The sequence below is a fragment of the Faecalibacterium sp. I4-1-79 genome (assembly GCF_023347235.1).
GTDB classification, from domain to species: domain Bacteria; phylum Bacillota; class Clostridia; order Oscillospirales; family Ruminococcaceae; genus Faecalibacterium; species Faecalibacterium tardum.
Genome location: NZ_CP094467.1, coordinates 56,153 through 113,823 on the forward strand (window position 1 = coordinate 56,153; position 57,671 = coordinate 113,823).

The window sequence follows — 57,671 nt, forward strand, 5'->3', positions numbered from 1 at the left end:
TTCACGGCACCCAAGACGAAACGCTCCCGGCGGTGCATCAAGATAGGCCCGGAGTGCGTACAGCTGCTGCGGGAGTACCGCCAGCACCAAAAGGCCGAACGGTTCAAGGTCGGTTCCGAGTGGGTGCGCCGGGTGGAGATCGAGAACGGCAAGACGGTGGACAATGACCTGTTGTTCACTCGCTGGAACGGTCAGCCGTTCGACCCCAATGCGGTTACAAGCTGGTTTCCGGGCTTTCTGGCCGCCCATGACCTCCCGGCGGTTCACTTCCACAGCCTGCGCCACACCAACGCCAGCTTGCTGATAGCGGCTCATGTGCCTGTTACAACTGTTTCGGGCAGACTTGGCCACGCAAAGACCAGCACCACCACGGATATTTACGCCGGGTTCATCCGTTCCAGCGATGCGGCGGCAGCGGACGCGCTGACGGACGTTTTCAGTCATATCAAGGAAAAGTCGCACGCATAACAAAAGACGGCTCACAGGGGCATTTCTGCCGCCCTCGTGAGCCGTCTGCTTTTTTACTTTTCTCATAGTGCCCGTTTTATGGGATGGTATGCTCTCTGGAATGTGCCTTATTTGTGCCTTGTTGAATCGAAAAGAAGTGAAACGACCATGCACGAACAAACACAAAAACAACGGTGAATCTATATAAACTGCGATGACCGAAAACGGCGAAACTCATATAAAGGCCCTCTACGAATCAGTAGGCCGGGGGTTCGAGTCCCTTCCATCGCACCAGAAAATGCCGTGAAATCGAAAGATTTCATGGCTTTTTTGTTTTTCTGGCAGAGTCTGCACACTTTTGCACATCTCCTGCACATTTTACAAAAAAGCCATGAACTCTTTGCATCGCTTGCACAGCGTGTATTTTGCTGCACAAAAAAGAATCTTTTACGCGAAGAGTACCCGCGTCAGCTCGCGGCGTTCCTCTGCGTCCATCTGCCGGATGGCTTCAAGGATCATTTTACCTGTGATTTTTGTTGCCGCCGGCGTTTTGTTTTCCGGGGGTTCCTGCGGCTTCGCACCTGCCACATCCTGCGAGTAGAAGTCGGCTTCGATCTTCTCAGCCAGCTCCAACCGGGGCTTGTCTTGCGTGTGGGCGTAGGTGTCCATCAGGACGGTGGCAGTTGCATGGCCGGTGTTGCCCTGCACCGACTTGAAGTCACCGCCAGATTGCAGCAGCTGGTAGGTGGCACTGGAGTGGCGCAGACCGTGGAATACGATCTTCTCAAACTCCGAGTGCTCTGCCCGCCACATACGGTACCACTTCGTCAGAACGTCCGGTGCAATGGGTAAGCCGTCTGGTAAGCGGAACAGCTGACCGCAGTTGCTGTACTTTTCCGGGGCGCTCTGCTCGTCCTGCTTCATCTTTTCCAGCCATGCCAGAAGCTCCTCTTTCAAGGGCTTGGTCATATACAGGAAGCGGTTGGACTTTTTGGTCTTAGTCCGCTTGAGGATCAGCGAGGACTTGCTCCCCTCCCGTCTGTCCGGGAAGGTGTGGTAGATCTGGGTGGGGTCAATCTTGGACAATGCGACCTTGTCGGCACGCTGCAGGGCTTTGTTCACCGAGATGGTTCCCCGTCCGTCTGCTGCGTCAAAGTCCAGATCACTCGGCTGTAAGCCGAGAATCTCACCCTCTCGCAAGGAAAGGATCATGCTCATGTGCACAGCCAGATGCAGAGCGGGATTCTCGATGGTCTGCAGCGCCGCCAACATGGTGCGCTCATCCCAGATGGTGCGTTCTTCGGTGTTGATCTTGGGGGCTTCACGGGGAGTAGGCGATTTGTGGATCAGATCCCAGTCAACGGCATACGAAAAGGCAGTTTTCAGGAGCGTGTGGACTTCGTGAATGGACGTGCTGGATAACAGCCGCTTCTTCTGATTTTCCGTCAGCTCCTGCTTTTCACCGTGAACGTACTGGCCGCAGGGGGTCTGGCTCAGGGTGGCGTAGAACTGCTCAATGTCGTAGGTGCGGAGGTCTTGCACCTTCCGCTTTCCGATATACGGCACGATGAGGTTCTGCACCATCGCCACAGATTGGGTGTAGGTCTTGGGAGACCACTTGTGTTTGCTGGACTGAATGGGGATCCACTTGTACAGCATCTCCTCGACCGTCATGGTGTCGGGCACGAGGAAGGTGCCGTCCAGCAGTTCCTTCTCCACCGTGATCTTGCGCTCCTGCGCTTCGGCCTTGGTCTTGAAGGTTTCCCAGCCCTTGCAGGGCTTGCCAGCATGATCTTTGTAGTTGTATCGGACGGAATACGTGTTGCCACGTTTCATAATAGATGCCATAGATGTTCCCTCCCTCAGACCGCTGCAAACCAATCATCGAAGCTCTGCTTGCTTACCCGGATGCTGGTACCGAGGCGGATCACCTTGAAATCTTTCGTGGTGTTGCACAGATTGTACGCAGCACGGTTGGAGATCGCCAACAGTTGGGCGATCTCCTCCACCCGGTAAACGAGCGGGGCGTGTCGGACAGTTTTGCTGGTCTGGTCAGAAGGTTCTACGGCAGGGGTTTCGGACAATTTCATTGTAGGGGATTCGGGCGCGATTTTCAAGTCCTCACGGGTCAGTTTAGCGGAATTTTTGCGGACATTCGTCATAGGCATGTCTCCTTTGCACTTCTCCAGACCCGGCGCAGTTCCGGTTGAGCTGCACCCTGTGGGCCGGTAAATATGTAAGGGCCTGCCGCTCCTGACCCGAAGCAGCAGCCCAAAACGTGCGAGAACTTGAATTTACGCGCCCCATGCGCCCCAAACCACACAAAAGTACCTTTCTGTGTTGATTTTACAGGGCGCATGGCTGGATGGATGCGCCCCAAGAGGGCGCGTCCGGGTTTCTCTCCCGCCCCAAAGGGCATTTTGCCGCCCTGCATCCGCCCGGAAAGGGCGGATACAAACCCGGAGAAAACAGCGATAACAGGTAAAAACCGCTGATTCGGGGCGCGTGGGGCGGGAGATTTTCACTTTTCGTGTGTTTTATGCCGCAGCAAAGGCGGGGTGGACGCATACGCCCCGGAAGCCGCGGTACTTCCCCTCGATGTGCTTGGAAAAGGTCAGGCCATACTTCCCCGCATTTTTCAGCAGGAACTGGCTGAACTTCTTTTGCGGAACAGGCGATTCCAGATTATCCTCGCACCACTTGGTGTAGGCGCGGTAGAGATAGGTGGAGCGTTCCTCGGTGTCGGGCTTGAAACGGACATACGCCGTTGCCTGCATGAACTGGGTCAGGTTGTCGCTGTCCGCCATGGCTGCTTCGAGGTTCTGGATGGAGCGCTCGCTGATGGTAAACTGATAGCGGTTCGCCAGCAGACGGTGCAGCCCCTCCAGCATCCACAGCAGGATGCCGGGACGCTCCTCGGACAACTCTTCGATGAGGAAGGGGTTATCCACCCGGGCAGGGTCACGGTCTTTCACCGTGATGAGGATCTGCCTGCGCCAGAAGCCGTCGCTGTCATCGTGAGCAGCCACAAGGTTGCCATTGCCGAAGCAGATGAAACGAACGTACAGCAGGCCTTGGACAGCCTGCTTATTCTTTCGCTCAATGCACAAACGGTCCTCGGCGGTGACGATGGACTTGATGTTCCGTGTTTCGGGCAAAGCCACCATGTTCAGGTCGTCATCGACCATGACCAGCTTATACTCCAGATTTGCACTGGCAAAGCGGTTCGTTTCGATGCGGAGGATGGATTCGGAGTGAGAGGCTTCCCCGAACAGCTTCTTCAGCAGCAAGCCGATGCGGGACTTCCCCTCGCCGCCCTTGCCGGTCATGACCAGCATCTTCTGCGCCTTGGTAGACGGGATCAGGAGATAGCCGAGATATTCCTGCAAGGTCAGAATGTCCTCCGGGATCAGCAGACCGTCCAGAAATTCCAGCCACTTGGTCGGTGCGGGGGCATCGGGCTGGTATTCCACGGGGAGCCGGTTCAGGCAGAGTTCCTTCTCCGGCACAAAGCCCCGTTCATCCAGAAAGTAAGTCCCGTTCTGGAGATGGATGCGGTCAAGCTGGGGTTTCCATTCAGGAGTATAGGTTTCGATACGGAGTGCGTCCAGAACCTGCTTTTCCTTCTTGGCAAGGTTGTCGAGCACAAAGTCACGGAGGTCGCTGTGGACTTCGTAGAGCAGTGCGTCCTCGTCTACCTCGCCGTTCTGGTCAAACAGCTTCTGTTTCAGGCACATCATGGGGTGCTTCTCTAAAAGGTACTGGCAGTAAGCGGTTTCACGCACTTTGCCCTTGCTGTCTACCCAAGGGCATTCGCATTCTTCCTCTTCTTCCAGTTCGTCCTCATCACGCCAATCTTCGTTCCTCTTTTTCCAGTCGCTCATGCAATCCCTCCCAATACTTCCGTAGCTCGTTTTCGGTCTGCAGGTCCGGGAGCACCGAACAGTCCAGATAATATTCAACGATGTCAAGGTTCTTTATCGCTTCAAGAAAGCAGGGGTGAAGTTCTTCTGTGGGTGACTGCGGTGCATATCGGACCCGCCAACGCTGCAGACAGCGGTAATAGTCCAGCAGCTGCTGCCGGACGGTGGGCGGTCTGCGGGGAGCAAGCCGCACCTTGCCGTCGGCAAGTGCCATGCCGAAGTCCTCCTTCAACTTTTCCACAGCCTTGTAGGGAGAAAGTTGAAAAAGTTTGCCGACAAAATCGATCACATCGCCATCCGCCTGACAGGCGAAACAGTGGAAACGGCTGTCCACCTTCATGCTGGGGTGTTTATCCCCGTGGAAGGGACAGCACATCATACCGTTTCGGTTTACGGCGAAGCCGTATAGCTCCGCTGCCTGCCGGGTCGAGATGGCGTTCTTTACGTCCGAAAAGACAGAGGTGCTACCCTCCGTCCCAATGGGTGGGGTACAGGCGAAAGGACGAAGCCCGGTGAGGGGCGTGGGTGAGGTTGGGTTTATTCACACATCGATCCGTCAGAGTGTTGTTCATTTGACCTCCTGCTGCGGTACGGCGTGGTTGCGCTCTTCCTTGCGGAAGAAGGCATCCACGTTTTGTTGTGCGGTGCGGAGTTCACGCAGTTCGATCTGCGCTTTCTTGTAACGGGTGTAGAAACCGTTTTTCTCCGAGGAAAGGGTCTGATATTCGGCATCCAGCTTTTTGAGGTCCGGTAGTGTCCTGAGCCCGTTGGCCTTGAAATAGGCGCAAGCGGCCTCGTACACAGCAAACTCTGCACGGTGCTGCTCCTTGAACTTGGCGGGGTTCCGCACAGTCTGGAGCTTCTGTGCAAGAGGCTTGTACTGCCGATAGACCACAAGATGCCCGCGCAGCTCCTTGAGGGAGACCATGCGGGCATCCAAGTCTTTGACCACCGCCAGTGCATCGTCGTGCTGGGTTTTCAGTTCGACAATGCGCTGGTTCAGGGCATCTTCGCTGAGCAGCTTTTTCTCCTGCAGGAGACACAAGGTCTGCGACCAGCGTTTGAGGTTGAACTTTTTCGCCCAACGCTCATAGCCGATGCCCTTGCCCGCAGCAACGTTTGCCTGAATGTCAACCAGTTTCCTGATCTTATCCGGCTTCTGTTCGCTGGCGGGCTGGATGATGGCGGCAAGCTGGATGTTCTGGGAGAGGGCGGTCAGCACCTGCTCTTTTTCCAGCTTCTTGCTCAGTTTCTTGGCTGTGATGAACTTTGTCCGGCCGGGCGGGCAGTAGCTCAACCGGCCTCGGCTCTCCTTCACGGCGATGCCGTGTTCCTGCATGAGCAATGCAGAAAATTCCTCGAAGGTGGTGGTCTTGTTCAGCACAACGTAGATCTGCTTTCGCAGCTTGTCCAGCTCGGTCTGGTAGACGGTCTGGGTGGGCTGCTGCCCTTCGGCGGCAAGTTTGGCGTTGGCATGGTCGAGGCGGCGTTGTCCGCGCCGCTGCGCCCAATACTCGTGCTCCGAAACATGGTCGCCTTGGGCTTCCAGCAGATTGATCTGGTTCAGGTCGGCTTGCTCGCACATCTCCATGACAGCGACACGGAGGTGCCGGAGCATGGCAGAGGTGCAGCGGTGCTTCTTGCCCGCTTCCCAGTCGCACGGCTTGTCCATGAAGGGCTGCCGTTCCACGGTGCGGACGCGCAAGCTGCCGATGACGATGTGGACGTGGATATTTCCCGCACTGTTGTGACCGTCCGGGTGGGTGCAGACGATGGCGGGATGACCGGGGAAGTTGTCCTTGCAGAACTGCAATCCAAGGGCTTGCGCCCGTTCCATGGTCAGGCCGTTCTCTACTGCGTCCTTCGGGTCGAAGCTGATGATATAATGGTGGGTCTTCACGTCCTCCCGCCTGCCGTTCTTGCCGTACTTGCGATTGGCAATCAGGCAGGCCATAGCAAACGAAGATTCGCCGCACTCAAGAGTGTCGAGCAGGTACGAATCCCGTAGCTTGGGTCTGCCCTTCTCGTCCAGAATGGGCAGACCAGTGTACTCGTTGTGCTGAAAGGTGAGATAGCTTTCGGCGGCGGCGTAGTTAGAGTTTTTCGAGCTTAAATGCTTGATGGTTGCCATACAGTTCACCAACCGTTTCTTCGACTTTCAGCCGAAAGTTCGTGAGTGCGGACAGTTCCTCCAGAATTTGCGCCCGGAGCTGCTCGGTGTCTTTGCCGCCGGAGTTGAAGTGCCGTGCAAGCTGGTTGAGGTTGCTGCCCACCTTGCTGCACTGAGCAGACAAGGCGGCAAGCGCCGCCAGTGCATCCTCGCCGCCCTGCGCCACCACAACGGTGTGCTTGACGTTCACGCCGTACAGGACGCGGCGGACGAGTTCGGATTGGGTGAGGTGGAGTTCTTTGCAGGCGTATGCGATCCGCAGTTTTTCTTCTGCGGTCACTCGGACTTTGATGATGTGTGTCTTTCGTTTTCGCGGCGTGTCATTGCGGTTCTTCTTTGCGTGTACGTTCGGACTTTTCATTTCAGTCATATTCGACCTCCTGTGAAAATGATAAATGCCCGCTCCGGGATGGAGAAGGCTATGTAATGCGACACGCCGCTTTCGCACCAACGGTGCGAAGCTAGAGCAGGGTTTGGGGAAGGCACTCCCCAACAAGACCGCGGTTGCGCAGCAACGAAAGCCCCAGTGGGGCTTTCGAGTGGCAGCGCGGTCTGCGACAGCAGATGGAGGAGTCTCACTCCGACAAGTGCTAGACTATGTGGACAGCAATTTTTCAAGCATTGAAAATTTGTGGCCACAGGTCGATACTTGCTTTCGCCCTTTCCGTGCAACACTGAAAATTTCAGAAGTCGAACCGCAATGCACGTTGAAAATTTTGCAGAGCAAAACGTGTGAAAAGGCAAAGCCCCTGCTCATGGTCACCGTTCACACCGAACGCAGTTCCTGCCCCTGTTTTGCAGCGGCGTTGTCCGGCTCGCCCACAGAAAGTGTGAGGTCATGGCGCAGTATCTCGTTCAGACGGCTTATGTAAGATTCAAGGTACAGTATGAAGAAAGCCGGGCGCAGTGCGGACACTACAACCTGCTTCTTTCAAGCACAAGAATAACACCTTGCAGTTGTGCAGTCAACAACTAAAAGCAAATTTTGGAAGATTGAACAACTACATAAGATTTTATTTGTGAAAAAGAAAAATACCGCCCACGCAGCGCAGCGATGATTTTGTCGGATGAAGTAAGCGGCAAAATAGATCGGGTGTGTTGCGGGGCGGTAAAAATCTTCATAGGGAATAAATCCTCGCCGCTCTGTACTTTTCTACAAAATTGGTGGGATTTGCGATAAAGGGTATCATGGATTGCGGAGCACGTCAAGATGGTTTTGCAAATTTTATTGCAGTAAAGCAGTGATAGTAGGACTTATGAAGCTGATTGAATACTTCTTTTATGGCATTGCGCGGTGTTGCTTTTGGATTCTTCCCGGCAGGGCACTGGAAAATGAGGTGCCCTGCGCAGCGCGGCACGTCCGTCACCTCGCACAAAAAACGAACCGCAAGTTTTACTTGACAATTCGCAGAATATGCACTATCATAGCCATAAGATGAATATAATGTTTATAACGATATACTCAATTTGAGAGTGAGGTATTTCATGGCGATCAATGATAGTGCTGTCGTCCCGCTTTACCAGCAGGTAAAGGATGACATTCGTGCCGCGATCGAGAGCGGCAAGTACAAAACCAACGAGAAGATCCCCCCGGAGCCGGAACTGAGTGCAGAGTACTCGGTCAGCCGCATCACGGTGCGCCGTGCCGTGGAAGAGCTGTGCGCCGAAGGGTATCTGGTCAAAATGCAGGGGCGCGGCACCTTTGTCAGTAAGCCCCGCATCCATCGCAAGTTTACCAGCGGCAGAGGTGCTGCCAGCTTTACGGAGACCTGTAAAGAAAACGGCATGGTGCCGGGCGCCCGGCTACTGAACCGTCAGATCGTGCCGGTGCGTAAGGATGAGGAAGCCTTCTTCCATGTAGGCCCGGAAGCCTTGCTCATCTATATCCAGCGTCTGCGCACCGCCGATGGTCAGCCGATTTTTCTGGAGAACCTGTTCCTGCCTTATGAGCCTTATAAGAACCTGATGAGCGAGAACCTCAATGATGTTTCCATGTTTGACACCATTGAGCGCATCTCCGGGCTGCGCCCTGCGACGACCTCTTGCCAGCGTATCGAGGCGGTACGGGCTTCGGCAGAACAGGCACAGCTGCTCAACCTTTCGCTGGGCGAGCCGCTGCTGTATCTGAACGCCTATTTCCATGACCAATATGACCACCCGCTGTGCATCGGGCGGCAGTATTACATTGGAAGCCGGTATATGTTTGAGTTTTAAGGGCAGTATTCTGTCCCCCAAGAGCGTCTTTTCCACCCGGAAAAGACGCTCTTTTTGTCGTTCCAAGGAGAATTGTTGGTGAAACTGCTAAAATATAGAGGAAATGCTTTGTGCACTTTACCAAAGTAAAGATTTTTTTGGAAAAACCTCTTGACGTCTGCGTGAAATGTGGTACTATGTACATGACGATTATGACGTCTATAATGAATAGGATGATACAGACGCCGAAGAGATGAAGGAACCACAAGAAAGGTCGTGGATGCGTATGAACCGAATCATTCTTGCTTCGCACGGAGGGCTGTCCGCCGGAATGAAGGACACCGTGCAGATGATCCTTGGCGAGTTGCCGAACCTTTATGCCCTTGCCACCCTGCGGGATGAGACCGAGCCGATCACGGTGGCGGCACGCCGGCTGCTGGAGGGCTTTGCAGCAGAGGATGCTGTGTACATCGTGACCGATGTGATGGGCGGCAGCGTGAACAACGAGATGCTGACCCTGCTGCCGGAGTATCCGGCGGTGCACCTGATCTGCGGCATGAACGCTTCTCTGGTGCTGACCCTTGCTTCCAACGACGAAGCCCTGACACAGGACGAACTGGCCGAGTGCATTGCAGATGCCAAGGCGCAGATCATTGATTGCAATCTGCTGCTGAAAAACGCAGCCCAAGATGAGGAGGATGACCTATGATCAAATTAGTACGTCTGGACTACCGTCTGCTGCACGGTCAGGTGGTGTTCTCGTGGACCGGCCATGTGGGCGCACAGCGCATCATCGTGGTGGACGATGACGCCGCCAACGACGAGATGAAAAAGTCCGCCCTGCTGCTGAGCAAGCCCGCCGGTGTCCGGGTGAACATCTTCACGGTGGACAAAGCCATCGCCAAGATGCCCAAGGTGGAGCAGCTGGACGAGAAGATCATGATGATTTTCGGCAACACCGCTGCCCTGCTCAAGTTCTGTCAGGCATACCCCAAGATCAAAGAGATCAACTACGGTGCTGTGGCCAACAAGCCCGGCTCTGTGGCCTTTGACCAGTCGGTATTCCTGACCCCGGAGGAGCAGGCCGACACCCAGAAGCTGCTGGATATGGGCATTAAGATCTACAGCCAGCAGACCCCCACCTTTAAGGTAGTACCCATCGATCACACCTGATCGTAAGAAAATAAGAAGGAGGAATTGACCCATGTTTGTTACCGCACTGCTTCTGGGTCTGGTTGGCGTGTTCTGTATTCTGGACTCGCGCATTCTGGGCCGCATGAACTTCGAGCGTCCGCTCATCACCTGCACCATCGTCGGTGCGCTGCTGGGTGATCTGCAGACCGGCCTGACCCTTGGCGCATCCATCGAGCTGATGAGCCTTGGCATCGTGAACATCGGCGCAGCAGCACCCCCGGACATGAACATGGCTGCCATCATCTGCGCAGCTTTTGCCATCCTGACCGATGCTTCTGCCGAGACTGCACTGGCACTGGCTATCCCCATCGCGGTTCTGGGCCAGATGCTGGGCGTGCTGATGCGCACCATCCTGTCCAACCTGACCCACGTTGCCGACCACGCCATTGCAGAAGGCAAGTTCCGCAAGGCATGGAGCATGCACATCGTCTGGGGCACAGTGCTGTATAGCCTGATGTACTTCATCCCCATCTTCCTGTCCGTCTACTTCGGCACGGATCTGGTGCAGAAGATCGTGGCTTTCATCCCCGCATGGCTGACCGATGGCCTGAACCTCGGCAGTAAGTTCCTTACCGCTTACGGTATTGCCCTGCTGCTGTCCACCATGCTCAACCGCGACCTGACCGTCTACTTCCTGCTGGGCTTCTTCTTTGTGGGCTACCTGGGTCTGGATATCACCGCTGTGGCGATCTTCGCCGCAATTCTGGCTGTGATCCTGACCGGTCTGAAGTATGGCAAGGGCGCACCTGCCGCAGCCGCTGCCGGTGCAGCTGCTGCCAACCCGGACTACGACCCGCTGGAAGATGACGACGATCTTTGATAGGAGGAAGCTGAAATGAGCAACGCAACCAAGACTGCAAAGCGCAGCGACTTCAAGAAATACTTCCAGTTCATGTGGCGCTCCCTGAACATTCAGGCCTCCTGGAACTACGAACGTCAGATGAACATGGGCTTTTTGTACGGCATCGCTCCCACGCTGGACGAGCTGTACCCCGACGAGAACGACCCCGAGCAGCTGGCGCACAAAAAGGAAGCCTACGAGCGCGAGATGGCGTTCTACAACTGCACCCCGCAGACCAGTGCCTTTACGCTGGGTCTGGCTGCTTCCATGGAGGAGCAGTACGCCGCCGACCGTGAGAACTTCAACCCGGAGACCATCAACGCCGTCAAGACTTCGCTGATGGGCCCCCTGTCCGGTGTGGGCGACTCCTTCTTCCAGGGCACTGTCCGCCTGATCGCTTTTGGTCTGGGCATCTCTCTGGCACAGCAGGGCAGCGTTCTGGGCCCCATTCTGGCTATGATCATCTCCATCGTCCCCTCTGTGCTGGTCACATGGTTTGCCGGTAAGCTGGGCTACACCATGGGCAGCAAGTACCTGACCAAGCTCAACGGCGGCATGATGGACAAGTTGATGTACGTCTGCGGCATCGTAGGCCTGATGGTCATTGGTGCCATGGTGGCAAGCATGGTGGGTTTGACTACCCCCATTACCTTCGCAAGCACCGGTCTGGTGCTGCAGGATGTGCTGAACAGCATTCTGCCGAACCTTCTGAACCTTGGCATCGTGATGCTGATGTACACCCTGATCCGCAAAAAGGTCAAGACCGGCTGGCTGCTGGGCATCTGCATCGTGGGCGGTGTTGCCATCAACGCCCTTGGTCTGTTGGTGTAACCGGGTTTCCGGCTTACATAGATATCCGTACGCCTGTAATTTGTGATTCATCAGAACAAAAAGAAAAATAATTTGGAGGATTGCATTATGTATAACATTGATCTGGCAAACGTCAAGTCCATCGTGGCAGACATCGTGGCAAAGCACAACGTGGAGAACGTGGCCTTTGTTGGCTGCGGTGCTTCCAAGGCAGAGCTGTACCCCGCAAAGTACTTCCTGGCAAACTGCAGCAAGAAGCTGCGTGTGGCACACTACACCGCCAACGAGTTCAACTACGATACCCCCGATTGGCTGGGCGACACCACCGTGGTCATCACCGCTTCTCTGGGCGGCAGCACCCCTGAGACCGTCAAGGCCAACAGCGTGGCAAAGGCCGCCGGTGCAACCGTTGTCAGCGTTACCCACGCTGCCGGTTCTGCCCTGACCAAGGAAGCTGACTACACCATCGTTCACGGCTTTGAGGCAAACTACGCTGCCAAGCTGGAGAAGATGGGCTACGTTCTGGCACTGGCTGTGGAGATCCTGCAGCAGGTGGAAGGCTTCGACAAGTACGACAAGATGATCGAGGGCCTGACCAACGTGTTCGAGGCTGCCGAGAACGCTGCCAACTCTGCCCGCAAGTCTGCCAAGGAGTTCGCTGAGAAGTACAAGGACGCTCCCGTCGTCTACGTCATGTCCAGCGGCGCTTCCATGGAGGTCGCTTACTCCACCTCCATCTGCCTGATGATGGAGATGCAGTGGGTCAACTCCGGCTCCTTCCACAGCGGCGAGTTCTTCCACGGCCCCTTCGAGATCGTGGACAAGGACGTGCCCTTCATCCTGCTGATGAACGACGGCAAGACCCGTCCCGTGGATGCCCGCGCACTGACCTTCCTGCACCGCTTCGATGCTCTGACCACTGTTGTGGATGCAAAGGATTACGGTCTGGGCAATGCTGTGGACAGCAGCGTCATCACCTACTTCAACCCGATGATGCACACCGCCGTGTTCCGCGTCTATGCTGAGGAGCTGTCCTACGTCCGTCAGCATCCGCTGACCCTGCGCCGCTATATGTGGAAGCTGGAGTACTAAGCGATCGACTGGGATCAATAGACCCATGCTTGGGGGAGGGGCTTGCCCCTCCCCTTTTTTGATGAAGAGGGAAATGAAGAATGATTGAAGCAGTGATTTTTGATATGGATGGGGTGCTGGCAGATACGGAATATTACTACGAGAACCGCCGTAAAAACTTTCTGCTGGAAAACAGCATCCCCATCCCGGAGGGCAACTTCATCGGCTCCAACGAAAAAGCCATCTGGGAAGCCATTGTCCCCAACGACCCTGTGCGCCGTCAGGAGATGCTGATGGCTTACCGGGAGTACCGCAAGGCTCGCCCCACCCCCTACGGCAAGCTTACCGACCCGCAGGCAGAGCCGCTGATGAATGCGCTGCGCAGCCGGGGGCTGAAGGTGGCGGTGGCGTCCTCCAGCGCAGCACCGGATATCATGAAGATGCTCACGGAGGGCGGTTTGAAAGCCATGGTGGATTTTGCTTTCAGCGGCGAGGACTGCGCCGCCCATAAGCCTGCACCGGACATCTATCTCAAGGCGCTGAATGCACTGGGGCTGACGGCAGACAAGGCCATTGCGGTGGAGGATTCTCCCACGGGTATCGCCTCCGCAAAGGCGGCAGGATTAAAGGTTCTGGCACTGAAGCCCCGCCACGGCGAGCCGCTGGACCAGTCCGCCGCAGACTGCATCATTACCCAGCTGATGGATGTAAAGGAGCATCTGGACTGAGATGGAAGCGATCAAGAACGGCCTGCGCAAAAAACTGACCCCAGCACAGCTGTGGAGCGGCGCACGCTTTTTTCTGCTGCTGAATCTGGGACTTATCATCTATGCAGTAGCACTGAACTTTTACTGTGCGCCCAACCACTTTGTATTTGGCGGCACCACCGGTCTTTCCATCGTTCTGGCCACCTGCTTTCCGGCTCTGAGCGTCAGCACCTTTATGTGGATCACCAATGCGGTGCTGGATGTGCTGGGCTGCGTCTTTCTGGGCATAAAGACCATGGGTTGGACACTGTACTCCTCCTTCATGCTCAGCTTTTATTCCAGTATGTGCGAAAAGATGTTTCCCGTGTCGCAGCCTTTGACGGATGATACTCTGCTGGAGCTGTGCTTTGCGGTGGCGCTGCCTGCCATTGCCAGCGGCATCGTATTCAACATCGGGGCATCCACCGGCGGCACCGAGATCGTGGCGATGATCCTGCACAAGTACATCAAGGTGGAGATCGGCAGGGCTCTGCTGCTCAGCGATATCGGCACGGTGCTGTTTGCGGCTTACCTCTACGGCCCGCAGACCGGGATGTACTGCGTGCTGGGACTCATCGGGCGCAGCACCATCGTGGATACAGCCATCGAGAGCCTGAATCTCCGCAAGGTGTGTACGGTCATCACCTCAAGGCCGGAGCCCATCCGGCATTTCGTTACGGAAACACTGGGACGCACAGCGACCCAGCAGAACGCCACCGGCGTGTACACCGGCGAGCCCCGCACCATGATCATGGTGGCGCTGACCCGGCGGCAGGCAGGGCTGCTGCGGGATTTCCTGCGCCGGGAGGACCCGGAGGCCTTTCTGACCATTGTCAACTCAAGCGAGATCATCGGCAAAGGGTTCCAGTCCATCTGAAAACGCAGAATGCCCGCCCACTGTGGCTTTTCCACAGCTGGGCGGGCATCATTATATATGGTAAATGGTTATTTACGCTGAATTTACGCTGAGAAACGCGCGCCGCGCGATTAGCGGTTTTACCGCGCGTTTTCTGTGGCTCAATCCTCCGGCCTGCCGTGGTCGCATCCCAGCGATAAATAACGCCCCATCTCCCCTCTCAGCACCATCTGTGCGTACTCCAAGGGCTTGTTCCACAGCAGCCAGTCCAGCTCCGCCCGCTGTGCCGGGGCGTTTCCGTATTCGTCCTCCACGGCGATGCAGTCGATGGCAAGAGTGGTGCCATCCTCGAACCGGGCTTCCACCCGGCTGGTGTCCATATTGTAGCGGCAGGAAAGCAGTTTGTTCATGGTGAACCTCATTTCTATATCAAACGGTGTCTGTTCGGATGTCCTAAACCCTGTCATAGAACCGGTGTGTCATGTAAGATTGTTGTTTGGATAAAACTGGAAGATTTTGCACAATAAATACCGTTGAAATCCAGCTTTTGGGGCTGTGCGAAACAGCCTGTTTTGCCGGGCTGATTTTAGCTCTGCACACTTTTGCACATTTTCTGCACATCGCAAGGATGGATAACAGGTGCAAAGGCTTGCAAGCAATGCAAAGGATGCAACAGAATAACAACGGCAAAATAACGGTGATTCGATTAAAATGACGTTTTAGCGTCAAATGATGAAATGGACAAAATGTGCCATTCGGTTCCTACGAATCAGTAGGCCGGGGGTTCGAGTCCCTTCCATCGCACCAGAAAATGCCGTGAAATCGAAAGATTTCATGGCTTTTTTGTTTTATAAGCCATGGCTGCACGGTTTCTGCACGGTTTTTGCACGGTCGGTGTTATCCATGTCCGATTATGTAGGGCGCTGTATTGCATTGCAATCAGTGCCCTTTTTTGCATCAGGTGAGCAGGGCCAAGCGGAGCTTTGCCTTCATTTCCGGGTCGGCATCCTTGAGCAATTCCAAAAGAGCCGTCATGGAGATGGTGGGTTCGCCTGCGGCGGGTACAGCCTGCGGGCTGGGGATGTCGGGCTTGGCATAGAAGCCGCTTTCAAACTTCTTGCCCAGCTCCACACGGGAGGACTGCTGGATATGGGCGTAGGTGTTCACCAGCATATCCGCACTGGCGTGTCCTGTGGTCCCCTGCACCGCCTTGATGTCGCCGCCGGAGATCATCAACTGATAGGTGGCACTGGAATGCCGCAGACCATGAAAGACGATGCGGGGGAACTCCGGGTGTGCGTCCTGCCATTTCAGGAACTTCTTGCGGATGAGCACCGGCTCCACCGCCAGACCGTTGGGCAGTCGCAGCAGCATCCCGCTGTTGCGGTACCGCTCCGGGTCAAGGGCTTCTTCCCGCTTCAGCCGTTCCAGCCATTGCTTCATCTCCTCCCGCAGGGCGGCGGTCATGAAGATGGTGCGGCAGGAGGCTTCGGTCTTGGTGTCCTTCAGGATGAGGGAGGTCTTGCTGCCCTCCAGCTTGTCCGGGAAGATGCGGAGGATGCAGCCCTTGTCCACCTGTGCCAGCGTGTCCTTCTGCACTCGCTGCATGGAACGGTTGACCGTGAAGGTGCCCATGCCGTTGGCAGCATCAAAGTCGATGTCCTCCGGGGTCAGACCCGCCACCTCCCCTTCCCGCAGCGCACCCACCAGCGTCAGGTGCACCGCCAGATGCAGGATGGGATCCTCCATGCTGTCCAGCGCTGCCCGCATCTCGTCCACCTCCCAGATGCTGCGCTCTTGGGTGGTCTTTTTGGGGGCTTCCACCGGGACGGGGCTTTTGATGAGGATGTCCCACTCCACCGCCAGCAGAAAGGAATTGTGCAGAAGCTGGTGGACCTCATGGAGGGTAGTGCCGGAGAGGGTGCGCTTCTGCTGCTTGGGCGAGAGGTCTCGCCGCTTGCCGCCCACATACTGACCGCAGGGGGTCTTGCTCAGGGTGTCGTACAGGGCTTCGATGTGGTAGGGACGCAGCTTCTGCATCTGCATCTCCCCGATATAGGGGATGATGAGGTTCTGGATGAGCGCCAGATTGGACTGGTAGGTCTTGGGTGCCCACTTGTGCTTGCTGCACTGCTTGGGCAGCCAGTCCATCAGGAACTCTGCCACCGTCACCGTGGACGGGATCAGGAAATTACCGGTCGCCAGCTCATGCTCGATTTGTTTCTGGCGTTTCACCGCCTCCTCTTTTGTGGGAAAGCTCTCCCATTTGTCGCAGTTCTTGCCGTGCTCGTCCTGATAGGTGTAGCGGACACTGTAAGAGCTGCCGCGTTTCGTGATATATGCCATAGATTTGCCTCCTTATCAAGCTGCCCGGTAGAGCCACGCATCGAAGCTGTCTTTCGGGATGCGGATGCTTCCGCCCGCCCGCAGGACACGGAACTCGGTGGTGCTGTTGCACAGGTTGTAGGCGGCACGCTGGCTGATAGCCAGCATCTGTGCGACCTCCTTCACCGTATACACCAGCTTTGTGGTCTCAGGGCTGTTGGTCGGAGACTTGACGGCATTGGTTCGAGTGACCACCTCCATTGTAGCCGGATTCGAGTCCGACTGCAAGAACTTTTTCGTATAATCCAAAGATTTCACATTCTCGTACATTTTATTACACATAGGCATTGCTCCTTACTTATCATGGCGCATTGCAGGCTCCTGCGTGCGGTCCTCATAAAATCGAATGACCTCCGGCGGGATGCTGTCCAGCGTTTTCAGGGCGGCTTCATAGTCCTGCCGCAGCTTGGCATCCTCCAGACGCTTCAAGACGCTCCCTTCCGTCGCTTTGTCCAGCGAGGCAGAGAGCGTCTTGTTCTTCTCTTTCAGCTTTTCGTTTTCGGCGGCGGTCTTGGTGAAGGCTACGTTGTACTTTCGCAGCTGGTCCTTCATCCGTGCCACGTTGGGGATATAGCTGTCCAGCACCTTGCTGATCTCCGCCGCACGGCTCTTGCCGTTGAAGGGGTTGATACCCACCAGCAGGGCATCCAGTTGCTCCTTCTGCTTGGTCAGTTGGGTCATCTCCTTGAAGATGCGGGGCGGGATGTGCTCTCGCCCAGTCTGGCTGGCGCTTTCGCCACGCTCCAGTTCCGGATACTGCTTGACCATGTGCTGCCAGAACTCGTCCTGCCACTTCACAAGGTTCTTGCGGTTGCCGATGATCTCTTTGGCGCTCAGCCGCCCGTCAGCGGTCAAGGGCACAAAACAGAGGTGCAGGTGGGGCGTTTTCTCATCCATGTGGACAACGGCAGAGAGAAAGGTATCCGGGTGCTGTCTGCCCTCCAAAAATTTCAGGGCGTACGCAAAGTACGCCTTGACTTCGCTGTGCGTCTTGCCTTTGAAAAACTCCGGGCTGGCGGTGACGAGTGCTTCCACCACTCGCACGCTGTCCTTGCGGACACGGCAGTGGGCGGCGGCTATCATGCGGTCGGCTTCTTCCCGGTACCTGCCCTGTGGCTGCACCAGATGGAGGTTGTAGCGGCTCCGGCTCGTGTCGATGTCCGGGTTGCTGGCGTACTGCTCCTTGGTGCGCTCGTTGTGGGCTTCGATGGGGCTGATTGCTGGCCCCTTATACTTTTTGAACCTTAAAATGCCGTATTGGGCTTTCATAGATCACGCTCCTTCTTGAGGTGTACAAAAAATCTGTACGGACTTCAAATAACCTGTACGGTTCGTACGGTGTACGAAAATCCGAAATTTAAACGATACCACGTTTTAATTTGCGACGATTTGCCGTACAGGTGCGTACAAGTACAGACCGTACAGGTTGTACGAACTTCTTCTGTGAAAAAATGCACTTTTTACGGGCAGGGGTGGACAAGCGGCTCAATGCCCACGAAACCACGCACCCTGCGGCCACCGGGCAGGTAGATGTTGTTGGTGGCTTCAAGGTTGTAGCGGCGGTCATTCTGGCGCAGTTCTGCGCTGAAACGGATGGCCGATACGCTGTGACAGGCGTTGTCCTCGCACCACTGCTTATAAATGTCGTAGAACTCCTTGGAGCTGATGGAGCAGTCTGCCTTAAAGCGGAAGTAGCCCTCGGATTCCATGAAGTCGATAACATTGTTGCTGCTGCGTTTGATGGTGTCCACGTTGGCGGCGGCTCGTTCGCTGACCGTGAAGCGGAAATCGTTCTGCACCAGCCGGTGCAGCCCTTCCAGACACCAGAGCAGGATGCCCTCCAACTCGGCGCACATCTTCTCCACAAGGAAAGGGTCGTCCGTGCGGTCGGCAGGCTTGTCCTTGGTGGTCAGGATGAGCTGGCGGCGAAAGAAGCCGTCCGAATGGTCATACAGTGAGGTCAGCGCACCGTTGCCGAAGCAGAGGAACCGGGCGTAAATGTCCCGCTGGTAACTCTGGACGCCCTTGCGCTCCAAGTCCAGTTTGGCCTCGGCGGTCACGATGGTCTTAATATAATTCGTTTTAGGCAGGGCATTCATGTCCATGTCATCGTCAATCATCAGCAGGCGGCGTTCCAAATCGGCACGGGCAAAGCGGTTGTTCTCCACTTTCTGGACGCTGCCATTGCTGGCGGCATCTCCCATGAGCCGTTTCAGCACCAGTCCGATGCGGGACTTGCCCTCGCCGCCCTTGCCAACGATGAGCATCATCTTCTGTCCCTTGGTGCTGGGGATCAGGCAGTAGCCCAGATATTCCTGTAAGGTAGGGATGTCGGCTTCGTCCAGCAGCTCGTGCAGGAAGGTCAGCCAACGGTCAGGGGTGGCGGCTTTGGGGTCATACTTCACAGGCAGGCGATTCTGGCAGAACAGGCGGCTCTCCTGAAAAGAGCCATCCGGCAGATGGTACACGCCGTTCTGGAAGTGGATGCAGTCCTGTTCGATGGGGAACGGGTCAGAAAAAGCCAGCAGCTTGATGGTCTCCAGAATGTTGGTGACCTTTTTGGACAGGCCGGAGGTGACATATTCCTCGATGTTCTCCAAGATGCGCTGTTTGATCTCGCTTTCGTCCTCCACCGGGCCGTCCAGCGTGTACAGCGTTCCGTTGACGCATTTCAGCGGCCACTGTTCCAGAAAGGCACGGCCAAACTGGACTTCGTCAATTTTCTTGCCGTTGTACCAGTCCGGCCATAAGGGGTTGCGGGAAATATTTTTCTTCATAGGGTGGTTCTCCTTTAGAAAAGTGAAGTGGTGGGTCTCACGGTGAGACCCACCACTTCGGGTGAATAAATTATCAGGCGCACTTCGCCAGAGCAAGGCGGTCGATGCGCTCTTCCAGCATCAGCAGGTACGACCCGGACAGCAGCTGTGAGGCGGCAGCGGCCTTCTGCTGGGGCGTCCCAAATGCAACGCAGTCCGTCAGGTGCTCGATGGTCTCGGTCATGTGGAGGGCTTCTTCAAACCGTGGGTCATGCGGTTCTTCCGGGCTGGCGGGCTTGTAGCGCTTTTGCCAGTCGTGCAGCAGGTCAAGATAATCGGTCAGCACCCGCAGGCAGTAGGCGATGTCTGCCCACTGCTCGTCAGTCAGGCCACGCTTGGGCGGCGGCAGAGCGATGGCATTGGCGGGCGGCTTGTCCGGGTCAAGCCAGAGCTTGTCGGGGCGGGGCCCCTCCATCTTGCTGACGCAAGACCGCTCTGTCACTTGCAGTCCCCACTGGGGACTGCATTGCTTCGCAAACGCGAAGTCATTTATCAGCTTCTCGGCGGCTTGCCGGGGGTTCAGGTCGAACAGCTTGGCGGTGAGGTCGATGGCATCTCCGTTGGCTCCACAGCCGAAGCAATAATAATAGGTGTCGTTCAGCTTCATGCTGGGGTCGCTGTCGGAATGGAAGGGACAGCACACCATGCCATGGCGGTCGGGCTCCATGCCGTACATCTCTCCCACCTGCCGAACGGTGATGGCGGACTTGATCTTTTGATATAAACTCAAAATTTCTCCTTTGGTCAAAGGTTTTGGTACGAATCAATTTGATCCCTGCCACGTTCAAAGCCGGTCTCCCTTGCTGCCTCCCGACAGGAAATCTTTTTGGACTCTGTGTCGGCCCCATGCAGGGCGCTCGCTCCCCCGATGGGAGGTCTTGGCGGTCTGGGCAGTTCGGACGGTCATTCTGTTCTCAAGGTTCTGTTATGAAAGATATTTCAGAGGGCTTTCGCGGGAAGCCCTTAATATGTTCGCTGCTGGGGAGTTAATATGTTTTCTTTCTGTCTATAGGATAGCACCTCCATGGCCGCTGTGCCGTATATCCATAATGTCGGAAAACAGGTGCAGAAACTGCAAAATTCCACGCTTATGGACAGGAACCGCTGGAAGTGGTATACTGTGCAAAAAACATCGGAGGTGCGACCATGAACATCAAGCTGACACTGGGAGAACGGCTCAAAGACCTGCGTGTGGAGCGGAATCTGAAGCTGGAAACGCTGGCAGAGCAGACGGGTCTGTCCAAATCGGCACTGTCGAAATATGAGAGCGACGATGTGACCGACCTCAGCATTTATGCGGTGACAACGCTGGCTGAGTTCTATGGCGTGACCACGGACTACCTGCTGGGGGTGACGGAAAACAAAAAACGCCCAGATGCAGTCCTTTCGGACTTGCATCTGAGCGATGGCGCAGTGGACGTATTAAGGAATGGAAAATTCAATCATCGGCTGCTGTGCGAACTGATCGTGCATGAGAATTTCCGGCGGTTCATGACCGATCTGGAAATCTATGTGGATGGATATGTCAGCGCAAACATTCAAAACCTCAATGCTGGTCTGGAAGCGACCCGGCAAATGCTGAAAAAGAAGTATGCAGCAGATGAAAATGATCTGTACATGAGCACCTTGAAGCTGGGGCAGATCGATGAAGATGAGTACTTTGGCCGGGTCTTGTATGACGAGTTGGTGGCTATCCTGAAGAACATCAAGACGGAACACCGCAAGGACAAGACCACTTCGGATGGTGCAATGATCGACAACCTGATGAAGGAACTGGAGGATGCACAGAAACTTGAAGGGTCTGCGGATGAAAAGAAGATCCGAACGGCATTGAAGGCGATCGGCATCAACTACGATAAGCTGACAGAAGATGAAAGAAAGCTGATAAAGAAGATTCTTTATAAAACGGCAATGCTGAAACCGGGGACACTTGCAGGCAACCGGGGCAAGCACAGACGTTGATCGTTTTCCCTGTGCCTTATAGGGGAAAAACGCTGCTGCGGCAGGACGGGAGAACGTACACCATTGGTTCCTCTGCAAGCCTGTGCTGGGTGGGCAAAGACCGTCAACTGCCACGCCCATCCGCGCATCCTTCTGCCGCAGAACAGGTGCTTGCCGGAACCTCTCGCAGCCCCTTTTCCGCGTCAGCCGGAACCAAGGTGTAACACACTAGACTTTGCAGGCAAAGTCGTGTGCCAAAGGGGTGCTGCCTCTCGCCTGTCGGCTCGGTCAGGTGCTTCAAAATGCGCTGCATTTTGAGGTCGCCACTGGCGACCCGCACCCCTTTGGAAACCCAAGAGAAACGCCCATCAACTGCGCTGCTTGTCCTCGGCCAGTGCGCTGATCCGCTTGCCCATGGCCGTGACAAGAGGAACGACGAGCGCATTCCCTGTATGGAAGTAATGTGATGTTTAAAAAATGTCTTGCGGCATCTGCAAAAAAGCGATATAATGAAAAAAATACAGCGTTTAAAAAATTCAGGAGAACATGAGGTAATAATCGGCTCTATCAAAAGGTACCAAGTGATTCGAAACGGAGGAACTGTAAAATGAGTTATCAAACAGAAGCTTTTGAAGGCAAGCTGGCTGTGGTCGGTTTGGGCTATGTGGGCTTGCCGCTGGCAGTTGCCTTTTCGGAGATCATGGATGTGATCGGATATGATGTTGATGCACAGAAAATTGCACGTTACTGCAAGGGCGAGGACGTGACAACAGAAGTGGGTGATGCAGCTGTTGCGGCCAGCTCTGTTCATTTTACAGCAAAGGAAGCGGAGCTCCGGCAGGCGGATTTCGTCATTGTGGCAGTTCCGACGCCGATCCACCCGGACAATACCCCGGATCTGACCCCGGTCATTTCGGCCAGCCGTACGGTGGGGCGTAACCTGAAGCTGGGCGCAACGGTGGTCTATGAGAGCACGGTCTACCCCGGTGTGACAGAGGAGCTCTGTCTGCCGATCCTGGAGCAAGAAAGTGGATTGAAGGGCGGCACAGACTTCAAGATCGGATATTCGCCGGAACGCATCAATCCGGGCGACAAAGTCCATACGCTGCGCACCATCCGAAAAATCGTTTCGGGCATGGACGCGGAAACACTGACAAAGGTAAAGAGCGTCTACGACAGGATCATTGACGCCGGTACCTTCCCGGTCTCCTCCATCAAAACTGCTGAAGCGATCAAGCTGGTAGAAAACAGCCAGCGGGATATCAATATAGCATTCATGAACGAGGCGGCGGAGGTCTTTGAAAAAATTGGAATCGATACCAACGAAGTTGTGGACGGCATGAACACCAAGTGGAATGCACTGGGTTTTCGCCCGGGGCTGGTGGGCGGCCACTGCATCGGGGTGGATCCCTATTACTTTATTTACAAGGCGCATCAGGTGGGCTATGAAAGTCAGATCGTGGCAGCCGGCCGCAGAATGAACGATTCCATGGGGCGCTTCGTGGCAGAGATGGCGGTAAAAAAGATGGTGCAGGCCGGGCTTGCACCGGCGCAGGCCCGTGTGGTGATCCTTGGGTTCACCTTTAAGGAAAACTGCCCGGATGTCCGTAATACCCGGGTGGCCGACATTGTACATACTTTGGAAGAGTACGGCATCTGCCCTGTTGTAGTGGATCCCTGTGCAGACAAGGCGCTGGTACAGAAGGAATATGGCGTTGCGCTGACCGATTTGGAGCAGGTGGAAAACGCCGACTGCATTCTGCACGCGGTGGCGCACCGGCAGTTCCGTGAAATGGGATTGCCCGGACTGATGGCACTGTTCCGCCCGGATGGCGGGGCAAAGCGTGTGCTGCTGGATGTAAAAGGCGAATGGCCGGTGTCGCAGTTGAAGGAGCTTGAAATTACATGGTGGAGAATGTGACGAAACGCAGACGGGTCCGCAGCCTGGCGCTGCTGGGCGTTCTGCTGGGTCTGTGCATTGCGGCTGCAGTGGTCTGGCTGCTGTACTACCACAATCGCACCTATCTTTCGGATGCCGTAGCGAATGTGGACGGCACCATCGAGACGGGAAGTAATGCGGTGGAGCTGGCGCTGAAGGGTCTGAGCGAGAGTGCCCCGGCTGATATCATTCAGGGCGCTCCGGGTGAAACCACCCGCGTGGGTCTTGTGTTCGTGGGTCTGACGGAGGAGGCGGACACGAACCATGCTGTTCTGGAGCTGATAAAGCAGAATGGACTGAAGGCTAGCTTTGCCCTTTCAGCTGCCGAGGCACTGGATAATGAGGACTTTCTTACGGATATGCTGGCAGAGGGAAACGACCTGCTGAGCAATGGCGCGGCGGGCGAAAGCAACCTGCATACCAGGACCACGCAGGAAATGGTGAGCACCATGCTTAAATCCCGCGAGGCTATTGCCACAGCGGCGAACGAGAGCGTTCCGCTGCTGTATTGCAGCAGTACCGCATTGACCGGCGATGTGCTGCGGGCGGCTTCTGTCAGTGGCTATGAAGCGGTGGTGCAGGCGGCAGACAGCCATGTGCTGAGCGAGAGCAGCTTTGAAGCTGCCGCCGATGCGGAGAGCTTTGTGGCCGGATTGCAGGGCGATGCCGTTGTGGTGGTCAACCTGCGAGGCGTAGCGGAAGAAATACAGAACGAAGACGCTGTCACCGCTGAAAAGCCTGCTATCGACAAGCAGCCGGAGCTGGACGACACCAAGCAGCCGGAAGACGAAAAAGCAGATATTCTGACACAGGTGAACTGGCTGGTGCAGGCACTGAAAGCGCAGGATATGAAAACGGAATATGTAAGCCGTTTTAGCCGCGTAAAGGGGCTGGATGTGCTGCGGAGCGAAGCGGAGATAGCGGATGCCGAGATGGCTCCGATTTACCGCAGCTGTCTGACAAATCAAAAGCAGGCAGGTGTGGCAATCAGAACACTGCCGTCTGCGGACGGCATGGATGCTGCACTGGAAATTCTGACGCAGCAGAATATAACTGCGACCTATTTTGCCACAGCGGAAGAAGCCGCTGCGCGCAGCGAGGAGCTTGCAAGGCTGGAAGCGGCAGGGTGCAGCGTTGGTCTGTATCTGCCCGCAGAGCAGCTGAAGGGCCTTTCCCGCATGGCAGTATTCGATAAGCTGTACGATGCACTTTGCACCTTTGAAAGTGCTTCCGGACTGGTGCTTGCCGATGCGCAGACCGATGCAGAGGCTATGACTTCGCTCCGGGTTGCGGCGCGTCTGCTGAACACAAAGATCGTGATGCCGGAAAATCCGGAGCAAATGCAGGCAGGCTCGTTGTATCTGTTGGACACACTGGACACAGAGCACCTTTCCGCCCTGAAGCAGCAGGCAGAGCAGGCCGGACTGCAACTGACAGATCTGGCAACGGTGATCCAAAAATCCGGTACGCTGCCCACATTGACCCCGCAGGAGCTCAGCGCCCTGCGCAAACAGAATGACCACAAGCTGGCAACAGTAGAGAATATGGTTTACACAAGTGAGCGTTCGGAGGGATTTTCGCAGTACGGAATGGGTGGAAAAGCTGCAGCGGTCAGCACGATCGCTAAAGTAAAAGATCCAGATGCCAAAGGAATGTTCTTTCTGACGCTGAATGAACTTATGAACTGCCCAGATGCGGTAGAGAAAACACTAAAAGAAGGAAATAGAATTGGCATTGCATATAAACCGTCAGATGACTATCCACAGACGTTTGACGCAATGATGAATTACTTGAATGCATGGGAAAAATATGCGAAATGGCGATATAATTCGGAATCAGATGTTGTTTTGATGCCGAGCGAAACTGCGTCGGATGCGGTCAGCGAAGCAATCAGCGCAAGCGGATGCAAGCTGGTCAAAATCGTGTTGGGCAAGGTTTTGAATGGTGTTGTAACAGTTCCTGAAACGACAGCAGTCCCTCTGAACTATTTCGATGATGTTACTTTTATAGGCGATAGTTTGACGCTTGGAATGGAATCCTATAAAACTGGTTTGCCCAATGCGAAGTTCTGTGCATATAAGGGCATCGGCCCCAATGCCATTGCAACCGATATGACTTGTATGCGGGAAGATGGCACATCGGAGAAACCGCTGGAAAAGCTTGCGGCACAAAATCCGAAAGCGGTCTATATTTTGCTTGGCACCAATGTATTAGGTACAGACGGCGATTATAACGGCTTTCTTGCATATTATCGTCTTATGCTGGATGCAGTTGCGCAGGCAGTGCCTGGGGCAACGATTTACATTCAATCTATTACGCCTGTGCAGCTTTCTGCCTCTGTGGAGCATCCTGGATTGAATCAGACAAGATTGAAACAAGTTAATCAGGAATTGGCTTTAATTGCACAAGAAAAAAACTGCTACTATCTGGATTTGTGGGATGTGCTGGCAGATGAAAATGGAAATCTAAAAGCAGACATCGCACAGGAAGATGGATATCACCTCAAGTCTGCTGGATATACTCTGTGGGTCGATTATCTCCGAACACATACGGTCGGTTGATATTGGATTTTTTGATAAGGAGAAAAGCGTGAGTCTTTTTCGGAAAAAGGCGGAAAAACATACCGCGGATAAAAAGAAAAACGTGACGCTGGAAACATTTGACGGGGACATTCTGCTCAGTGAGCGGCTGGACCGGCGTATCCTGCCGGACGTACCGGATCCCACCGGACAGCGTGCGTCCTTTGACCGGCGCGGTGTTGTGGACGATCCAAACGATGTAGATGCGGTGATGAAAAAGCGCAAGTCCGGCATCCGGTATAAGTCAAAGTTTCCGGTCACAGTAGATTTCAGAGATCAGGACGGCAAGGCACACACGCTGAAGGGCGAGAGCCGCGATATCTCCGAAACGGGTATTCTTGTCCGGTTGGAAAAAGAGGATGCAGAGCAGCTGAAGGAAGCTTCAGAAACAGAGCTGCGGTTCGATATCCCACCCGGAAGTATGCCGGAAGGCCACGAGATGTCGATCCATACGGCAGCTTCCTGCGTGCGCGTTTTTGAGCGGGATGGCGAGACCTGCGCCGGTTTTGAATTTGCTGAGGACCTGGGTACATATATGCACCGCCATAAGGACCGCTATCTGTATGTGAGCAGTGTGATCCTGCTGCTGTTCATCAGCATGATGGTGGTGCTGATGCGCAGCGAGAGCGTGATCTACTTCAAGTACAATGCCGTCATGTACTCTTACAGCATCATTGCGGCTATGTTCCTGCTTACCCGGTATGCCTTCGGTGCACTGTACCGCCCGGTAAAGATCGACCCGGCGTTCAAGCCCAGCGTGACTATTATTATCCCCTGCTTCAACGAGGAAACATGGATCAGCCGCACGATCATCTCCTGTATGAACCAAAACTATCCGCCGGATAAGCTGGAAGTAATCGTGGTGGATGACTGTTCCACTGACCGTTCGGTAGAGGTGATCAAGGATACGATTGAAAAAATAGCCTCTGCCGAGGGAGAGCGCATGAATATCCGAAACCGGCTGTCCTATATCGTGCAGGAGCAGAACGCTGGCAAGCGTGCGGCACTGTGTCGTGGCGTGGACGTGGCAAAGGGCGAGTTTGTGATTTTTGTGGATTCAGACAGCTTTCTGGATCCCTATGCGGTGGTGAATCTGGTGCAGCCGTTCAAGGACCCGAAGATGGGCGGCGTGGCCGGGCGTACCGATGTGGCCAACACCTATACCAACAGCCTGACCAAGATGCAGTCTGTCCGTTATTATATCGCGTTCCGCGTTATGAAGGCGTCCGAGGCATTGTTTGATACGGTCACCTGCCTTTCCGGCCCTCTCTCCTGCTACCGAAAGTCCATCGTCAAGGAGCATGAGGAAGCGTGGCTGAACCAGAAATTCCTGGGACATAAGGCCACATTCGGCGATGACCGCGCCATGACGAACTTTGTGCTGAGCCATCACCGCACCTATTATCAGGATACGGCGGTCTGCTCTACCATCGTGCCCAACAAGCAGAAGGTTTTTCTCAAGCAGCAGATGCGATGGAAGCGCTCATGGCTGCGGGAATCCCTGATGGCAGGTGCGTTCATGTGGCGCAAGGAGCCGTTTGCTGCGCTGAATTTCTACATCGGCCTGCTGGTGCCCATTCTTGCGCCCATTGTGGTGGCATACAATCTGTTTTATGTGCCGTTCACGCAGCACATTTTCCCTACAACCTTCCTTGTGGGTCTGCTTCTGATGTCGCTGATGATGAGCATTGCGCAGCTGTTTTTCCGCAAGAGCTCTACATGGTACTTCGGTTTTTTGTTCTGCCTGTATTACGAGGCGGTTTTGCTGTGGCAGATGCCGCTTGCATGGGTCACTTTCTGGAAGTCTACATGGGGAACGCGCATGACCCCAAGCGATGTGAAGGAAAAAGAAAAGCGTCAGCGGCACAAAAATGCTCCGGTGGATACAGCTGAGCCGGATGCCATAGAAAAAAACGAGGGAACGAGAGCCGAGGCGGACGCAGTCTCCGGTGAAAAGCACGCTGCGCCCAGCGCAGGAAAACACGCAGAGAACAAACGGGGAAAGCACGCAAATGTATAAAATAGAAACACGAAAAGACAAGATCAAGATCGTGCGAACCATATTGGAAGGGCTGGTGCTTCTGGCGGTGCTTTTTGCCGCCATCCGTGCGCTGAGCATCAGTAAGAACTACGAGCCCTATGACCCTTCCGACCCGGCCATCGTCAGCGGAGCGGACAACGGCTTTATTGTCGTGTCCTACTTTGGCGTGGATCGTCAGGGCACGGATACCCTGATTTCGACAAAGCAGCTGGATGAGCAGCTCAAAGCTCTGCACGATCTGGGCTATGTTACGGTCAGCCAGCAGGACATCCTGAACTATTATCAGAACGGAACCGCTCTGCCGGATAAGGCGCTGTTCCTCATGTTTGAGGATGGCCGCCGGGATACGGCGCTGTTTGCCAGCAAGATCTTGGAAAAATACAACTTCAAGGCTACGATCCTGAGCTATGCCGATAAGTTTGCGGAAAAGGATCCGAAATTTCTCTCGGCAAAGGATCTAAAAAATCTGGAGAAAAACGGCTTCTGGGAGCTGGGCACCAACGGCTACCGACTTTCGTACATCAACAGCTATGACCGGTACGGCCGTTTTCTGGGACAGATGACCAGCGATGAATTTGTGCGGGTGAACCAGTACCTTGGCCGGGACTACAACCATTACCTGATGGACTATATCAGGGATAAGGATCGCATCCCTGTGGAGAGCCGCACTGCTATGGAGCACCGCATCACGCAGGACTACCGCTATATGGAGCAGATCTACACTGAACAGCTGGGCAGTGTGCCAAAGCTGTACTGCCTGATGCACTCCAATACGGGTCGCTTTGGCAACAATGCCAGCGTCAGCGCTGTGAATGCAGAAAACCTCGAAGATCTGTTTGAGATAAACTTCAACCGGGATGGTTATTCCTACAACAACAAGGGATCCTCTCTGTACGATCTTACCCGTATTCAGCCGCAGGCTTGCTGGAGCACAAACCACCTGTTGATGCGCCTGTGGGACGATCTGCCGGAGGGTCAGAAGAGCAGCATCCTCTTTGTAAAGGGCAGTCAGGCTCTTGCAGAGCAGGAAAGTGAAAACTGGCTGCTGAAAAGCGGTGCAGTGGAGTATAAAACAGATCAGATCATCCTGACCAGTCTGCCGCAGGGCGAAGGTGTTGTCACTTTGAAAAACGCCGACGCAGAGGATGTACAGGTATCTGTGGACTTACAAGGCAACAAAATTGGAACGCAGACGATTTATCTGCGGGCAAACGAGGAACGAAGCCGCTGCATCATGGTATCGCTGCAGAACGATCATCTGGTCGTCTCGGAAAAGGACGGCGGCTCACGCAGTGATCTGTTTGAGCTGGACCTGCACGATCTTGTTCCCGCAGAGGACCGCGTTTCTGTGGAAGAGGATGACCGGGACGCACTGACCGCAGAATACACGATGCGCGGCCGATTTGCGGACAGTGCGGCAGACAGCCTTGTGTTTTATGCTGCCGCCCGCAAAGCCAGCCAGCAGCAGGCCGATACGGTGGCACAGGGCGCTGAAGAATATGTGGCGGATATCCAGATCAACGAGCAGGGCGATACGAACCTTAAGATCCAGCTGCAGGGCGATACCTTGCGTGTGCTGGTGAATGGGGAAGATGTGACCGGCGCAGTGGGTGTTTCGGTACAGGATTCAGGGGGGATTGCACTGGGCGCAAGCTGGGGCGGCTGGGGCTACAGTCAGCGCAATGTTGCGGACGACGTGTATGACGGCGTGTTCAAAAATCTGACCATCACCGCCGGGGATGTAACTCTGTACGACAACTGTCTGCACGGCTGGGCAAAGGTACTAGATGTAATTCAGAATGCGTGGAACGCTACGCTGAACTGGTTTATCGAGAACTTGTAAGGAGAGGGTATGAACATTTTGGAAAGAGCGCTTGCAGCTTTGCTGTGTCTGCCATTTCTAACCGGATGCATGGGACATAAAACAGCGGAAGAGCCGGAAACAGTGGAACCGGATACCTGTACTGTGCAAGAGGTGGAGGCGCTGGTGCCGGAGAGCACACAGCTGACAATTTGGAGCACTTACTGGGACTGTGCCGGTGACATAGAGGTGCTGCAGGATGAAGCGGAGAAGGTGGACGAGATCAGCTTGTTTGCGGCATCGTTCCAGAATGGTGAGGTGACGATCCCGGAGCCGACCACCCGGATGCTGAAAAAGATCCGGCGCAGGGAGCAGACTAAAAATAAAACAGTCTACCTGTCCATCGTGAACGATGTGACGGAGAACGGCAAGACCATCCAGAAGGATACAGCTATCCTGCAAAAAGTTCTTGGCACGGACGAAGCCGCACAAAGCCATGCGGAGCAACTGGTTCGGCTGGCAAGTGAAAACGGGTTTGACGGCATTGAGATCGACTACGAAAAGATCCGTAAGGATCTGGATCTGTGGCAGACGTTCCTGAAGTTTGAAGAAAAACTGCTGCTTCTGGCAGAGGATGCCGGGTTGAAGGTGCGGATCGTGCTGGAGCCAAGCACGCCGGTGGAGCAGCTGGATTTCCCGGCAGGGGCAGAATATGTGGTGATGTGTTATAACCTTTACGGCAATGGCACTATGCCGGGTCCCAAAGCCGATTTTGCATTCTTGCAACAGGTATATGAAAAATTCCGTGTGTTGCCGAACATCTCTTATGCGCTGGCCAATGGCGGTTATATCTGGGAGAACGATGGAACAACGGCAACCCAGTGCCGCGCGGCAGAGGCAAAGGTGTTGGCAGAAAAAGCGGGTGTGACCCCAGAGCGAGATGAGAGCAGCGGGGCACTATATTTTTCTTACAGCGAGGGCCGAAAAAACGATACCGTTTGGTATGCGGATGAACAGACCCTTGCCCAGTGGGCAAGGTGCCTTGGAGAACTGACCGGCGAAAAGGTGTTCATTAGTCTGTGGCGGTTATAAAATTTACTACATGATATCCTGCGTTAGATATGTAAGGAAGGCCTATTACAGGTCGATGGAGTAGGCCAAAGTACAAAGTATAAAAGCGTTAAGTAAAATTTTGCGCTGATTCTTACGCTGACTTTTCGGGATTTACGCTGAAAACGCGCAATCGTGCGAACAAAGCGCGAATAAATCCAGCTGACCGCGAATAAACTGCGAACCAAAATCGCACGGGCGTGCATTTTTTATGCGTGGGAAGGTGCAACGTGAAAGTGAGAATTTGCAAAAATGAACTGTAATACGATTGAATTTTGGAAAAGTGGAATCGCACGCTGGAATGCACGCGTGCAATGTTGCCGGAATAAAAGTCAGCGATAAAAACGCGCGCCGCGCGATTAGCAGTTTTACCGCGTGTTTTCTAAGGCTCAATCTTCCAGCCTACTGTGGTCGCAGCCGAGGGAAAGATAATGCTCCATCTCCTCTCTCAGCACCATCTGTGCGTACTCCAAGGGCTCATTGTAGAGCAGCCAGTCCAGTTCTGCCCGCTGTGCCAGGGTGCTGCCGTACTCATCCTCGACGGCGATGCAGTCGATGGCAAGAGTGGTGCCATCCTTGAACCGGGCTTCCACTTGGTTGGTGTCCATGTTGTAGCGGCAGGAAAGCAATTTTGTCATAATAGTATCCTCCAAGACTTGATTTATGGTGTGCGGTCACTCGAACCAATGCCGTCAAGTCGTTGTCGGATGAAGTGGTTTTTAGTTTGTCCGGGAGTAAGTGCACGGTTTCTGCACGGTTTTTGCACGGTTTCAAAACGTGCAAAGGGTGCAAATTGTTGCAAAATCGAACAAAGGGTGCAGAAACTCGAAGTTCAAAACCTGCGATACATCGCAAAGAAATAACGTTAAAACGTAACTTCCAAAAATTGAGGGAATCGCCCGGCGTGCGCTACGAATCAGTAGGCCGGGGGTTCGAGTCCCTTCCATCGCACCAAACCATGAAAATCCGAACCTTTTCTCAATAGGAGAAGGGTTCGGATTTTTTGTTTTCTTCGGAAATGACAATTCAGGCTCGTTCCAAACGGCTGTGTGTCCGAAACCTTACCAAAAAAACGTGTAACGAAAGTCACAACTGTAAAGGTGCCGTAAGGCGGAAAGGACACGAGTATGAAGTACGATGAAAGAACCTGCAAATTCAACATGGACACCGGTTTCGTGGAGCTGCTGCTCCGGGATGGGAGAATGATCTCCATTGACTGCACTGGGGTCGAGGATGAATTGGACGTTACCATGGCACAGCGGTCAGAACTGGACTATCTCATCTACAATGACCCGCTGGGCTATGCAGATTTGATTCTGAATGGCGATCCGAAGGAATATTTGAAAAACGTAACTGGGAGCCACAGGCTGGAAATCTAAATGAATGCTGGACAATACCATTTTTGAGCTGGTGTTGTCCAGCATTTTTTGGAGACCGTCCCAATAGTTGTGTAAACCGCCGGAGAGGTGTAAAATTGAACCGATCCATAAAAAGTAGACAATAGACAAAAAGCCTCCCCGTGTAGGATAATAGAACTACACGAGGAGGTTTTGCTATGTCCGGAAAATACGTAAATCGTTATGCCTCGCACGCCTCCCGGAGAGCAGGCAGCAACTCATCCAGCCGCCCGTCCAGTCCGAAGGACTTCTCTTTGATATTGTCCGCAATGTAGACCTCGCCCAGATTGATGGTCACATAAGTGGCGTTTGGCTCGCTGGCCACCAGACGCATCATCGGGGCCTTGATCAGCTGATTGCGCCAGCCAATGCCCAGCTCCAGAACCACCAGTTTCTTCCCGTGGTAGGTTTTCAGAAAGTTTTGAAACCGTGCTTGGGCAGCGGTATCCGGAATCATTCTCTGACCTGCGCCCATGTGGATGTCCATGGGACCTCCGCACTTGGGACAGCGCGGCACCAACTCTGTAGGCACATGGCAGCCCTGTTCGGCAGCCGATAATTTTTCGGCCACCTCTAAACTTGAATAGAGGGTGTCGTGGCAGGGGCGGGCACACTGCATCGTAAACCAGTTGCCCTCGATCTCATAGATTTTCGTCGGATCGAAGCCACACAGTTCAAAGTGACCTTCTCCGTTTGATGTGACGACAAAGTAATCTTTCTCTCCCACAATGGCCTTCAAATCGTTCATCACCGGCGTAGGCCGGTACTGCCCGCAGTAATGATGGATGAGCCGAGCCCAGAAAGCCCACTTTTCCTCCTCAGAGGGCCATCCGGCCATCATGCCCTGCAAAATACAACGTAAGCCGTATTTTTGTTTGAAATCTCCAAACAATTCATCAAAGGCAACATTGTCTGCGAACAAATGCAGTCCTTCGGTGATGGACAGTCCGTTACTGGCCCCGATCAGGATAGCGTCCGCTTCTCTGAATTTTTCCGCAATAGGATTCCAATCAATCATATTCGTTCGCCCCTTTCTATTTTATGCTTGTTGCGATGGATCGCGCCTGTCGGAGGGCGGCCAGAGTTTCCGCCAAATCTCCTTGCAGATACAGGCTGCGTCCCCGCAAATGCTCTGGCGCATGGGACGCCTCTTTGTTGAGGCGGGCGTAAAAAACATTTTCGTTTTTGGCAGTAAGTTCCCAGAAAGGTAGTTTGATGATACTGGGCGTCATCTCACCCACGCCAAGTTCCAACAGCAGGACTTTTTTGTCGGACTGATCCATTATCCAATGTCGCAGGAAGCTATGGTAGCGGTGCAGACTATCCTGCCAGAAGGTTCCCTCCAGGAAGGTATCATCTCGTACCCAGGGCACTAGCACCCGCCCGCAATCCGGGCAACGAGGAACAGCTTCCTCCGGCAGGCGAACACCTGCCAAGCAACCAGTCAGCTCCTTCACCAGCTCGCGGTTTTCCCAAATATCATCCCGGCAAGGCTGACTGCATTGGCAGTAGCTAAAGTCTCCCTGAAAGGCGCAGATTTGTTTCTGGGGAAATACCCGAAAAAACTGCTGATCCACATTGGTGGTCAGCACAAAAGCAGGTTTGTCCGCAACAAGCGCCTGTAGGTCCAGATAGGGCTGCCCGGTAGGGGCTTCCCACAGGAAGCGCATATATTGGCTGTAATACCCCCACTGTTCCCCATAGCTGGAAAAGCAATGGTAGAATCCAGCCAGCGGGGAGGTGAAGCCATACTGTTCGCGAAAGGGCGCCAGCGCCTCCGAAAGTGCTGGAGACCAATGGTAGTGGTCGTATCCGGCCGCGCTGGACAGGCCGGAGCCGCCTCCGATCACAACGGCATCTGCTTGATCAATACGCTCGGCAAGTTCCTGAAGCGCCGCTTGGTTTCCAATCCTCATTGATCGTTATCTCCGTTTTCCATGGTGTCCCGTGCATCCCGTAGTACTTGAGCAATGTCGGCCACAATGGTCATGCCCTTGTCCTCCAACTGCTTGGGAAGGAAGTCATACTTGTTGTTGATCGCAATATATCGAGCATGGGGAAAGCTGAGGGTCAGGTTCCAGAAAGGCTCCTGAATGAACATGGGAGTCATTCGGCCAACGCCCAGCTCTAGGAACAGGATTTTACTGTCTTTGTGTTCCAGTACATAGCGAGAAATTTTTTCGTACTGTTCTTCGTATTTCTTTCCTTGCAGGAAATTCCCATATCCTCGCACCCATGGGAATGCCTCGCCGCCGCAGTGAGGGCACCGGGGAATAAGATCTGTGGGGATCTTCGTGCCATCCCCCATAGCGGCCACCATATCAGCCACCGGTTTTACCGCATCCCAGGTGTCATCGGTACAGCAGGCGGCGCACTGGAAGAACCGGTGATCTCCTTGGATCTCCGCCACCTTCGCCTCCGGGTAAAGTTTGACAAACTGGGTATCCTGGTTGGTGGTGAGGATGAAGAAGTCCTTGCCCTTCAGCAAAGCGTCCAGATTCAGATAGGGATGACGCACAGGTGCGGTCTGGGTGGTATGAAGGAAGGTGGCGAGATACCCCCAATACTCTTCCCGGGTCTTCCAGGGGTGACCCATCCCTGCAAAAGCACCTTTGAAGTGGTACTTCTCAGCAAAAGGCCGGAAGTATTTGCGGTAGGAGTCGTTGTCCTCGTAGTAAAAATCTCCGCCGCCGGCAGCGGACAGACCGGAGGCTCCGCCCACTACCACACAGTCGGCTTCCTTTATCTCCTGTACCAACCGATCGATCTGGTCGCTGTACGGTAGCGGCTTTTTGTCAGTCAGCTGATAAGGCGTACTGCCGGAAGCATAGATAGGATAGTACTTGGAATAATTCATCTGGGTCTGCATGACCAAATCATCATAGAAGTTCATTGTCGTCATTCCTTTCAAGTGGGTGTTATTTTTATTCTTACTTCAAATGATTTTAGCATCCTCTTGCGTCACTGTCAATATGCTGTTATAATAAAAATAACATCAAAGCAAAAAAGGAGATCAGGCTATGAAATATCCCACCCGCCTTAGCGATGCTGTTCATATTCTGGCTTTTATCGCTCTGTACCCAGACTGCGATCTGACCAGCAACAAGCTGGCAGAGAGCATTCAGACGAATCCTGCCTATGTGCGCCAGCTCATGTCCGCCTTGCGGAAGGGAGGGCTGCTGGTCAGCGTGAAGGGACATCCCCGCCCCGCTCTGGCTCGTGAGCCGGAGAAGATCACTCTGCTGGATGCCTATCGGGCAGTAGAGGGCAACAAGCCCCTGCTCCATCAGGACATTCACACCAATCCTGCCTGTGGCGTGGGCGTAAATATTCAACTGGTGCTGCGGGATTTTTACTTGGACATTCAAAAAACAGCGGAACAAAGAATGCAAGAGATCACGCTGAAAGATGTGCTGGAACAGTACAAAGCCAGGATACCTCTATGATGAGAGCTACCATTCTAAAGGGTGTTTGAGCGAATACAGTCTGAACCATGGATTAGAAGATCAAATACAAAACAAAAACAGGGTGCGTCCACCCGGACGCACCCTGCCAAAGACCACAGACGATAACGATATGTACAGCAGGGCGTTCCCCGTAGCAGAGTTCCCATAAAATAGTATTTGCAAAAGCTCCCGAAATGGGGAAGATTTGGCGTGACTTCGGTCACGCCTTTTCTTTTGCTTCCAGTTCATCCAGAGGGATGTACCCCAGCCCATCGTACTTGATATGGATGTGCTGCACCCGCTTTCCGCTGGACTTATCCGGGGCATCCACATAGATGGCCGACACCAGTTCACGGAGAGCATAAGGGGTGAGTTCTTCAATATGAACGTACTTGTGCGCTTTCTGGACGAACTTTTCAATATTCTCGATCTGCTGTTCCTGTACTTCAATTTCCTGCTGGATGGAGAGAACTTCCTCTTCCAGCTGCTTCTGTTCGGCATCGTAGCTCTGACTCATCATGTCGAAGCGGTCATCGCTAAGCTTTCCGTTAACATTGTCCTCGTAAATCTTCATGAACAGCCGTTTGAGGTCTGCGATCCGCTTCTCATTCCGGGCAAGCTGCTTCTTCAGGACAGTCAGCTTTTCGGTGCTTTCCACCCGAAGCTGCTCCTCCATGACCTTGCGGAAGTAGTCCTCATGACAGAGGATGTAGTCCGTCACCCGCTGAACATGGCTTAGCACACGGCCCTCCAAAACCTTTACCCGGATGAAGTGTCCCTTGCACTTGCTCCCGTTCTTCTTGTGCAGAGAGCAATCAAAGAAGTCTTGACTGAAGTCCCTGTGATTGGACGAACCATATTGCATCTTGGAACCGCAGTCAGCGCAGTAGACCATACCGGAGAAAATGCTGCTCTTGCCTGTCCGGGTCATGCGGTGACGCTGGCTACGAATCTCCTGAACCTTTTCAAACACATCATCGTCAATAATGCGCTCATGTGTATCCGGGAAGATAGCCTGATTTTCCACGGGATTCAGATGTCTCTTTTTATCCCAGATAGAGTTAGTATAGGTCTTAAAGTTGACTGTGCAGCCAGTGTACTCCAGGCGTTCCAGAATCGAACTTACTGCTCTTTTATCCCAGCGATAAGGGTCTTCCGGGGCGGGTGAGTTCGTACTCAGGCCATGGCTCAACTTATAGGCGGTGGGAGTCAGAACTTTGTCCACCCACAGTTGGTTTGCAATTTGGGTCGGGCCACGGCCTTCCATGCACATGGAGAAGATGCGCTTCACGATTGCAGCCGCTTCTGGATCAACAAGCCAATGTTTCAGGTTCTCCGGGTCTTTCACATAGCCGTACGGCACATTGACCGTCAGCGGTACTCCACGCTCTCCCTTGGCCTTCTGAACAGCCCGAATCTTGCGGCTGGTATCACGGGCGTAAAACTCGTTGAACCAGTTCTTAATGCCCGCAAAATCGTTGTTTACGCTGTTCGGGTCAATGGTGTCGTAGTTGTCGTTAATGGCAATGTAGCGAACGCCATACTGGGGAAAAGTGAAGTTTGTGTACAGACCTGTCAAGGCAGAATTGCGTCCCAGTCGGGACAAATCCTTCGTGATAACGATTCCTACACGCCCCGCTTCAATCTCGACCAGCATACTCTGAAAGCCGGGGCGGTCGTAGTTCGTGCCGGAATATCCATCGTCCACAAAGAACACCGGGTTCGGAAAGTGATTCTTCTTAGCGTATTCCAGAAGAATAGCCTTCTGAGATGGAATTTGTCAAGGGGCTTTTCTGCAAAACACAATGTTTCTGAAAATAGCGTTCAAAATATATGCAGAGCCGTTAGTCCGCAGAGGATGCGAATTATCGGCTCAATGGTTTTCTTTTATTTGTAATCATTACTTTTCCAATTCCAGATATTCTTGTCCCATGAAGAAGATTTTCAATTCGTTTTGATCTACTTCTATCTCAAATTCTACACTACTATTTCCCTGTGTAACACAGATTATATCCGAGTAAGAAAAACTATAATATGCGTCACCGCAGGATAGACCCGAATCGGGCATATCTTTACTCACAGCAAGTTCCCCGTTTTCTTGAAAGGTAAATATCTCCTCAGCATTTGCATCCTTCCATGTGCCAATAATATCTTTTTCGTTCTGAATGCGATTTACTTTACCAACACATACAATGGCAAGTATAACTGCACCAACAGTCAAAGCAATGCCTGCAACTCTCTTTACCAGTTTCTTTTTACGCAATTTCTATTACCTCTGTTTCAGTTGCTTTGTTAGATTGAATGATTACATATTGCTCAATTTCAGTTCCTCTACAATTTCCACCTTTGATACGCTTCTAACAGCAAACAGCATAGCGATACATACCATAGCGCCGACAGCCATAACTGCAAGAGCATAAATACCGCCGTTCATATAAAAAGCAAATGGTGTCATACCCGACGATATGAAGTAGTAGATAGCACAATGAATCAAAAAGCTCACAGGCAACGCAAGAACCAATGCTTTTACGCCGTACAAAACAGCTTCGAGCAATAGCGTACATTTTAATCCTTTGGCAGTCATACCAACAGAACGCAGAACAGCAAATTCGCTTCTTCTCAAATGAATCGTATTCGAGATAGTGTTACAAACATTCAAGCTGATAATAACCGTCATCAGGATCGAGAACAGGCAGATTACCAGTTTTGCAATCGTATATACCTGTCTGGAATTATTCGTTGCGGCTGCAATGTCCACAGTTTGCGGAAATCCTCTGTCAGCCAGACATTCCATTGCTTCTTTATGCTGTGCTGTCTGTATTCTCATTTCCACATAGGCGTTATCATCTATCAGCAAGTTAAAATAACTTAAAGGCACGATGAGGACAGCTCGATCTCTCACAAACATGGATTGGATATTTGCATTTTCTTCTGAAACGATTTCTTCCACGATAATCGGCAAGGCATCCTCGGATGCCCCCAGCGGAATGATTTCTGTTCCCGGTTCAATAAGAAACGGTGAGCCTGCAATTACCCGATTTTGTGCCGAATTATAGTATCCCATAGTCTGATTGAGCAAAATTCCATGATTGAAATTTGTCACATCCAGACTGAATCCATTTTCATCGCAAAAAGAGACAAAATGTTCTTCGTCCAATCCTACGACATATACCTCTGCTTTCGTACCATTGATAAAATATCCTTGCATATCAGGATTGATTTGTTCCTGCGAAAATTCAGCGGTCATATATCGCTGAAAAGAATAGGAAACATCCGCAGTGATATTTTCATCCGATAATGCCCCGATTGCGACAGGAATATCTTTGTATTGAATCATCGAAATCACATCAGTATAACAGGAACCGTCCTCCTTCATATCCAAGGATGTCTGATAAAGCATAAAATCAGAGAAACTATATAAGGAAAGGGCAATTACCACCGACAAGAAAATAGAGCCGGTAATCGCTCGGAAGCGTTTTGGATTACGCTTAATATTTTTTGCTGCTAACGAACCATAAATGCCAAAAACCAAAGAAACGATTTTTCCGTCACGGAATTTCTTTCTTGATACCGCATTGTTAGACTGGCGGATCGCTTCAATAACTGTAATTTTAGCTGCTTGCTTCACAGGCTTTCTACTTCCGAAGTACAAAGAAGCAATGCCGGATAATCCGCTGACGAGCAGGATCAATCCGTTTACCTTCAAGGACAGTTCTACGATGCCAAAAGTGAATGTTTCTCCAAAAGCTGCCCTGACCACACTTAATAACAGAGCAGATAGCAGGATACCAACAACCAATCCAAAGGGTATGCTCACCACTCCCAAAAGGAAGGCTTCTAAATATACGCTAAGGCGTTTTTGCCCTTTTGTGGCTCCAATACTGGATAGCATTCCCATCTGCTTAATTCGTTCCTGTAAGGAAATGGAGAGGGCGTTGCTGATCATTGAAGCAGATGCAGCCATCAAAAGACAAACGACCATGACCACCAAAGCAATCAGTTTTGCAGCTCCTTTACCCCCGGTAATTCCATGATAGACTAACAATTCCGAATGAAACTTTGCTACATGACTGTCTACTGCCGCAGCCACTTCTTCGGCTTCTGTATAGATCGAATTGGATAAATTCTTTGCCTTGACATACGCAGCAAAATCGGATGCCGTTTTGTCAACACCTGCAAAGGCATTATAGTTTGCTGCGATTTTTGAGTCATTCACATCTGACAGAATACCAACAACTACATACGCTTTCTCTTTTGTTGGAACGAAGCTTTCTTCTTCGCCCCTATAATTTGTCAGCCCGGAAAGCTGGGCATTATATTCATCCCAAATTCTTGAACCAAGAGTTAAAGAAATCGTATCTCCAATCTCTGTATTCATGTTGTTTTTCTTCAAAAAAGATTCTGAAATAACAATCTCATTTTCATCTTGCGGGAAACGCCCTGCAAGCAAATACTGATTTAACGAAAATCTTTGGGTAAAGTTCTCGTCAATCTCGCCAACGGAGAGCATTGTACTGTTGGATTTCTCCCCGTAAAAACTGTTTCCGGCAAAGCGGAGAAGCGAAACTTCGCCTACATTGTTTTGACTATATAGCTCTTGAACCTGCTCCCAAGTCAAATCCTCCATGTAGTAGTCATAATCGCCACCATACACTTTTTCTTTCTCTTTCAAAAAATCAACCAACGACCATCCCCCACAGAGAATAGCGGTTATCATACTGATTGACAAAAGAATGGTTAAAAGTGTGAGTAGGGTACGCTTTTTATTCGACAACAGATTCCTGAGTGTAAGCATGAAAATCATATTCATCAGCGTATCACCTCATCCCTCACAAGTCTGCCATCCTGAATTTCCAGAATACGGTCTGCCTGCATTGCGATTTCACGGTCATGGGTAATCAGGATCATTGTCTGGCGATAGACTTCATTGGATTCACGCAGAAGTTTCATAATATCCCTTGTGTTCTCCGTGTCCAGATTTCCCGTTGGCTCATCCGCAAGGATAATCGCAGGTGCGTTAATCAACGCTCGTCCGATTGCCACTCTTTGTTGTTGACCGCCGGATAACTGACTTGGCAGGTGCTTTCTACGCTTTACCAGTTTGAGTGTGGATAGCAGTTCTTTCAAACGCTCCTGATTGATTTTACGCCCATCCAATCGAATCGGCAGCGTGATATTTTCCTCGACAGTCAAAACCGGGATCAGATTATAAAACTGATAGACAAGCCCAACCTGCCTTCTTCTGAATACAGCCAATTCATCTTCATTTTGCTCATAAACATCCTGTCCATCCACAAATACTTTTCCCGAAGTCGGTCTGTCAACACCACCTAAAATGTGCAACAGGGTAGACTTGCCAGACCCAGATGCTCCAATGATTGCAACAAACTCTCCTTTATCGACGGAAAAAGAAACATCTGACAAAGCATGGACAGGAGCATTGTCCATTTCATAGGTTTTGCAGATATTCTCTACTCTTAATATCTCCATAAAAAGTTCCTCCATATATTTTTGCAATTCAGTATAGCAAAGCCAAGTGACTGCTTCATTACTTTTTCATTACAAAAATGTCACTTAAAAAGGGGCTGCATTAAGCAGTCCCCCGATAAAAGCAGATTTCAAATTTTGCACCGCCTGACTCCCGATTTTTCGCTTGGATGACACCACCCTGATTGACAATGATCGTCTTTGCCAGAGCCAACCCCAAACCGGCATTACCGATTGTAGAGCCACTTCCTTGATAAAATCGGTCAAATAAATGGGGGATGTCTTTTTCCTGAAAACCTGTTCCGCTATCCTCTATAATGATCTGTGTCAAAAGAGGTCTTTCTATTGCCTTGATTTCGATAGTGCTGCCCTCTGGTGAATGTTCGATACAGTTTTTGATTACATTCCCCAAGGCTTCAGCAGTCCAATCAGTATCAAGAGATAGTTTTAATTCTGCCGGAATCACTTGCGTGATTGTCTGCATTTTTAATTCTGCCGCAATCTCCAGAGGACGAATTGCTTTTTCTACCACATCTTTTAAGTATACCGCCTGTGGCTTTAGAGTAATCGTTCCTGCATCCAGCTTGGATATTTTCAGAAGTGTGGCTATCAGCCACTCCATTCTTGATAAGAGCATAGTCTGTTCGCGGATCAGCTCATACCTTTCTTCGTCAGTCAGTTCCTCATTACACAGAGAAGCATTTAAGATATTCAGCGATGTCAAAGGTGTTTTTAATTGATGTGAAATATCGGCTAAAGCATTTGCCAAATTACCTTTCTCCATTTTCAGAGCTTCTGCCTGTTCAATAAGCCGTCTTGTCATCTTGGATATTTCATCATGTAAAACAGATAACTCACCTTCTTGAAACTGCCCAAAAGAAATTTTTTCATCTCCATGTAACAGCCTATCAATATGCAAACTAAAATCAGCAATTTTCTTGTATCTCTGATATGTGAAAAAGAGGGAAACTGCACTGGATGAAATGATAGCCGACAGAACAATCCACACAGCTTTGCTATCAACGATAATGCCAATGCCGCCCCAAAATAGAATAAGAATACTGCTGACAACAATTTGCCTTTTAACTTCTTTATTTCTGATAAAGTCCATATCAACCCACCTTATAGCCAAGCCCACGAACGGTAATTATGATTTCCGGCTCCTGCGGATTGGTTTCAATTTTGTCACGTAGCCTTTTCATATAGACAGTCAATGTATTATCATTGATAAACTCCCCAGTAGTGTCCCATAAAAGCTCCAACAATCTTCTGCGAGAAAGGACAATACCTTTGTTACGCAAAAAGACTAACAGCAACTTATATTCCATAGCAGACAACAAAATCTCTTTCCCATTCTTTGATACGGTTGCTTGATTTGTGTCCACAACTAAGTCGAGGTAACTGATAATGTTTTGTGTGTTCTTAGTTCTCCTTAATACGCTGTTGATCCTTGAAAGCAGTTCTCTTGGTCTGAACGGTTTGCTGATATAATCGTCAGCCCCCATATCTAACCCAGCCACAACACTATATTCATCATCAGAAGCCGTTAAGAAAATAACTGGCATAGTTCCTCTTTCTTTAATTGCAGAACAAACAGAAAAACCATTTCCGTTTGATAATTGAATGTCCACCAAGGCTATATCGTATTGGTCGCTATCCAATTTTTCTATTGCTTCTTTTTGACCGGGAGCATTTTCGATTTTGAACCCTTCATTTCCTAAATAGTCTGATAATGAGGATACGATACTTTGGTCATCCTCCACTAATAACAATTTACTCATCGTGTGTTCTCCTTGTTGTCAGCTATAAATTCATTTTTATTTTGTTTATATCTTCCATCAGCCGGCTTTTGGGCATCTTGGGGAATTAGCCATGCACGAGGTAGCCGAACAATTCCATCAATGCGATTCTCCTCACACAGCTTTTGAACACGACGCACCGATATTCCCCAAAGTTTAGCCGCATCCTGTACTGTCATGTATTCAAACATAGTTTACCTCCGCATCAAATAGTTATATATATTATATACGCACAAACGAACAATATCAATGGGCTGTTTGTAAACACTTAAACACTAACTGTGTACGAATTAACTCGGCGCTAACAATTTCCGTCATCCTGTTTCGGATATTATTTATTTTTCCACCCAACCCATTCTGTCCGGGCAGCTACCTTTAATTTTTTGTTACGCCTCCTCTGCTGCGAGCAACTCTACCAAAACCGAAGGACCATATTTTCAGACTGCCGAGCGACCTCGACTGGTGCCAAACGATTTTGCTGAGGCGATAGAAAATAGAATTGCAATGTACTATAATAAAGGTGTGAAATTTTCCCTCGCTTCTGTAAGATTGTCCGCCAGATCCATAGTACATAGGTGAGGAGGTGGATACCTTGTTAGAGGATGTGAAGATCATTGAACTGTTCTTTGCTCGTACTGAGCAGGCAATAGCTGAACTTGCTGCAAAATACGGTTCAACTTGCAAAAGAATTGCAAACAACATTTTGAAATGCGAACCCGACGCAGAAGAATGTGTAAATGATACATACCTTGCTGCGTGGAATGCAATTCCTCCAGAAAGACCTGACCCACTCAGAACCTATATTTTTCGTATTACCCGCAATATCGCTACCGCAAAATACCACGCAAATACTGCACTAAAGCGAAACAGTTACTATGATGTTGCACTTGATGAGTTGGAAGAGTGCCTAACTTCTGCATCTACTATTGAACAGGAAGTGGATGCAAAGGAGCTGTCACAGGAAATTGATCGTTTCCTTGACAGCTTGGATCAGGAAAGCAGGGTTATGTTTGTAGCAAGGTATTGGTACTCAGATAGCATTACAGAAATTGCAAAGAGGCTTCGTACAACAAATAACAATGTGTCTGTTCGCCTTTCCCGAATCAGAAGCAAACTTAAAAATCATTTACAGAAAGCGGGGTATGATTTATGACACGAAAGAACATCTCTGACGCCGTTGGTGGCATTGGTAGCCGTCATATCGAAGAAACGGCGAGTTATCAGGCAAAGAAACAAAAAAGCATTTGGCTGAAATTTGGGGCAATTGCTGCGTGTCTCTGTCTAATCGTGGTGGGAGTGTTTAGTATGGGATTATTCGGCAAAAGTACAGAAACAGCTACATTAGGTGATGGAACTACCATATCTTTCACTAAAGCAGATACGGTAGCCTCTGCTCTGAGTTTGAACTTGCAAGCACGAGCATTGACCAAAGATGAGGTTCAGACTATTTTCGGTGATCTTCCGATTTCCGGAGATGCCCTCTTTACCTTGGACGATGTAGCATTTGTTGGCTTTGATGGTCATTACAGCGATATGAAATTTGTTGTTTCGCTGTCTGGGAACAATCTTATGGATACTACCGTAATTGGCAAGGGAAATGTATCTATGGTTGGAGATACGCCAGTTAAAGCTGGCTACTTCGTTACAAATGCAAACAGCGAAGGAATTAAGACTGTGATCTATTACGCCTATATCACATTTGATAACTATTCCATCTATATCGAAAATGCAGGCGGAGAAAGTGAAAGAGAGGCTGTTCGAGCGGAACTGATGGCAGCACTTGATAAGTTGTTGGAAAACTCTTTTGATTTTAAGTGATAGAATTCGATTAAATATTGCAAGCACCGGTATGGAAAACCCATACCGGTGCTTATTTTACGCTTGACGTATAGGGATTATCTCCATCCCCCTATGTCACAGACTTCACCTGAAGTTTCAACCTCCAGCACTTTTAACGTTCCATATCTCTGTTTTTCATCTTACGCTCAAGCCGCTCCGATCGCCGCCTTTGCCGCAGTTCTCGATCCATTGTCTTTTCCTGTGCATATTCGTCAAGATAGCCAGACACATCCCGTAGGCCACTCTCCATCAACCACCAACTGAACTTGTCGCCATAAGCCGCTTCAATGCGTTGGGCTGCTGCTTTCTCTCTGTCAGGTCGAAGTGCCTTCCGCTCCAGATAAAGCTGCAAGGAATCAAAGCCGGAAGCTTGCTCTTTCAGCTCGGCATACTCAGACAATGCAGCCTCCAGCTCTCCGGCATACTTATTCTCCTGCGCCTCAAGCCGTTTGAGATTATCTTCATAGCGGTCAATCTGGCGCTGGAAGATATCGCTTGTGGCGTCCTCTGGGTATTCCAGAGAATGAAGCAGCATAGCCTTTTCGCTTTTTAGCTCCTCTAACTTTTCCGTCAACTCGGCTATTTTGGAGGCAAGCTCACGGTGCCTGACAAAGTGGATCGCAGGAAGGGATTTCTTTTCAGCCAGTAGGGACTTCCGTTCTTTGGTTGTTTCCTTTATCTGCTGCACAAGGGAGCGGTACTGTGCCAGATTTGGCTTCAGAATATTCAAGGCACCGGTCATCTGTTTCTTGCTGCTGCGGATATGCCCTAACTGATAGCAGAAGATCAGCATATTTTCCCGCAGCTTTTCCAACGCTTCTGCAATAGCGGGCAGCGTGTTCTTCACCGCCTCCGTAATTTTCTTGAACTGCGCCTTCAGTTCCCGCAGGAGCCTGTTGTCCGCCTTGATCTGACGGTTGAGTTCGCACCTGTCGGACACGATACCTTTCTGTTCCAAAGCACGGGCAATCACGCCCTCGTGGATGGTGGGCTGCTCGTCAATGCCTCGCTCGACAAAGCTGCGGTGGTCGATGCGCTCCTCATGACCGTATCGCTCCAAATATTTGTTTGTCACATCTGCCCATGCTTTGCGCCAGATAAGGAGCTGTTCCTCGCTGTTCCAGCGTTCAGAAATGGGATTCTGTCTCCCGTATTTGGTGCTTTTGGGATACTTGCTGGCACGCTCATATCCATGTTCCTCAGCTGCGGATGGTGTCATATACACTTTCTTCCTGCCTACCTTGTACTGGTACTGTTTCTCCCATCCGTCAGCCTGTGCAGCCTTAAACTCGGCAGCGGTAAAGCCCCGTTCCTCACCGTCACGGCTGCAGAGATATTCCTTCTCCGTTTTGTATTGCCATTTGCCGCTTTCATCAAGCGGGCGCACCGTCAAGAGAATGTGGGCATGTGGATTATGACCCGGTGGATCAGGATCGTGGATTGCCAGATCGGCGCACATCCCGTCTGCGACAAATTGGTTTTGTACGAAGTCCGTCAACAGCGTCTGCCATTGCTCTAGGGACAACTCTATGGGCAGGGCTACCACAAACTCACGGGCTAAGCGGCTGTCCTTGGTTTTCTCGTTTTCCTCCACGGCGTTCCAGAGAACCTCTCGGTCTTGCCATGCGGGTGGGGCCATGTCCGGCAGGAATACCTCCTGCCACACAAGCCCCTGCTTTCGGGTGTAATCGTGCTGTACTCCGTCATAGTCATTGAGGATGTGGGAGCAGCTGAGATAAGCGGAGGCTGCACAGGCGGAGCGTCCGGCTCCCCGGCTGACCACCTTTGCCTCCAAGTGGTAAATTGCCATTTGCGTTCACCTCGATTCGTATTTTGTGAGGGGGTGGTAAAACGCCACCCCTTGGTTTCTGTTTCTCTTTGCAAAGAGAAAATGGGCTGCATTGCTGCCCATATCTGCGATAAAGCTGCCGGTGGCAGGTTTTCGCAGGCAGGAGGCGGGCAGAGTATCTGCCGGATTGGTGCGACAAGCAGCAATCTCTGCATCAGCAGAAGCGCCGACTGCACAGGGAATGCTGACTTGCGGCATTTCCTGCCCTCTCTGGAGAAGTGTCCGATGGACAGTTCGTGAAGAGCGCACGAGCCCGACCAACGGAAGGGATACCACCGCCTGCTTCGCAGGTGGTGAGTAAGTGCGCCCTTCGGGATAAAAAAGGAAGGGACGCCCCGGTTGCCCGGAACGCCCCTCGCAGATTAGTGTAGCTTCTCATATAACAAGTCCTCTAATTTTTCAAGCTCCATTTGCTGAGCCTCTGGAAATACTTTCTCCAAAACAGCGCCCTCCTGAATCAAGCGTCTGGTACGGGCCTTTCGCTCTTTCGCCCGATCCCGCATTTGTGCCTCCTCCAATCGGTGCTTGGCCTGCAATTCTTCCTTGGTCATGATCTTTTTATTTGCCATATCTGGCTCCTTTCTGCCGCTGGGCGGCTTCGTGATAGTAAAAAGCAGGGAACTGGTATCACACAGATACCAACTCCCTGCAGAACTGATGGTAAATTGTTTTCCTCATTCTGAGAATTGCCAATTTGGTAGCAAAGACGGATTGTATTGCCACCAACATAGTAGTAAAATCAAGAAAAGTAATTTCAAAAGCCGTCTGCAAAATCCAGCGCAGCTGAAATGTCCTCCTCGGTTTCCTCCGAAACAAGAGCAGCGGCAGGCTGTGCGCTCTGCATAAGCTGTAGGATACCGCCAAGGCTTACCGGCGTACAGCTCTGCAAGCTGCGTGAGATGGTATCCTCGATCCGGCTGAGGAAAGCGTCCTCCTTCTCCCGTGTTTCCAGATAGGGATCATCGGCAAGCTGCTTGCTACGGTCAAAGTAAGCGTTGACCGCCGAAACGACTGCCTTGCTGACTGAACGATATTCTCGCCTGTCAAGGCTCTGCAAATGCTCCCACGCCCTGCGGTCTGCTTCGTTCTCCAGATTCAGCCGAAGTGTTGTTGTGTAGATTTGCTTCATACAAGATCGCCTTTCTTTTGCATTTTCTGTGCAGACAGCAGCTCATAGCCCTTGGCTGTGGCGCAGATGTCATCATTGATCATCACCCGGCTGGCATCATATTCTCCGAAATTCTTCACCATGCAGCTTCCACCGCCGACAACATAGAGCCTCATCAGTTCCGGGTCATACTCATGCTCACGCAGTCTGCGGAAGATGCCTGCGGTGTAATCCCTCGCTGTGTTCTGGATAGCAGTTAGGTAGCGTTCGCTGATGTCTGCCGTCCCAAAGCGAATCACACGCTCCAGAATCGTATCATCTACCGATGCGCCAAACTGCCGCATGAGATTTTCCCGGACAGCAATCATGCACTGGTTTGTCCCGTACTTCTCCGTGAAGCACTTCTGAGATAGCGGACGGCGCTCGTTGATATACATGACATTCATCGTTCCGTTGCCAATGTCGCAAAGCATATTGATGCCCTTGAATCCCCGCAGTCTGTCCGCCACAGCGGAGAAGCCCTGCGGGAAGATGTCCGCTCCGGCAAACTCCACATGATAGCTGACACCACGGAAAATGAAATCCGCCATTTCATTCTGCAACAGGTACGCCTTGAAGCTATCCTTCTGTTCGCTGACCCAAGTAAGAGGGAGCCCCGCCGCCAAATGCACACGGGCAGAGGTCTGCTTGCGGATATTCAGCTCTCTTGCAATGGCAGCAAGGGTCAGAATATAGTAGTCACCGTCTGTCATTTTGTCAGAGATAAACTCCTTGTGACCTTCGCCCACGGTGTAATAGCTGCCGTTGTAGACAAGCAGATTGCTTTTGAAGGTCGGCTCCTTGTCAGAGATGATCACGCCCGTAGGAAAGCAGCAATGTGCAGTCTTGATATTCCCATAGCCGTGGTCGATGCCGATGATTATAGGGTTATTGTTCATATAGTTCATAGTTTGTCCTTTCTGCCGCTGTGCGGCCTTGAAAATAGATTGTTTGTGTACGGCTCTGTACGGTAAACGCCAGTGCTGTACGCCGCTGTACACCGATTGGTCTTTGGATTTTGCGTTTGCTTTGTCAAATCGCTGTTTATACCGCAAGAAAATGCGGTAATCGCAGCACATTGCACATAAAGAACGCTGATTTTGCGGTAAAATAGCTTTTTGAAAACGGAGTTGAGAACTGCCGTACATCGTGTACGGCATGTACGGCAGTTTTGAAGTCCAGTTCTCATATTTAATAAGGAAGCAAGTTCATCGCCTCCACTCCGATAAATCCACGCACCCGCTTTCCGGCTGCGTACACATTGTTGGTAGCCTCCACATTATAAAGCCGTTCATTCTGGGCCAGCTCTGAGCTGATACGATTTGCTGACATAGGCTTTTGTGCGTTGTCCTCGCACCAGCGGAGATAGGCTTCATAGATAGCCTTGGAGCTGGCTTCGCTGTCGGCCTTAAAGCGGATATAGCCCTCGGATTGCAAAAACTCGATCACATTGTTGCTGCTGCGCTTTACTGTCTCCATATTTTCTTTGGCTCTATCGCTGATGGTGAACTGATACTCGTTCCCAATCAACCGCCGCAGACCCTCCAGACACCACAAAAAGATGCCCTCACGCTCCTGTGTCAGCTTATCCACCAGAAATGGATCATCGGCTCGTCCTGCTGGCCTGTCCTTGGTGGTCAACACGATCTGCCTGCGGAAGAAGCCGTCTGACTTGTCGTGCAAAGCGGTTAAAGCGCCGTTGCCGAAGCAAAGAAAGCGGACATAAAGCTGGCTCTGATAGCTTTGAACACCCTTGCGTTCCATATCCATCTTGCACTCTGAGGTCACGATGGATTTGATATAGTTGGTCTTGGGCAGGGCACTCATATCCATATCGTCATCCACCATCAGCAGCTTGTTTTCCAGGTCTGCACGGCTGAAACGGTTGTTCTCTACCTTCTGGATGCTGGTGGTATTCATGTTATCTCCCAGCATGGAGCGCATTACAAGTCCGATTCGACTCTTTCCTTCGCCGCCCTTACCAATCATCAGGAGCATTTTCTGCCCCTTTGTGGTAGGCAATAGGCAGTAGCCCATATACTCCTGCAAGGTGGGAATGTCCTCCGGGACAAGCAGCTCGGATAAAAATTGCAGCCAGCGCACAGGCGGCGGTGCATCGGGGAGATAGGCCACACTCAGACGGTTGTTGCAATAGCTTTTGTCCTCGGTGAAACGCCCATCCAGAAAGAGTGTCCCGTTTGCCACATGGATACGGTCAGTCTCGATGGGCAGGGGCGGCGAATAGGCTTGCAGCTTGATACTGGCCAGCAGATTTGCCACCACCTTGGAAAGCCCGGAGGTCAGACAGCCGGAGATCTCCTCCAGAATGAGATTGCCGATTTGCGCCTCGTCCTCAATCAGTCCATCCACTGTGAACAGCCTTCCTCTGACACATTTCATGGGATGCTTTTTTAAGAACTGCTGACAAAACAGCACTTCGTTGATGCGTTTTCCATCATACCAATCGGGAATGCTTTCTTCAGGCGGCATAACCATTGGGGTATTCAATTCGTCCATAGGTTTCCTCCTTTCGCAGTTGTTCCAGACGCTCCTTTAGTGCTATGATTTCACCATCCGTCATCCAGTCCTGTACAATTTCCCGACGCTCATAGCTGTCACCAAAGGTGAGAATGTTCAGTTCATATTCAATCTGACTGAGCTTGTGGCAGGCTTCCACGAATAAATCATGGACTGGCTCATCCGGCGTTTGCGGCGCATAGTATGCTTTCCATTCCTCCAAGCAACGGTAATAGTCCGATAAAACAGAAAAGCACAGACGCTCGTTTTCTTTGAGCTTCTGTGCTTCTGTTCGGATACGCTTTGCATTGAGTGCCGCTGCGCTGGGCGGCTTGTCCGGGTCAAGATGAAAGTCTATCACCAGCTTCATGGCTGCGTCGTAGGGCTTGAGATCAAACAACCTTGCAGTGAAGTCAATGACATCTCCATGCTCTCCGCAGGTAAAGCAATAATAATGGTCGTTTGCCACATACAAGCTGGGGTGTCTGTCATTGTGAAAGGGGCAGAGCGCCTTGCCGTGCCGGTTGACCTCAAGGCCATACGCCTGTGCCGCTTCCCGCAGGCTGACGTTGTTTTTTACGGTTTCGAATAAATTCATGTGTCCTCCTTTGCGTAGAAAAAGCGGCTTGCCCTGATATAAGGCAAACCGCTTCCTCAAAATTTATTGTTTTATTGGAAATATTAAGCCGGAGAGGTAACTGTCTCCGCTGCCAGTTTTTCCTTCCTGTTCGCTGCATTGCGAACCCGCTGGCCTTTGATATGCCCCTCATATCGGCACTCATCACTGCAATACTTGACATTGCTTCTTGTGGTGGAAAAGGTCTTACCGCAGTTTTCACAAGTGCAGTCACGCCGCCTGTTTTCTGCCGCTTCCTGCCGGTAGAACTTCGCCCGGCAATTCGGTCCGCAGAACATAGCAGCCGAGCTTTTGGATTCAAATCCCTGACCGCAGCACTTACAGGTTAGCTGAAAAGGCTGCCCAACGGTGTGCTTCCCGGCCTTAATCAACTGATAGCGCTCCCGGCTTTTGATGCGATGCTGGCGTAGCTGCTCCTGCCGCTTGATTTCCTCTGCTGTCAGCTCCGGGGCAGGAAGTTCAAACTTTCCGATGAATTTCAGGAAGATTTCTACCTCCTGCGTTCTGTCCCCGTCGATGCGCTCCGGGGCATGAACGATGATTTTATCAATAAATTCATTGATCATCGGTGTAGTCAGCTCGGAGAAATCGGTGTACTTTTCTGCCAAAGCAAGGAACTGCTCTACACGGGCAGTATCTTCCTCATAGCTCGTCAGGCTTTCCTCCGTTTCTGCAATCTGTGCGGAAAGGTTTTTCTGTTCGACTTCGTACTCAGCAAGCAGGCTGTCAAAGCGTTCCTCAGAAATTCGGCCTACGGCAAAGGATTCATAGAGCTTTTTAATGATCGTATCCAGCTCACTGTGGCGCTTACGGTCTTTGTTCAGCTTTCGTTTGGCATCTTTGGCCGCCTCCACCTGCCTGACCTGTGAAGCGGCTCGTATCTTCTCGGTGAATTTTTCCCGATCTGCTATGGCAAGCTGGCTGACAGTGCGGATTGTCTCTAAAATAAGGATACGCAGCGACTTAGTGGTAATATAGTGCCCGCAGCAGTCCTTTCCATGCTTCTGATGTGCCAGTGTATAAGAGGAGCAGTCAAAGAAATCCGACGGATACGGAGTGCCTTCTGTACCGCCTCTGGAACGATGATTATACATCTTTGCGCCGCAGTCCGCACAGTATAAAAGCCCGGTCAGGGGATTGGCTTCGCCTATGGTATCAATACGCCGTGGCGTTTTCCGCAGTTGCTGAGCAAGCTCCCATGTTTCCGGCTCGATAATGGCCTCATGGGTGTTCTCGAAGATCAGCCAGTCCTCCTTGGGATTAGGAATAGAGGTCTTGTCCTTATATGACAGCTTGTGGGAACGGAAATTGACCGTATGCCCCATATACTCAGGCTTAGACAATATCTGCCCCACAATATAGCCGCTCCAGTTATAAGGATATGCGAACTCGGTCTTACTTTTCCAAACGCCAATGCCTTTCCTTGCAAAATAGACCGCCGGAGCTTCTACCTTATCTTCAAAAAGGATTCTGGCAATGTCATAGGGGCCTTTTCCCTCGATGGTCAGACGGAAGATGCGCCGCACAACGGCGGCGGCCTCCTCGTCAATCAACCAATGGTGCTTGTCGTTCGGGTCTTTCTTATAGCCGTAGATGGCACTGTTGGTGGTAGGCTTGCCTGATTCCCCCTTCACACGGATAGCGGTTTTCTGCTTGCGGCTCAGATCACGCAAGTACCACTCGTTCATGATGTTGAGGAACGGAGCAAATTCATTGCTGTTCTGGTCGTTGCTGTCCACGCTGTTGGCGATGGCAATAAAATGAATGCCATGCTGACGGAACATAACCTCCGTGTAAAAGCCGGTCTGCAAGTAGTCACGTCCGATTCGGGACATATCCTTTACGATCACACGAGCCACCTTGCCAGCTTCAATGTCTGCCACCAGCTTTTTCCATGCCGGTCTTTCAAATGTGCCGCCTGAGAATCCGTCGTCCGTGTAATGGGCAAAGTTTGTGTACCCCTGCTGTGCGCAATAGCCCTCCAAGTATTTCTTTTGATTCACAATGGAGTTGCTATCCCCAATCTGGTCATCGTCACGGGAAAGTCGTTCGTATAAGGCGGTGATCTTGTCCTCAGTCTGAATGATGCTCATGATGCGCTCCTTTCAGACTGACGGCTCATTTGTGGTACACCAATTATATCACAAGTTCCGTCGTTTGTAACTACTTCGTTGCGTATCATTCGTAAAATTTTATCCTCCATTGTCTCTTTCCCACTTTCACTGAAAGCGACTCTCACCTTGTAGGTGGTGCCGCCAATACGTCTTATCATATACTGTGCCTGTTTGTTTTTATCCATAGCGTTCCTCCTTGAAAAATTCATGTTCGTTTGATATACTAATGGTGGTTCCGACTGATGTAAGTCGGTGGCATCTTGTGTCATGTTTCATAAAGCTACCGCAACTTGCGTCCTCCTTTCTCTTGATACGGGTTGAAAAAGTAACCTAAATAACCGCTTATCAGATTACCCTCTCACTAATAGGAGAAATCCGGGGTGTAAATCGGAACTGTTTTTGAAAGAAATTCAAAAAATTTTCGGAGGTGAGGTCATGACAGATGAAAATAGAACATTTCTCCTGTTCCCGGATGACGGTGATGACCTAACCGAATGGGATGAAGCCTCCGATCTGACGATACAAAACGAGCAGTTAGAGGAAATCCTCTCCGAAGAACGAGCCTTAGAGCTGGAAAGAGAGCTGGAGCAGGACGAAAACCCAAGGGACTACACCGTAGAACTGGAGGACGAAGAGGAAGAAGCTGCTCCTGTCAGCGAAAAACGCTTAAAGCGCCAGATACGGGCAGAGGCGTTGGCACGGCTGGAGGATGCTGCAAGAACAGAGGACGACTTTCGATACGTTGTCAGCGAATGGGACAGGTTGGATCGGAATCGGGAACGACGGGAGCGTGACCATGAAAATCTCCGGGGAGATGTTCCGTTAGAATACATGGCAGTTCCCAATCCGAAGATGATTCCGCTGTATTTGAATCTGCCACGATACCGCCAGCTTGCCAGCGGCAATTTTCTGGATATCATTTTTTCTTGCCCCTATGAACTGCATGAGTTGGTTGCAAGCTCATTTATTTCTGAGCTGATACGCAGCCTTACCATTGATCAGAAGGAAGTGCTGTATTACCTGTCCATCCGGCAGTACAGCACCATACAGGTGGGTATGATACGGGGACAGACAGACCGAAACATTAGAAAGCTCCGAAAGAATATCCACAAGAAGCTGCAAAGAGCGGTTTATGATTACCTTTTGGAAAAACAGAACGACTGTGGAAGCCTAACGCTGCGGGAACGGCAGTTCTTAGAGGAATATGGGCTTTTGCTGAAAGCCTATGGCAAGGACGCCGTTATCCTCCGGGAGAACAAATCAAAGCCGAGGAAAAAGAAAGCTGCCCTTGGCAGCAGCAAGGACAGCGAATGATCTGATTGAATTTGATAAGCAGATGACCGAAAGGAAGGATTTGCGTTATGAATACATTTTTTGAGCAATCCCGTTCCCATTGGGTGCGGTATGAACGCTATGAAATCAAAACAGGCAAGGACGGGAAGAAATACATCACCCCGGCAAAGGATGCCAGGCCGGATGTCTATAACCCACTCAAGGAAGCCCCGGACATTGTGCTGGATGCTCTGAATGTGGGGATGCTGATGATGAACGGCAAGAAAAGCTCTGAGCCAGAGGTAGAAAAGGCAATCTTGGAATTTATTACCCACTATGGGCTGCTGGGCCTGATGACGGCCCTGCCCACCACGCCGTCCTTTATGGATTATGAGGCGGTATATCTGCCAAAGAACCATTTTATCAAGGAAGAAACGATGGAGACGGAGAAGTATCTGTCCCTGTTTTACCCCTTTGATAAGCTGGATGTGGTCAAGAACGGTGTGGAATCCAGTTGGAATGTGTCCAGCGACCGGGCAATGATTGCACTGACCATGACCTTTATGGACGAGCCGATGGCAAAGACCATGAGCTTCCAGCGGGCGTATGCAGAGCCTTACGATTGGGTGGCACAGCAACTCAAGGATTGGGCATTTAATATGCTGACCTCTTTCTTCTATTATAATGACTATGATTCCATGGAGGAAGAAAGCCGGAATATGCTGCGTAAGTCTATGGCTGCATTTGGCGGCATTGCACCCACCTATCATATAGAGCTGTTGGATAGGCCAACGATCTATTGGGATTTCCATTCCCTGCTGTTGGGGATTCAGATGATGTTCAGCTTCATGCTGGTGGACAGCACAAAGCCGTTGCGGATGTGCAAGCAGTGTCAGAAAGTGTTCCTGAGTAACCGGGCTAACTCCGCTTTTTGCAGTGCAAGGTGTAAAAATCAGTATAATGTTTATAAGAGCCGGGGAAAGAATAAATCAGAGGATGGTGATAATAATGCCTGAAAATCAGAACATAGAATGGAAAGCTAAGTGGAAGGATGACTATCTGGAATGGATTTGCGGCTTCGCCAATGCACAGGGCGGCAAGATTTATATTGGCTGTGACGATGATGGAAAAGTTATCGGCCTGCCCAATATCCGCAAGCTGCTGGAGGATGTTCCAAACAAAATCCGAAATGCCATGAGCATCGTGGTGGATGTCAATCAGCTGGAGCGTGACGGGAAAGAATATCTGGAAATCGTTGTTCCACCATATCCCGTTGCCATAAACTGCAAAGGTGTCTATTATTATAGAAGCGGCAGCACCATGCAGACCCTTTCTGGCCCAGAACTGGAGAGCTTCATTCTACGCAAACGTGGTGCTTCGTGGGATAATATGCCCTTGCCGGGATTTACGTTGGATGATATTGATGATGAGTTGGTCAAGAGATTCAAGACCCTTGCCGCCAAGAAGGGCCGGATCGACCAAAGCGTTTTAGACGAGGACAAAGCGGATTTAATGGAAAAGCTGCGTCTGACCAATGCCGGGTATTATACCAACGCAGCGATGCTGCTGTTCTGCAAAGACCCTGACCGCTGGCAGCTGGGCGCATACACAAAAATCGGCTTTTTCGAGAATGATGCCGATCTCCGTTATCAGGATGAAATTCACGGCTCCTTGTTGGAACAGATTGACAAGATCATTGAAGTCATCCATCTGAAATATATGAAAGCGAAAATCACTTACGAAGGGATGCAGCGCATTGAGCGTTATTTTGTTCCCGACGCTGCCCTGCGTGAAGCCCTTCTTAACGCTCTATGCCACAAGCAATATGAAAGCGGCGTTCCGATTCAGATCAGCGTGTATGAGGATAAGCTGTATATCGCTAACTGTGGTAGGCTTCCAGACAACTGGACGGCAGACAGCCTGATGTCCAAACACGCATCCCGCCCTTACAACACGGCGATTGCGAATGTGTATTATTTGGCCGGCTTCATCGAGAGCTGGGGACGTGGTATTGAGAAAATCTGTCAGGCTTGCAAGGAAGATGGAAGCCCGCTTCCTGCGTACACCGTGCATCCCGGCGATATTATGATTCAGTTTACAGCGTCAGAGGATCGGGTTATTCGATCTGCCACCTACAAGGTGACAGAAAAGGTAACAGAAAAGGTAACAGAAAAGGTAACAGAAACCTTGGATGAAAAATCCATGCAAATTCTGGCCCTGATTTCCGAAGATCCTGCATACACATCTACCACCATAGCAGATAAGCTATCTATCAGCAGAAAAACAGTTTCTCAGCGTCTGAAGGAGCTGAAGGAAAAAGGAATCATCGAGCGCATCGGGTCTGACCGAAAAGGCTACTGGAATATAAAGAGCTAAGTGATACAGAATTAGCCCCACACCAGCGTTCATTCATGCTGATGCGGGGCTAACATGTGTTTAGCAATATACAAGCTCCGTCAGAACAATTTCCTCTGCACGGTTATGAATGTTGTTCATGCGCCGTACCCATTCCATTTGATCGGTAGCTTTAAGTGCCTCGGTCACACCTTCCAGTCGTGCCATAGCTTCGCACATGATCTCCATACGCTGATTGCAGGATTTGTCTATCTCTGCAAGATGTTCATGCAGGGTGCAGCTTGTTAGGTAGTGTGCATAAAGGACGGGACGATGCTCTTTCAAGTAGCGGCGGCGCATACGGCCATACTTACCGATCTGATATTCCTCGGTCTCCGGCAGCGCAAGGTCGGGGATATAGTAATCGCCAACCTTCGTATATGTGCCGCCCATTTCTTCAAAAATAGACTTCATTTTCATGCTCCCTTCGTGCTAAAATGTCAGCAGTTATGCGGATTTTTTTCCTTTCCCACAACTGCCAGACCAATTCACCACAAATGAGCCGCCAGTCATGTAATAGTATTAGGCGGTAGAAACCACCCTCTACATATTACATCTTGGTTCTCAATGGACAGGCTTTCGCCGAGCCGTGCGTCCTCTTGCGACAGTCGGCAGTAAAGTGCGGTGATTTTATTCGTTGCTCCAGACATTGTTGTGTCCTCCTTACTCTGTGGAGCAACTGTCGGTACAGGATTGGTTACCGGGTCAAGTATAGCAGAATTGGACGCAGTTGTCATTCGTCTGCACCCTCATCTTCAAATTTTTGCTGGGCGTTCTTGGCAACAATGCGCTCCAGCTTCTTCAAAAAGGACTCCTTGCCCTCATAGCTGCCGGTCACGGTGTAGGTGGTGTGACCGACTTTCTCCGTGGTGGTCAGTTCTGGAATCCAGAAAGCGGACAGGTTCTTGAC

Annotated in this window: 56 protein-coding genes (2 of these 56 running past the window's edge); 22 read left to right on the plus strand and 34 right to left on the minus strand. The window is 51.5% G+C overall.

Annotation, left to right across the window (positions count from 1 at the left end):
• On the plus strand, positions 1-468 hold the 3' end of the coding sequence (locus MTP36_RS00275) for a site-specific integrase (RefSeq protein ID WP_249252643.1). Its footprint begins 963 nt before the window's first position; the window shows 468 of its 1,431 coding nt (coding positions 964-1,431); the start codon falls outside the window, past its left edge; it ends in the stop codon at positions 466-468.
• A 426-nt stretch (positions 469-894) separates the two neighbouring features.
• Here the strand turns inward: MTP36_RS00275 and MTP36_RS00280 are convergent, their stop codons facing one another.
• From MTP36_RS00280 to MTP36_RS00305, 6 genes are all read right to left on the minus strand, one after another.
• Positions 895-2,295, minus strand: a complete 1,401-nt coding sequence (locus tag MTP36_RS00280) for a site-specific integrase (protein WP_249252645.1) — start codon at positions 2,293-2,295, stop codon at positions 895-897.
• 14 nt (positions 2,296-2,309) lie between these two features.
• A complete protein-coding gene (locus MTP36_RS00285; RefSeq protein WP_006735272.1) occupies positions 2,310-2,615 on the minus strand; it encodes a helix-turn-helix domain-containing protein in 306 nt (101 codons plus the stop codon).
• 369 nt (positions 2,616-2,984) lie between these two features.
• Complete coding sequence (locus MTP36_RS00290; RefSeq protein WP_006735274.1) at positions 2,985-4,331, minus strand: DNA primase family protein; 1,347 nt, start codon at positions 4,329-4,331, stop codon at positions 2,985-2,987.
• Positions 4,294-4,749 (minus strand): CHC2 zinc finger domain-containing protein, encoded by a 456-nt coding sequence (locus MTP36_RS00295; RefSeq protein WP_256466533.1) that lies wholly within the window; start codon positions 4,747-4,749, stop codon positions 4,294-4,296. The genes MTP36_RS00290 and MTP36_RS00295 overlap by 38 nt, the downstream gene beginning before the upstream one ends.
• A gap of 189 nt (positions 4,750-4,938) precedes the next feature.
• A complete protein-coding gene (locus MTP36_RS00300; protein ID WP_249252666.1) occupies positions 4,939-6,501 on the minus strand; it encodes a relaxase/mobilization nuclease domain-containing protein in 1,563 nt (520 codons plus the stop codon).
• Positions 6,464-6,910 carry a plasmid mobilization protein gene (locus MTP36_RS00305; protein WP_249252677.1) on the minus strand — a complete coding sequence of 149 codons (447 nt, stop codon included), beginning with the start codon at positions 6,908-6,910 and terminating at the stop codon, positions 6,464-6,466. The genes MTP36_RS00300 and MTP36_RS00305 overlap by 38 nt, the downstream gene beginning before the upstream one ends.
• Positions 6,911-8,025: 1,115 nt before the next feature.
• On the opposite strand from MTP36_RS00305, the gene MTP36_RS00310 reads away from it, so the two are divergent.
• The 8 genes from MTP36_RS00310 (at position 8,026) to MTP36_RS00345 (ending at position 14,272) form a co-directional block, all read left to right on the plus strand.
• The gene (locus tag MTP36_RS00310; RefSeq protein ID WP_249252679.1) at positions 8,026-8,754 is read left to right on the plus strand and encodes a GntR family transcriptional regulator; all 729 of its coding nucleotides are present in this window, start codon (positions 8,026-8,028) and stop codon (positions 8,752-8,754) included.
• 265 nt (positions 8,755-9,019) lie between these two features.
• The gene (locus MTP36_RS00315) at positions 9,020-9,442 is read left to right on the plus strand and encodes a PTS sugar transporter subunit IIA (RefSeq protein WP_173015401.1); all 423 of its coding nucleotides are present in this window, start codon (positions 9,020-9,022) and stop codon (positions 9,440-9,442) included.
• Entirely contained in the window at positions 9,439-9,906 is a 468-nt protein-coding gene (locus MTP36_RS00320; RefSeq protein ID WP_015565016.1) for a PTS sugar transporter subunit IIB, read from the plus strand. The genes MTP36_RS00315 and MTP36_RS00320 overlap by 4 nt, the downstream gene beginning before the upstream one ends.
• Positions 9,907-9,937: 31 nt before the next feature.
• Complete coding sequence (locus MTP36_RS00325; RefSeq protein WP_055186626.1) at positions 9,938-10,747, plus strand: PTS mannose/fructose/sorbose/N-acetylgalactosamine transporter subunit IIC; 810 nt, start codon at positions 9,938-9,940, stop codon at positions 10,745-10,747.
• A gap of 15 nt (positions 10,748-10,762) precedes the next feature.
• On the plus strand, positions 10,763-11,599 hold the full coding sequence (locus tag MTP36_RS00330) for a PTS system mannose/fructose/sorbose family transporter subunit IID (RefSeq protein ID WP_015565014.1): 837 nt from the start codon (positions 10,763-10,765) through the stop codon (positions 11,597-11,599).
• 87 nt (positions 11,600-11,686) lie between these two features.
• Entirely contained in the window at positions 11,687-12,670 is a 984-nt protein-coding gene (locus MTP36_RS00335) for an SIS domain-containing protein (protein ID WP_055186628.1), read from the plus strand.
• A gap of 80 nt (positions 12,671-12,750) precedes the next feature.
• Positions 12,751-13,377, plus strand: a complete 627-nt coding sequence (locus tag MTP36_RS00340; RefSeq protein WP_249252681.1) for an HAD family hydrolase — start codon at positions 12,751-12,753, stop codon at positions 13,375-13,377.
• Position 13,378: 1 nt separating this feature from the next.
• Positions 13,379-14,272 carry a YitT family protein gene (locus tag MTP36_RS00345; RefSeq protein ID WP_217285565.1) on the plus strand — a complete coding sequence of 298 codons (894 nt, stop codon included), beginning with the start codon at positions 13,379-13,381 and terminating at the stop codon, positions 14,270-14,272.
• Positions 14,273-14,412: 140 nt separating this feature from the next.
• Here the strand turns inward: MTP36_RS00345 and MTP36_RS00350 are convergent, their stop codons facing one another.
• The 6 genes from MTP36_RS00350 to MTP36_RS00375 all read right to left on the minus strand — a co-directional run bounded on the left by MTP36_RS00350 (position 14,413) and on the right by MTP36_RS00375 (position 20,182).
• Positions 14,413-14,661: a DUF6061 family protein gene (locus tag MTP36_RS00350; protein WP_249252683.1), complete on the minus strand. Its 249-nt coding sequence runs from the start codon at positions 14,659-14,661 to the stop codon at positions 14,413-14,415.
• Between the two features lie 547 nt (positions 14,662-15,208).
• Positions 15,209-16,597, minus strand: a complete 1,389-nt coding sequence (locus tag MTP36_RS00355; RefSeq protein WP_249252685.1) for a site-specific integrase — start codon at positions 16,595-16,597, stop codon at positions 15,209-15,211.
• A gap of 15 nt (positions 16,598-16,612) precedes the next feature.
• A complete protein-coding gene (locus tag MTP36_RS00360) occupies positions 16,613-16,906 on the minus strand; it encodes a helix-turn-helix domain-containing protein (RefSeq protein WP_015537114.1) in 294 nt (97 codons plus the stop codon).
• 24 nt (positions 16,907-16,930) lie between these two features.
• Positions 16,931-17,905, minus strand: coding sequence for a MobV family relaxase (gene mobV, locus MTP36_RS00365; RefSeq protein WP_249252687.1), 975 nt, complete (start codon positions 17,903-17,905; stop codon positions 16,931-16,933).
• A gap of 191 nt (positions 17,906-18,096) precedes the next feature.
• The gene (locus tag MTP36_RS00370; RefSeq protein WP_249252697.1) at positions 18,097-19,413 is read right to left on the minus strand and encodes a DNA primase family protein; all 1,317 of its coding nucleotides are present in this window, start codon (positions 19,411-19,413) and stop codon (positions 18,097-18,099) included.
• Positions 19,414-19,486: 73 nt separating this feature from the next.
• Entirely contained in the window at positions 19,487-20,182 is a 696-nt protein-coding gene (locus tag MTP36_RS00375) for a CHC2 zinc finger domain-containing protein (RefSeq protein ID WP_249252705.1), read from the minus strand.
• 416 nt (positions 20,183-20,598) lie between these two features.
• Between MTP36_RS00375 and MTP36_RS00380 the strand changes: the two genes are divergently transcribed.
• The 6 genes from MTP36_RS00380 (at position 20,599) to MTP36_RS00405 (ending at position 30,845) form a co-directional block, all read left to right on the plus strand.
• Complete coding sequence (locus MTP36_RS00380) at positions 20,599-21,414, plus strand: helix-turn-helix domain-containing protein (RefSeq protein ID WP_112091428.1); 816 nt, start codon at positions 20,599-20,601, stop codon at positions 21,412-21,414.
• A gap of 586 nt (positions 21,415-22,000) precedes the next feature.
• Positions 22,001-23,314, plus strand: a complete 1,314-nt coding sequence (locus tag MTP36_RS00385; RefSeq protein ID WP_249252712.1) for a nucleotide sugar dehydrogenase — start codon at positions 22,001-22,003, stop codon at positions 23,312-23,314.
• A gap of 245 nt (positions 23,315-23,559) precedes the next feature.
• Complete coding sequence (locus tag MTP36_RS00390; RefSeq protein WP_249252720.1) at positions 23,560-25,893, plus strand: GDSL-type esterase/lipase family protein; 2,334 nt, start codon at positions 23,560-23,562, stop codon at positions 25,891-25,893.
• 82 nt (positions 25,894-25,975) lie between these two features.
• On the plus strand, positions 25,976-27,931 hold the full coding sequence (locus MTP36_RS00395; protein WP_249252722.1) for a glycosyltransferase: 1,956 nt from the start codon (positions 25,976-25,978) through the stop codon (positions 27,929-27,931).
• On the plus strand, positions 27,924-29,795 hold the full coding sequence (locus tag MTP36_RS00400) for a polysaccharide deacetylase family protein (RefSeq protein WP_249252732.1): 1,872 nt from the start codon (positions 27,924-27,926) through the stop codon (positions 29,793-29,795). Before MTP36_RS00395 ends, MTP36_RS00400 begins: the two co-directional genes overlap by 8 nt.
• A gap of 9 nt (positions 29,796-29,804) precedes the next feature.
• Positions 29,805-30,845 (plus strand): glycosyl hydrolase family 18 protein, encoded by a 1,041-nt coding sequence (locus MTP36_RS00405; protein ID WP_249252733.1) that lies wholly within the window; start codon positions 29,805-29,807, stop codon positions 30,843-30,845.
• A 407-nt stretch (positions 30,846-31,252) separates the two neighbouring features.
• On the opposite strand, the gene MTP36_RS00410 is transcribed toward MTP36_RS00405, so the two are convergent.
• Positions 31,253-31,501, minus strand: a complete 249-nt coding sequence (locus tag MTP36_RS00410; protein ID WP_249252742.1) for a DUF6061 family protein — start codon at positions 31,499-31,501, stop codon at positions 31,253-31,255.
• Positions 31,502-31,990: 489 nt separating this feature from the next.
• Here MTP36_RS00410 and MTP36_RS00415 point away from each other — a divergent pair, with 489 nt between their 5' ends.
• Positions 31,991-32,242, plus strand: a complete 252-nt coding sequence (locus tag MTP36_RS00415) for a DUF6061 family protein (RefSeq protein WP_249252744.1) — start codon at positions 31,991-31,993, stop codon at positions 32,240-32,242.
• A 199-nt stretch (positions 32,243-32,441) separates the two neighbouring features.
• Here the strand turns inward: MTP36_RS00415 and MTP36_RS00420 are convergent, their stop codons facing one another.
• The 3 genes from MTP36_RS00420 to MTP36_RS00430 are packed head-to-tail and all read right to left on the minus strand — an operon-like array spanning position 32,442 to position 35,153.
• Positions 32,442-33,278, minus strand: coding sequence for an NAD-dependent protein deacetylase, SIR2 family (locus MTP36_RS00420; protein WP_249252746.1), 837 nt, complete (start codon positions 33,276-33,278; stop codon positions 32,442-32,444).
• A 16-nt stretch (positions 33,279-33,294) separates the two neighbouring features.
• Positions 33,295-34,176, minus strand: coding sequence for an NAD-dependent protein deacetylase, SIR2 family (locus MTP36_RS00425; RefSeq protein ID WP_249252748.1), 882 nt, complete (start codon positions 34,174-34,176; stop codon positions 33,295-33,297).
• A complete protein-coding gene (locus tag MTP36_RS00430; RefSeq protein ID WP_249252750.1) occupies positions 34,173-35,153 on the minus strand; it encodes an NAD-dependent protein deacetylase in 981 nt (326 codons plus the stop codon). Before MTP36_RS00430 ends, MTP36_RS00425 begins: the two co-directional genes overlap by 4 nt.
• Positions 35,154-35,280: 127 nt before the next feature.
• Here MTP36_RS00430 and MTP36_RS00435 point away from each other — a divergent pair, with 127 nt between their 5' ends.
• Positions 35,281-35,706 carry an Rrf2 family transcriptional regulator gene (locus MTP36_RS00435; protein WP_223382691.1) on the plus strand — a complete coding sequence of 142 codons (426 nt, stop codon included), beginning with the start codon at positions 35,281-35,283 and terminating at the stop codon, positions 35,704-35,706.
• A gap of 220 nt (positions 35,707-35,926) precedes the next feature.
• Here MTP36_RS00435 and MTP36_RS00440 read toward each other — a convergent pair whose 3' ends face one another.
• From MTP36_RS00440 to MTP36_RS00470, 7 genes are all read right to left on the minus strand, one after another.
• Positions 35,927-37,483 (minus strand): recombinase family protein, encoded by a 1,557-nt coding sequence (locus MTP36_RS00440; RefSeq protein WP_256466548.1) that lies wholly within the window; start codon positions 37,481-37,483, stop codon positions 35,927-35,929.
• A 123-nt stretch (positions 37,484-37,606) separates the two neighbouring features.
• The gene (locus tag MTP36_RS00445) at positions 37,607-37,969 is read right to left on the minus strand and encodes a hypothetical protein (RefSeq protein ID WP_055145343.1); all 363 of its coding nucleotides are present in this window, start codon (positions 37,967-37,969) and stop codon (positions 37,607-37,609) included.
• A 42-nt stretch (positions 37,970-38,011) separates the two neighbouring features.
• Positions 38,012-40,516, minus strand: coding sequence for an ABC transporter permease (locus MTP36_RS00450; RefSeq protein WP_055145341.1), 2,505 nt, complete (start codon positions 40,514-40,516; stop codon positions 38,012-38,014).
• Positions 40,516-41,196: an ABC transporter ATP-binding protein gene (locus MTP36_RS00455; protein ID WP_055145338.1), complete on the minus strand. Its 681-nt coding sequence runs from the start codon at positions 41,194-41,196 to the stop codon at positions 40,516-40,518. Before MTP36_RS00455 ends, MTP36_RS00450 begins: the two co-directional genes overlap by 1 nt.
• 100 nt (positions 41,197-41,296) lie before the next feature.
• Positions 41,297-42,304 carry a sensor histidine kinase gene (locus MTP36_RS00460; RefSeq protein WP_055145335.1) on the minus strand — a complete coding sequence of 336 codons (1,008 nt, stop codon included), beginning with the start codon at positions 42,302-42,304 and terminating at the stop codon, positions 41,297-41,299.
• Position 42,305: 1 nt separating this feature from the next.
• Positions 42,306-42,974: a response regulator transcription factor gene (locus tag MTP36_RS00465; RefSeq protein WP_055145332.1), complete on the minus strand. Its 669-nt coding sequence runs from the start codon at positions 42,972-42,974 to the stop codon at positions 42,306-42,308.
• Complete coding sequence (locus tag MTP36_RS00470; protein WP_055145329.1) at positions 42,971-43,183, minus strand: helix-turn-helix domain-containing protein; 213 nt, start codon at positions 43,181-43,183, stop codon at positions 42,971-42,973. The genes MTP36_RS00465 and MTP36_RS00470 overlap by 4 nt, the downstream gene beginning before the upstream one ends.
• A 401-nt stretch (positions 43,184-43,584) precedes the next feature.
• Between MTP36_RS00470 and MTP36_RS00475 the strand changes: the two genes are divergently transcribed.
• Together MTP36_RS00475 and MTP36_RS00480 are read left to right on the plus strand one after the other, a co-directional pair.
• Positions 43,585-44,145 carry an RNA polymerase sigma factor gene (locus MTP36_RS00475; RefSeq protein ID WP_055145326.1) on the plus strand — a complete coding sequence of 187 codons (561 nt, stop codon included), beginning with the start codon at positions 43,585-43,587 and terminating at the stop codon, positions 44,143-44,145.
• On the plus strand, positions 44,142-44,810 hold the full coding sequence (locus MTP36_RS00480; protein ID WP_055145323.1) for a hypothetical protein: 669 nt from the start codon (positions 44,142-44,144) through the stop codon (positions 44,808-44,810). The genes MTP36_RS00475 and MTP36_RS00480 overlap by 4 nt, the downstream gene beginning before the upstream one ends.
• Positions 44,811-44,943: 133 nt before the next feature.
• Here MTP36_RS00480 and mobQ read toward each other — a convergent pair whose 3' ends face one another.
• The 9 genes from mobQ to MTP36_RS00525 form a co-directional block, all read right to left on the minus strand.
• Entirely contained in the window at positions 44,944-46,641 is a 1,698-nt protein-coding gene (gene mobQ / locus MTP36_RS00485; protein WP_055145320.1) for a MobQ family relaxase, read from the minus strand.
• A gap of 6 nt (positions 46,642-46,647) precedes the next feature.
• Entirely contained in the window at positions 46,648-46,878 is a 231-nt protein-coding gene (locus MTP36_RS00490) for a hypothetical protein (RefSeq protein ID WP_055145317.1), read from the minus strand.
• Positions 46,879-47,042: 164 nt separating this feature from the next.
• Entirely contained in the window at positions 47,043-47,231 is a 189-nt protein-coding gene (locus MTP36_RS00495; RefSeq protein WP_055145756.1) for a hypothetical protein, read from the minus strand.
• 203 nt (positions 47,232-47,434) lie between these two features.
• Entirely contained in the window at positions 47,435-47,809 is a 375-nt protein-coding gene (locus tag MTP36_RS00500; RefSeq protein ID WP_055145314.1) for a hypothetical protein, read from the minus strand.
• Entirely contained in the window at positions 47,806-48,735 is a 930-nt protein-coding gene (locus tag MTP36_RS00505; protein WP_055145311.1) for a ParM/StbA family protein, read from the minus strand. The genes MTP36_RS00500 and MTP36_RS00505 overlap by 4 nt, the downstream gene beginning before the upstream one ends.
• Before the next feature lie 283 nt (positions 48,736-49,018).
• Positions 49,019-50,344: a DNA primase family protein gene (locus MTP36_RS00510; protein WP_330375650.1), complete on the minus strand. Its 1,326-nt coding sequence runs from the start codon at positions 50,342-50,344 to the stop codon at positions 49,019-49,021.
• The gene (locus tag MTP36_RS00515; RefSeq protein ID WP_055145308.1) at positions 50,307-50,942 is read right to left on the minus strand and encodes a CHC2 zinc finger domain-containing protein; all 636 of its coding nucleotides are present in this window, start codon (positions 50,940-50,942) and stop codon (positions 50,307-50,309) included. The genes MTP36_RS00510 and MTP36_RS00515 overlap by 38 nt, the downstream gene beginning before the upstream one ends.
• Positions 50,943-51,025: 83 nt before the next feature.
• The gene (locus tag MTP36_RS00520; RefSeq protein ID WP_055145306.1) at positions 51,026-53,074 is read right to left on the minus strand and encodes a recombinase family protein; all 2,049 of its coding nucleotides are present in this window, start codon (positions 53,072-53,074) and stop codon (positions 51,026-51,028) included.
• A complete protein-coding gene (locus MTP36_RS00525; protein WP_055145303.1) occupies positions 53,071-53,280 on the minus strand; it encodes a transposon-encoded TnpW family protein in 210 nt (69 codons plus the stop codon). The genes MTP36_RS00520 and MTP36_RS00525 overlap by 4 nt, the downstream gene beginning before the upstream one ends.
• Positions 53,281-53,530: 250 nt before the next feature.
• On the opposite strand from MTP36_RS00525, the gene MTP36_RS00530 reads away from it, so the two are divergent.
• From MTP36_RS00530 to MTP36_RS00540, 3 genes are read left to right on the plus strand one after another with little or no spacing between them, the layout of a single operon-like run.
• Positions 53,531-54,409: a hypothetical protein gene (locus MTP36_RS00530; RefSeq protein WP_055145300.1), complete on the plus strand. Its 879-nt coding sequence runs from the start codon at positions 53,531-53,533 to the stop codon at positions 54,407-54,409.
• A 47-nt stretch (positions 54,410-54,456) separates the two neighbouring features.
• Positions 54,457-55,383, plus strand: a complete 927-nt coding sequence (locus tag MTP36_RS00535; protein ID WP_055145297.1) for a hypothetical protein — start codon at positions 54,457-54,459, stop codon at positions 55,381-55,383.
• Positions 55,376-56,743, plus strand: a complete 1,368-nt coding sequence (locus MTP36_RS00540) for an ATP-binding protein (RefSeq protein WP_055145294.1) — start codon at positions 55,376-55,378, stop codon at positions 56,741-56,743. The genes MTP36_RS00535 and MTP36_RS00540 overlap by 8 nt, the downstream gene beginning before the upstream one ends.
• A 60-nt stretch (positions 56,744-56,803) precedes the next feature.
• On the opposite strand, the gene MTP36_RS00545 is transcribed toward MTP36_RS00540, so the two are convergent.
• Entirely contained in the window at positions 56,804-57,175 is a 372-nt protein-coding gene (locus tag MTP36_RS00545) for a TnpV protein (RefSeq protein WP_055145291.1), read from the minus strand.
• A 319-nt stretch (positions 57,176-57,494) separates the two neighbouring features.
• Positions 57,495-57,671, minus strand: the 3' end of a protein-coding gene (locus MTP36_RS00550) for a hypothetical protein (RefSeq protein ID WP_249250852.1). Its footprint extends 288 nt past the window's final position; the window shows 177 of its 465 coding nt (coding positions 289-465); its start codon lies off the right edge, out of view — the gene reads right to left on this strand; the stop codon is at positions 57,495-57,497.

Coding starts and splice junctions, on each gene's coding strand:
- MTP36_RS00280 (WP_249252645.1), bottom strand. CDS start 2,295: ATGGCATCTATTATGAAACGTGGCAACACGTATTCCGTCCGATACAAC.
- MTP36_RS00285 (WP_006735272.1), bottom strand. CDS start 2,615: ATGCCTATGACGAATGTCCGCAAAAATTCCGCTAAACTGACCCGTGAG.
- MTP36_RS00290 (WP_006735274.1), bottom strand. CDS start 4,331: ATGAGCGACTGGAAAAAGAGGAACGAAGATTGGCGTGATGAGGACGAA.
- MTP36_RS00295 (WP_256466533.1), bottom strand. CDS start 4,749: ATGATGTGCTGTCCCTTCCACGGGGATAAACACCCCAGCATGAAGGTG.
- MTP36_RS00300 (WP_249252666.1), bottom strand. CDS start 6,501: ATGGCAACCATCAAGCATTTAAGCTCGAAAAACTCTAACTACGCCGCC.
- MTP36_RS00305 (WP_249252677.1), bottom strand. CDS start 6,910: ATGACTGAAATGAAAAGTCCGAACGTACACGCAAAGAAGAACCGCAAT.
- MTP36_RS00310 (WP_249252679.1), top strand. CDS start 8,026: ATGGCGATCAATGATAGTGCTGTCGTCCCGCTTTACCAGCAGGTAAAG.
- MTP36_RS00315 (WP_173015401.1), top strand. CDS start 9,020: ATGAACCGAATCATTCTTGCTTCGCACGGAGGGCTGTCCGCCGGAATG.
- MTP36_RS00320 (WP_015565016.1), top strand. CDS start 9,439: ATGATCAAATTAGTACGTCTGGACTACCGTCTGCTGCACGGTCAGGTG.
- MTP36_RS00325 (WP_055186626.1), top strand. CDS start 9,938: ATGTTTGTTACCGCACTGCTTCTGGGTCTGGTTGGCGTGTTCTGTATT.
- MTP36_RS00330 (WP_015565014.1), top strand. CDS start 10,763: ATGAGCAACGCAACCAAGACTGCAAAGCGCAGCGACTTCAAGAAATAC.
- MTP36_RS00335 (WP_055186628.1), top strand. CDS start 11,687: ATGTATAACATTGATCTGGCAAACGTCAAGTCCATCGTGGCAGACATC.
- MTP36_RS00340 (WP_249252681.1), top strand. CDS start 12,751: ATGATTGAAGCAGTGATTTTTGATATGGATGGGGTGCTGGCAGATACG.
- MTP36_RS00345 (WP_217285565.1), top strand. CDS start 13,379: ATGGAAGCGATCAAGAACGGCCTGCGCAAAAAACTGACCCCAGCACAG.
- MTP36_RS00350 (WP_249252683.1), bottom strand. CDS start 14,661: ATGAACAAACTGCTTTCCTGCCGCTACAATATGGACACCAGCCGGGTG.
- MTP36_RS00355 (WP_249252685.1), bottom strand. CDS start 16,597: ATGGCATATATCACGAAACGCGGCAGCTCTTACAGTGTCCGCTACACC.
- MTP36_RS00360 (WP_015537114.1), bottom strand. CDS start 16,906: ATGTACGAGAATGTGAAATCTTTGGATTATACGAAAAAGTTCTTGCAG.
- mobV (WP_249252687.1), bottom strand. CDS start 17,905: ATGAAAGCCCAATACGGCATTTTAAGGTTCAAAAAGTATAAGGGGCCA.
- MTP36_RS00370 (WP_249252697.1), bottom strand. CDS start 19,413: ATGAAGAAAAATATTTCCCGCAACCCCTTATGGCCGGACTGGTACAAC.
- MTP36_RS00380 (WP_112091428.1), top strand. CDS start 20,599: ATGAACATCAAGCTGACACTGGGAGAACGGCTCAAAGACCTGCGTGTG.
- MTP36_RS00385 (WP_249252712.1), top strand. CDS start 22,001: ATGAGTTATCAAACAGAAGCTTTTGAAGGCAAGCTGGCTGTGGTCGGT.
- MTP36_RS00400 (WP_249252732.1), top strand. CDS start 27,924: ATGTATAAAATAGAAACACGAAAAGACAAGATCAAGATCGTGCGAACC.
- MTP36_RS00405 (WP_249252733.1), top strand. CDS start 29,805: ATGAACATTTTGGAAAGAGCGCTTGCAGCTTTGCTGTGTCTGCCATTT.
- MTP36_RS00410 (WP_249252742.1), bottom strand. CDS start 31,501: ATGACAAAATTGCTTTCCTGCCGCTACAACATGGACACCAACCAAGTG.
- MTP36_RS00415 (WP_249252744.1), top strand. CDS start 31,991: ATGAAGTACGATGAAAGAACCTGCAAATTCAACATGGACACCGGTTTC.
- MTP36_RS00420 (WP_249252746.1), bottom strand. CDS start 33,278: ATGATTGATTGGAATCCTATTGCGGAAAAATTCAGAGAAGCGGACGCT.
- MTP36_RS00425 (WP_249252748.1), bottom strand. CDS start 34,176: ATGAGGATTGGAAACCAAGCGGCGCTTCAGGAACTTGCCGAGCGTATT.
- MTP36_RS00430 (WP_249252750.1), bottom strand. CDS start 35,153: ATGAACTTCTATGATGATTTGGTCATGCAGACCCAGATGAATTATTCC.
- MTP36_RS00435 (WP_223382691.1), top strand. CDS start 35,281: ATGAAATATCCCACCCGCCTTAGCGATGCTGTTCATATTCTGGCTTTT.
- MTP36_RS00450 (WP_055145341.1), bottom strand. CDS start 40,516: ATGAATATGATTTTCATGCTTACACTCAGGAATCTGTTGTCGAATAAA.
- MTP36_RS00455 (WP_055145338.1), bottom strand. CDS start 41,196: ATGGAGATATTAAGAGTAGAGAATATCTGCAAAACCTATGAAATGGAC.
- MTP36_RS00460 (WP_055145335.1), bottom strand. CDS start 42,304: ATGGACTTTATCAGAAATAAAGAAGTTAAAAGGCAAATTGTTGTCAGC.
- MTP36_RS00465 (WP_055145332.1), bottom strand. CDS start 42,974: ATGAGTAAATTGTTATTAGTGGAGGATGACCAAAGTATCGTATCCTCA.
- MTP36_RS00470 (WP_055145329.1), bottom strand. CDS start 43,183: ATGTTTGAATACATGACAGTACAGGATGCGGCTAAACTTTGGGGAATA.
- MTP36_RS00480 (WP_055145323.1), top strand. CDS start 44,142: ATGACACGAAAGAACATCTCTGACGCCGTTGGTGGCATTGGTAGCCGT.
- mobQ (WP_055145320.1), bottom strand. CDS start 46,641: ATGGCAATTTACCACTTGGAGGCAAAGGTGGTCAGCCGGGGAGCCGGA.
- MTP36_RS00490 (WP_055145317.1), bottom strand. CDS start 46,878: ATGCCGCAAGTCAGCATTCCCTGTGCAGTCGGCGCTTCTGCTGATGCA.
- MTP36_RS00495 (WP_055145756.1), bottom strand. CDS start 47,231: ATGACCAAGGAAGAATTGCAGGCCAAGCACCGATTGGAGGAGGCACAA.
- MTP36_RS00500 (WP_055145314.1), bottom strand. CDS start 47,809: ATGAAGCAAATCTACACAACAACACTTCGGCTGAATCTGGAGAACGAA.
- MTP36_RS00505 (WP_055145311.1), bottom strand. CDS start 48,735: ATGAACTATATGAACAATAACCCTATAATCATCGGCATCGACCACGGC.
- MTP36_RS00510 (WP_330375650.1), bottom strand. CDS start 50,344: ATGGACGAATTGAATACCCCAATGGTTATGCCGCCTGAAGAAAGCATT.
- MTP36_RS00515 (WP_055145308.1), bottom strand. CDS start 50,942: ATGAATTTATTCGAAACCGTAAAAAACAACGTCAGCCTGCGGGAAGCG.
- MTP36_RS00520 (WP_055145306.1), bottom strand. CDS start 53,074: ATGAGCATCATTCAGACTGAGGACAAGATCACCGCCTTATACGAACGA.
- MTP36_RS00525 (WP_055145303.1), bottom strand. CDS start 53,280: ATGGATAAAAACAAACAGGCACAGTATATGATAAGACGTATTGGCGGC.
- MTP36_RS00530 (WP_055145300.1), top strand. CDS start 53,531: ATGACAGATGAAAATAGAACATTTCTCCTGTTCCCGGATGACGGTGAT.
- MTP36_RS00535 (WP_055145297.1), top strand. CDS start 54,457: ATGAATACATTTTTTGAGCAATCCCGTTCCCATTGGGTGCGGTATGAA.
- MTP36_RS00540 (WP_055145294.1), top strand. CDS start 55,376: ATGCCTGAAAATCAGAACATAGAATGGAAAGCTAAGTGGAAGGATGAC.
- MTP36_RS00545 (WP_055145291.1), bottom strand. CDS start 57,175: ATGAAGTCTATTTTTGAAGAAATGGGCGGCACATATACGAAGGTTGGC.